Annotated in this window: 45 protein-coding genes, 1 rRNA gene and 4 pseudogenes (1 of these 50 running past the window's edge); 26 read left to right on the top strand and 24 right to left on the bottom strand. The window is 60.8% G+C overall.

Going from position 1 to position 57,671, the window contains the following annotated elements:
• A protein-coding gene (locus AS031_RS12700; protein WP_058268533.1) for an MFS transporter crosses the window boundary here: on the bottom strand, nucleotides 1-1,444 show its 5' portion. It extends 2 nt beyond the left edge of the window; 1,444 of the gene's 1,446 nt are visible here — the first part of the coding sequence; its start codon is at nucleotides 1,442-1,444; its stop codon straddles the left edge of the window (only 1 of its three bases is visible, at nucleotide 1).
• 43 nt (nucleotides 1,445-1,487) lie between these two features.
• On the opposite strand from AS031_RS12700, the pseudogene AS031_RS12695 reads away from it, so the two are divergent.
• A pseudogene (locus AS031_RS12695) lies at nucleotides 1,488-2,355 on the top strand (ribokinase).
• A pseudogene (locus AS031_RS12690) lies at nucleotides 2,352-2,865 on the top strand (GNAT family N-acetyltransferase). The pseudogenes AS031_RS12695 and AS031_RS12690 overlap by 4 nt, the downstream one beginning before the upstream one ends.
• A 522-nt stretch (nucleotides 2,866-3,387) precedes the next feature.
• Here the strand turns inward: AS031_RS12690 and AS031_RS19535 are convergent.
• Complete coding sequence (locus tag AS031_RS19535) at nucleotides 3,388-4,617, bottom strand: restriction endonuclease (protein WP_141688835.1); 1,230 nt, start codon at nucleotides 4,615-4,617, stop codon at nucleotides 3,388-3,390.
• Nucleotides 4,618-5,456: 839 nt separating this feature from the next.
• On the opposite strand from AS031_RS19535, the gene dcm reads away from it, so the two are divergent.
• Both dcm and AS031_RS12680 read left to right on the top strand, forming a co-directional pair.
• Nucleotides 5,457-6,707, top strand: a complete 1,251-nt coding sequence (gene dcm / locus AS031_RS12685) for a DNA (cytosine-5-)-methyltransferase (RefSeq protein WP_218918360.1) — start codon at nucleotides 5,457-5,459, stop codon at nucleotides 6,705-6,707.
• 95 nt (nucleotides 6,708-6,802) lie between these two features.
• The gene (locus AS031_RS12680; RefSeq protein WP_074446978.1) at nucleotides 6,803-8,053 is read left to right on the top strand and encodes a type II restriction endonuclease; all 1,251 of its coding nucleotides are present in this window, start codon (nucleotides 6,803-6,805) and stop codon (nucleotides 8,051-8,053) included.
• A 376-nt stretch (nucleotides 8,054-8,429) separates the two neighbouring features.
• Here the strand turns inward: AS031_RS12680 and AS031_RS12675 are convergent, their stop codons facing one another.
• Nucleotides 8,430-9,389: a hypothetical protein gene (locus tag AS031_RS12675; RefSeq protein ID WP_058268532.1), complete on the bottom strand. Its 960-nt coding sequence runs from the start codon at nucleotides 9,387-9,389 to the stop codon at nucleotides 8,430-8,432.
• A gap of 77 nt (nucleotides 9,390-9,466) precedes the next feature.
• Between AS031_RS12675 and AS031_RS20325 the strand changes: the two genes are divergently transcribed.
• Nucleotides 9,467-9,832: a type II restriction endonuclease gene (locus AS031_RS20325; RefSeq protein WP_058268531.1), complete on the top strand. Its 366-nt coding sequence runs from the start codon at nucleotides 9,467-9,469 to the stop codon at nucleotides 9,830-9,832.
• Between the two features lie 830 nt (nucleotides 9,833-10,662).
• Here AS031_RS20325 and AS031_RS12665 read toward each other — a convergent pair.
• The 3 genes from AS031_RS12665 to AS031_RS12655 are packed head-to-tail and all read right to left on the bottom strand — an operon-like array spanning nucleotide 10,663 to nucleotide 14,181.
• Nucleotides 10,663-11,421: a DUF6339 family protein gene (locus AS031_RS12665; RefSeq protein WP_141688834.1), complete on the bottom strand. Its 759-nt coding sequence runs from the start codon at nucleotides 11,419-11,421 to the stop codon at nucleotides 10,663-10,665.
• Complete coding sequence (locus AS031_RS12660) at nucleotides 11,414-12,301, bottom strand: hypothetical protein (protein ID WP_141688833.1); 888 nt, start codon at nucleotides 12,299-12,301, stop codon at nucleotides 11,414-11,416. The genes AS031_RS12665 and AS031_RS12660 overlap by 8 nt, the downstream gene beginning before the upstream one ends.
• Entirely contained in the window at nucleotides 12,298-14,181 is a 1,884-nt protein-coding gene (locus AS031_RS12655) for a hypothetical protein (protein WP_058268528.1), read from the bottom strand. Before AS031_RS12655 ends, AS031_RS12660 begins: the two co-directional genes overlap by 4 nt.
• A gap of 988 nt (nucleotides 14,182-15,169) precedes the next feature.
• On the opposite strand from AS031_RS12655, the gene AS031_RS19525 reads away from it, so the two are divergent.
• Nucleotides 15,170-16,060: an MvaI/BcnI family restriction endonuclease gene (locus AS031_RS19525; protein WP_158505831.1), complete on the top strand. Its 891-nt coding sequence runs from the start codon at nucleotides 15,170-15,172 to the stop codon at nucleotides 16,058-16,060.
• A 1,370-nt stretch (nucleotides 16,061-17,430) separates the two neighbouring features.
• Here the strand turns inward: AS031_RS19525 and AS031_RS19830 are convergent.
• The 4 genes from AS031_RS19830 to AS031_RS12635 all read right to left on the bottom strand — a co-directional run bounded on the left by AS031_RS19830 (nucleotide 17,431) and on the right by AS031_RS12635 (nucleotide 20,212).
• Nucleotides 17,431-18,546, bottom strand: coding sequence for a hypothetical protein (locus tag AS031_RS19830; RefSeq protein WP_141688832.1), 1,116 nt, complete (start codon nucleotides 18,544-18,546; stop codon nucleotides 17,431-17,433).
• Between the two features lie 97 nt (nucleotides 18,547-18,643).
• Nucleotides 18,644-18,781, bottom strand: a complete 138-nt coding sequence (locus tag AS031_RS19515; RefSeq protein WP_141688840.1) for a DUF4913 domain-containing protein — start codon at nucleotides 18,779-18,781, stop codon at nucleotides 18,644-18,646.
• A 262-nt stretch (nucleotides 18,782-19,043) separates the two neighbouring features.
• Nucleotides 19,044-19,616 carry a hypothetical protein gene (locus AS031_RS12640; RefSeq protein WP_058268525.1) on the bottom strand — a complete coding sequence of 191 codons (573 nt, stop codon included), beginning with the start codon at nucleotides 19,614-19,616 and terminating at the stop codon, nucleotides 19,044-19,046.
• An 11-nt stretch (nucleotides 19,617-19,627) separates the two neighbouring features.
• Nucleotides 19,628-20,212: a PIN domain-containing protein gene (locus AS031_RS12635; protein WP_058268524.1), complete on the bottom strand. Its 585-nt coding sequence runs from the start codon at nucleotides 20,210-20,212 to the stop codon at nucleotides 19,628-19,630.
• Between the two features lie 132 nt (nucleotides 20,213-20,344).
• Between AS031_RS12635 and AS031_RS12630 the strand changes: the two are divergent.
• The 3 genes and pseudogenes from AS031_RS12630 to AS031_RS19510 form a co-directional block, all read left to right on the top strand.
• Nucleotides 20,345-20,704 (top strand): annotated as a pseudogene (locus AS031_RS12630) (thiamine pyrophosphate-dependent enzyme); the annotation flags it as partial.
• A gap of 264 nt (nucleotides 20,705-20,968) precedes the next feature.
• Nucleotides 20,969-21,595: an SLATT domain-containing protein gene (locus AS031_RS19825; RefSeq protein ID WP_141688831.1), complete on the top strand. Its 627-nt coding sequence runs from the start codon at nucleotides 20,969-20,971 to the stop codon at nucleotides 21,593-21,595.
• Nucleotides 21,596-21,777: 182 nt separating this feature from the next.
• On the top strand, nucleotides 21,778-23,295 hold the full coding sequence (locus tag AS031_RS19510; protein WP_082642007.1) for a reverse transcriptase domain-containing protein: 1,518 nt from the start codon (nucleotides 21,778-21,780) through the stop codon (nucleotides 23,293-23,295).
• A 772-nt stretch (nucleotides 23,296-24,067) separates the two neighbouring features.
• On the opposite strand, the gene AS031_RS12625 is transcribed toward AS031_RS19510, so the two are convergent.
• From AS031_RS12625 to AS031_RS12615, 3 genes and pseudogenes are all read right to left on the bottom strand, one after another.
• Entirely contained in the window at nucleotides 24,068-24,745 is a 678-nt protein-coding gene (locus AS031_RS12625) for a RusA family crossover junction endodeoxyribonuclease (protein WP_058268522.1), read from the bottom strand.
• A 104-nt stretch (nucleotides 24,746-24,849) separates the two neighbouring features.
• Nucleotides 24,850-25,629 (bottom strand): nitrilase-related carbon-nitrogen hydrolase, encoded by a 780-nt coding sequence (locus tag AS031_RS12620; RefSeq protein WP_058268521.1) that lies wholly within the window; start codon nucleotides 25,627-25,629, stop codon nucleotides 24,850-24,852.
• A 45-nt stretch (nucleotides 25,630-25,674) separates the two neighbouring features.
• Nucleotides 25,675-26,772: pseudogene (locus AS031_RS12615) on the bottom strand (APC family permease); the annotation flags it as partial.
• Nucleotides 26,773-27,384: 612 nt separating this feature from the next.
• On the opposite strand from AS031_RS12615, the gene AS031_RS12610 reads away from it, so the two are divergent.
• Complete coding sequence (locus tag AS031_RS12610) at nucleotides 27,385-28,074, top strand: hypothetical protein (protein WP_141688829.1); 690 nt, start codon at nucleotides 27,385-27,387, stop codon at nucleotides 28,072-28,074.
• A gap of 84 nt (nucleotides 28,075-28,158) precedes the next feature.
• Here AS031_RS12610 and AS031_RS19505 read toward each other — a convergent pair whose 3' ends face one another.
• The gene (locus AS031_RS19505; RefSeq protein WP_074446971.1) at nucleotides 28,159-30,462 is read right to left on the bottom strand and encodes an nSTAND3 domain-containing NTPase; all 2,304 of its coding nucleotides are present in this window, start codon (nucleotides 30,460-30,462) and stop codon (nucleotides 28,159-28,161) included.
• 324 nt (nucleotides 30,463-30,786) lie between these two features.
• Between AS031_RS19505 and AS031_RS12600 the strand changes: the two genes are divergently transcribed.
• Both AS031_RS12600 and AS031_RS19955 read left to right on the top strand, forming a co-directional pair.
• Nucleotides 30,787-33,513 carry an NACHT domain-containing protein gene (locus AS031_RS12600; RefSeq protein WP_141688828.1) on the top strand — a complete coding sequence of 909 codons (2,727 nt, stop codon included), beginning with the start codon at nucleotides 30,787-30,789 and terminating at the stop codon, nucleotides 33,511-33,513.
• Nucleotides 33,514-33,800: 287 nt separating this feature from the next.
• Entirely contained in the window at nucleotides 33,801-33,959 is a 159-nt protein-coding gene (locus tag AS031_RS19955; protein ID WP_158505830.1) for a hypothetical protein, read from the top strand.
• A 341-nt stretch (nucleotides 33,960-34,300) separates the two neighbouring features.
• On the opposite strand, the gene AS031_RS12590 is transcribed toward AS031_RS19955, so the two are convergent.
• From AS031_RS12590 to hisC, 3 genes are all read right to left on the bottom strand, one after another.
• Complete coding sequence (locus tag AS031_RS12590; protein ID WP_141688827.1) at nucleotides 34,301-34,537, bottom strand: hypothetical protein; 237 nt, start codon at nucleotides 34,535-34,537, stop codon at nucleotides 34,301-34,303.
• 278 nt (nucleotides 34,538-34,815) lie between these two features.
• A complete protein-coding gene (locus tag AS031_RS12585; protein ID WP_058268515.1) occupies nucleotides 34,816-36,228 on the bottom strand; it encodes an amino acid permease in 1,413 nt (470 codons plus the stop codon).
• 52 nt (nucleotides 36,229-36,280) lie between these two features.
• Nucleotides 36,281-37,381, bottom strand: a complete 1,101-nt coding sequence (gene hisC / locus AS031_RS12580; protein ID WP_058268514.1) for a histidinol-phosphate transaminase — start codon at nucleotides 37,379-37,381, stop codon at nucleotides 36,281-36,283.
• A 93-nt stretch (nucleotides 37,382-37,474) separates the two neighbouring features.
• On the opposite strand from hisC, the gene AS031_RS12575 reads away from it, so the two are divergent.
• Nucleotides 37,475-37,972: an Lrp/AsnC family transcriptional regulator gene (locus tag AS031_RS12575; RefSeq protein WP_058268513.1), complete on the top strand. Its 498-nt coding sequence runs from the start codon at nucleotides 37,475-37,477 to the stop codon at nucleotides 37,970-37,972.
• A 239-nt stretch (nucleotides 37,973-38,211) separates the two neighbouring features.
• On the opposite strand, the gene AS031_RS12570 is transcribed toward AS031_RS12575, so the two are convergent.
• A complete protein-coding gene (locus AS031_RS12570) occupies nucleotides 38,212-39,273 on the bottom strand; it encodes a hypothetical protein (protein ID WP_141688826.1) in 1,062 nt (353 codons plus the stop codon).
• A gap of 274 nt (nucleotides 39,274-39,547) precedes the next feature.
• Between AS031_RS12570 and AS031_RS12565 the strand changes: the two genes are divergently transcribed.
• Nucleotides 39,548-41,206 (top strand): thiamine pyrophosphate-binding protein, encoded by a 1,659-nt coding sequence (locus tag AS031_RS12565; RefSeq protein ID WP_058268511.1) that lies wholly within the window; start codon nucleotides 39,548-39,550, stop codon nucleotides 41,204-41,206.
• A gap of 91 nt (nucleotides 41,207-41,297) precedes the next feature.
• Here the strand turns inward: AS031_RS12565 and AS031_RS12560 are convergent, their stop codons facing one another.
• A complete protein-coding gene (locus AS031_RS12560; protein WP_228379629.1) occupies nucleotides 41,298-42,554 on the bottom strand; it encodes a hypothetical protein in 1,257 nt (418 codons plus the stop codon).
• Between the two features lie 296 nt (nucleotides 42,555-42,850).
• On the opposite strand from AS031_RS12560, the gene AS031_RS19810 reads away from it, so the two are divergent.
• The 6 genes from AS031_RS19810 (at nucleotide 42,851) to AS031_RS12540 (ending at nucleotide 48,509) form a co-directional block, all read left to right on the top strand.
• Nucleotides 42,851-43,078 carry a hypothetical protein gene (locus AS031_RS19810; RefSeq protein ID WP_141688825.1) on the top strand — a complete coding sequence of 76 codons (228 nt, stop codon included), beginning with the start codon at nucleotides 42,851-42,853 and terminating at the stop codon, nucleotides 43,076-43,078.
• Between the two features lie 107 nt (nucleotides 43,079-43,185).
• Nucleotides 43,186-44,262 carry an endonuclease NucS domain-containing protein gene (locus AS031_RS12555; protein WP_228379628.1) on the top strand — a complete coding sequence of 359 codons (1,077 nt, stop codon included), beginning with the start codon at nucleotides 43,186-43,188 and terminating at the stop codon, nucleotides 44,260-44,262.
• Nucleotides 44,263-44,298: 36 nt separating this feature from the next.
• Nucleotides 44,299-44,757, top strand: coding sequence for a GIY-YIG nuclease family protein (locus tag AS031_RS20320; RefSeq protein WP_371325988.1), 459 nt, complete (start codon nucleotides 44,299-44,301; stop codon nucleotides 44,755-44,757).
• A 208-nt stretch (nucleotides 44,758-44,965) separates the two neighbouring features.
• Nucleotides 44,966-45,784 carry an alpha/beta fold hydrolase gene (locus AS031_RS12550; RefSeq protein WP_058268508.1) on the top strand — a complete coding sequence of 273 codons (819 nt, stop codon included), beginning with the start codon at nucleotides 44,966-44,968 and terminating at the stop codon, nucleotides 45,782-45,784.
• 104 nt (nucleotides 45,785-45,888) lie between these two features.
• Nucleotides 45,889-47,499 (top strand): hypothetical protein, encoded by a 1,611-nt coding sequence (locus AS031_RS12545; protein WP_058268507.1) that lies wholly within the window; start codon nucleotides 45,889-45,891, stop codon nucleotides 47,497-47,499.
• An 80-nt stretch (nucleotides 47,500-47,579) separates the two neighbouring features.
• Nucleotides 47,580-48,509, top strand: coding sequence for an NADP-dependent oxidoreductase (locus AS031_RS12540; protein ID WP_058268506.1), 930 nt, complete (start codon nucleotides 47,580-47,582; stop codon nucleotides 48,507-48,509).
• 132 nt (nucleotides 48,510-48,641) lie between these two features.
• On the opposite strand, the gene AS031_RS12535 is transcribed toward AS031_RS12540, so the two are convergent.
• A complete protein-coding gene (locus AS031_RS12535; protein WP_058268752.1) occupies nucleotides 48,642-50,144 on the bottom strand; it encodes an MFS transporter in 1,503 nt (500 codons plus the stop codon).
• A 241-nt stretch (nucleotides 50,145-50,385) separates the two neighbouring features.
• Between AS031_RS12535 and AS031_RS12530 the strand changes: the two genes are divergently transcribed.
• From AS031_RS12530 to AS031_RS12520, 3 genes are all read left to right on the top strand, one after another.
• Entirely contained in the window at nucleotides 50,386-51,075 is a 690-nt protein-coding gene (locus AS031_RS12530; RefSeq protein ID WP_058268505.1) for a hypothetical protein, read from the top strand.
• Between the two features lie 270 nt (nucleotides 51,076-51,345).
• Nucleotides 51,346-52,245, top strand: a complete 900-nt coding sequence (locus AS031_RS12525; RefSeq protein ID WP_228379627.1) for a DUF4352 domain-containing protein — start codon at nucleotides 51,346-51,348, stop codon at nucleotides 52,243-52,245.
• A gap of 560 nt (nucleotides 52,246-52,805) precedes the next feature.
• Nucleotides 52,806-53,501: a DUF2306 domain-containing protein gene (locus AS031_RS12520; protein WP_058268504.1), complete on the top strand. Its 696-nt coding sequence runs from the start codon at nucleotides 52,806-52,808 to the stop codon at nucleotides 53,499-53,501.
• Here AS031_RS12520 and AS031_RS12515 read toward each other — a convergent pair.
• Both AS031_RS12515 and AS031_RS12510 read right to left on the bottom strand, forming a co-directional pair.
• The gene (locus AS031_RS12515; protein ID WP_141688823.1) at nucleotides 53,485-54,330 is read right to left on the bottom strand and encodes a hypothetical protein; all 846 of its coding nucleotides are present in this window, start codon (nucleotides 54,328-54,330) and stop codon (nucleotides 53,485-53,487) included. The two genes, AS031_RS12520 and AS031_RS12515, sit on opposite strands and share 17 nt — an antisense overlap.
• Before the next feature lie 105 nt (nucleotides 54,331-54,435).
• Complete coding sequence (locus tag AS031_RS12510) at nucleotides 54,436-54,756, bottom strand: GYD domain-containing protein (protein WP_058268502.1); 321 nt, start codon at nucleotides 54,754-54,756, stop codon at nucleotides 54,436-54,438.
• Nucleotides 54,757-54,970: 214 nt separating this feature from the next.
• Here AS031_RS12510 and AS031_RS12505 point away from each other — a divergent pair, with 214 nt between their 5' ends.
• Nucleotides 54,971-56,200 (top strand): amidohydrolase family protein, encoded by a 1,230-nt coding sequence (locus AS031_RS12505; RefSeq protein ID WP_058268501.1) that lies wholly within the window; start codon nucleotides 54,971-54,973, stop codon nucleotides 56,198-56,200.
• 136 nt (nucleotides 56,201-56,336) lie between these two features.
• A complete protein-coding gene (locus AS031_RS12500; protein WP_058268500.1) occupies nucleotides 56,337-56,648 on the top strand; it encodes a hypothetical protein in 312 nt (103 codons plus the stop codon).
• 143 nt (nucleotides 56,649-56,791) lie between these two features.
• Here AS031_RS12500 and AS031_RS12495 read toward each other — a convergent pair whose 3' ends face one another.
• Nucleotides 56,792-57,073, bottom strand: coding sequence for a hypothetical protein (locus AS031_RS12495; protein WP_058268499.1), 282 nt, complete (start codon nucleotides 57,071-57,073; stop codon nucleotides 56,792-56,794).
• Between the two features lie 69 nt (nucleotides 57,074-57,142).
• Here AS031_RS12495 and AS031_RS12490 point away from each other — a divergent pair, with 69 nt between their 5' ends.
• Complete coding sequence (locus AS031_RS12490; RefSeq protein WP_058268498.1) at nucleotides 57,143-57,364, top strand: helix-hairpin-helix domain-containing protein; 222 nt, start codon at nucleotides 57,143-57,145, stop codon at nucleotides 57,362-57,364.
• Nucleotides 57,365-57,587: 223 nt separating this feature from the next.
• Here the strand turns inward: AS031_RS12490 and rrf are convergent.
• A 5S ribosomal RNA gene (rrf, locus tag AS031_RS12485) occupies nucleotides 57,588-57,671 on the bottom strand; the annotation flags it as partial.

Here is a 57,671-nt window from a genome sequence, read left to right as displayed (position 1 = left end):
AGACGGTCTCGCCCTTGGGGGCGGCGACGAAGAGGCTGACAAGGAACGCGGCGGCGGTGATGCCCACCGAGAACCAGAGGGCGGTCGCGTAGCCTGCAGAGGTACCCAAAGCGGCGAACGGCGCCACGAGCACGACGCCGAGGCTCGCCCCGATCCCGAACGAGGCACCGTTGATGCCGGGCAGCGCCGCAGGGGCCTCCTTCGGCGACAAAAGGACCGAGAGTCCGTTGATGGCGGTCAGGAAGAAGCCGTTGTAGAAAATGCCCAGGCAGGCAACGGCAATGAACACCGCAACAGGCGAAGTGGAAAACGCAGCGGCCACCACGGCACACGCCAGGCTCAGCGACGTCCCCAGCCGCAACGTACGCACCCACCCGCGACGGTCCGCCAGCCACCCCGCCAACGGTGCGGCGAAGACGCCAATCAGCGCGGCGGGGGTGAGGAACAGCAACGCCGAGATGGAGGCGGAAAGCCCGAAGCCGCCGTCGGAATCCTGGCTCAGCAGCACCACGGTGAAGTTGATGACCGCGAAGATGCCGGCCAGGGTGAGGACGGTGGTGGCGATGACCGGCCACACCTGGCGGGAGCGCAGGTGGTGCACGGCGATGAGCGGGTGGCTGCGGCGCTTCTCGATCATCCAGAAGGCGGCGAAGGACAACACGGTGCCGGCCAGCAGGGCCAGGGCGGTGGGCGACGTCCAGCCGGCGGCCGAACCGTCGGACACGAAGTACGTCAGGAACACCAGGAACAGCGAGAGGGAGCCGGCGCCCCACCAGTCCATGGCGCCGCGCACCCCAACAGGCCGGCCGGCGGGCACCAGGCGGAAAATGCAGAGAGCGGCGATGGCAGTAAGGACGAGGACGACGACGAAGATGGACCGGAAGCCGAGGGTCTCGGCCATGAGCCCGCCCACGTAGCCGTCCACACCGCCGATTCCGCCGTTGATGGCGGCGATGATGCCCACGGAGGTGCCGAAGACCTTGGCCTGCAGGTTCTCGCTGAGCACGATGTAGGCGAGCGCGAACACGGCGCTGGAGACGCCCTGCAGGAACCGGCCGGTGACTAGCAACGGCAGGGTGGGCGCGGCGATGCAGAGGATGGTGCCGGCGCCCATGATGCCCAGGACCAGCAGCAGGGCGGCGCGGCGGCCGATGAAGTCGCTCCACCGGCCGATCACGGGCCCGGCGATGGCGCCGGCCAGGAAGAACATGGACTGGACGGGGGCGGCGCTGTCCGCGCTTTCGCCGAAGCTCGCGGCGATCTGCGGCAGCGCGGGGGTGACCATGCTGGCGTTCAGCTGGAAGGACAGCACGCCCAGCAGCAGGGTGGAGATCAGCAGGGCGGCGCGGCGGCCGGAGAGCCTGGCCGCATCGCCGTCGGACAGTACGACGGCGACGCCTCCTTCCGCGGGAGGCGCGGCTGCGGCGGGGGTGGGGGTGTTCACGTCAAACTCCTTTGTTCGAGCAGAAGGATCGTCTTTGGCTCCCATGAACACAACACGTCCTGCCGTCACCGTGGTCGGCAGCATCAACCTCGACCTGATCGCCACCGCCGACCGGCTGCCGACGGCGGGCGAAACGATCGGCGGCGCCGTGCTGTCCGAGCAGCCCGGCGGCAAGGGCGCCAACCAAGCCGCGGCTGCGGCACGGCTCGGCCGCAGCGCCCGGATGGTCGGCGCCGTCGGCAAGGACGCGTCCGGGCAGCGGATGCTCGATGCCCTGGCCGCCGCCGGCGTTGAGACCTCCGACGTGGCGCTTCTCCCCCAGCCCACCGGGACCGCGCTGAACGTGGTGGACCGCGACGGCGAAAACCAGATCGTGGTGTGCCCGGGCGCCAACATGCACCTGTCGCTGGACGGGGTGGAGTTCAGCCCGGAGGAGACGGTGCTGTGCCAGCTGGAGGTGGGCCTGCCTGTTGTGCTCGAGGCCGCCCGAAAGACCTCAGGGTTCTTCGTGCTGAACGCGGCGCCGGCCATGGACCTGCCAGCTGAGCTGCTGGAACGGTGCGACCTGGTGATCGTCAACGAGCGAGTATGCCCTGATCCGCGCCCTTGCCGAGGCGAAGCTGGTGGCGGTGACGTACGGCAAGGACGGTGCGGCGATGTTCGAGCACGGTAGGAAGGTGGCCGAGGCTCCGTCTATTGCGGTGACGGTGGCGAACACTGTGGGTGCGGGCGACGCGTTCTGCGCCGCCTTGGTCCTGGCGCTGCGGAGCGGGCTGGACTAAAAACGGGCTCTGGCCGTTGCAAATGCCGTGGGCGCGGATGCCGTAGGTGATCCGTCGTCACAGCCGGATTTGGCACGGTTGGGCCACTACGTGGAGCGGGCCGCCGTGGCTTCGGGTGCTTCCTCGTGAGTGTCACTCAGCCGTTGACTGTCACCTTCCGGCGGGCACTGCCGGCTGACTTCCCCGAGGTCCGACGCATTACCCGCGACGCCTACCTCAAGGCCGGGCACTTCGCGGCCGACCACCCGTACATGGGTGTGCTGGAGGACGTGGAGCACCGGGCTGAACATGCGCAGGTGTGGGTGGCGGAAGCCGCCGGGAAGGTTGTGGCGGCGGTGACGCTGACGTTCGCCGGCGAGCCGTACAGCGAATTCGCGCAGGACGGGGAGCTGGAGTTCCGGATGCTGGCGGTGGACCCGGCGCACCAGGGCGGCGGCGTGGGCCGGGCGGTGGTGCGCGAGATCGTGGAGCATGCACGGGGTCTGCCCGGCATCGAGGCGATCAGCATCACCAGCGCCACGTTCATGGAGCGAGCCCACGCGGCTTTATGAGTCACTCGGCTTCCGGCGCGCTCCGGAGCGTGACTGGTACGTCCCTGGCGTGGACGTGCTGCTGTGGGTGTTTCGGCTGGAGCTGTAAGGCAAGGAATAGGGCGGCTGAGGCACGGATGGGGCCCCTAAAGTCGCGATAGGTTTCATGACTCCGCTAGTGCTTTCGCGGCGCGGTTCCTCTTACAGCGGGACCGCCAACCACGGCGAAATGCAAGATCCCCGAGTCTTTTATGTTTGACCTACCACGGCTGGTCGCAGGCACGTTCGCACCCAAAAAATGCGACCGCGAAGTAAGAAGTCCGTGGTCTGGTTCTAACCACTTGACAATTGACCCTCCACTTCGGATATAGCCATCATGACCGCTGTACTGCAGATGCCGTGGCGGCGCGCCCCCGGTGGCTCGCTGACCGCGGCAACCAATGCTTCCATAAGTGACCAGCTTGTGCGAACAGCGACGAACTCAAAACCACCACCTCTTGTTTCGTCACACAGCTCTTGGAATGCGGTTTGAAGGTAGGTTAAGCCCTTCAGCTCGCCCGTTTCCGGCATATCATCTAGCGACGGTTGGCCCTAGGGTCTGCGCATCTTTTCATCAGATGCCCGGCCTGGTCTAGTAGAAGTCGTCCAACGATTTGGCTTTCTTACCCAAAACGCGTTGACCCGGATATTCATAGCCAAGTTCACGACAATACACAGCCGCGAGAAGCTCGACGTGGCGAAAGTAGTTGACAATTGACTGCAGAGGCATATCACCGACTTCAGGAGAAGCCCTCAATTTATCCTGCGCAGTCCACAAGTAGCCGAGCGCTCGGAGGACCTTCTGGGCGTCATCCGCAACCTCAATTGCGTACTTTGCCGATGCCTTTGTTCCATAGTTGGCAAGGGCTCGAAGTACTCGTTCCTTGACATCATCCGAGTATTCTGCGACGGCAGCCTCCGGACCGAACTGCCTATCCCCGGACTCATGTATAAGTCCTCTCGCCAAGCTTCCCTTTGGCGAAACCCTGCCGACGGCATCGATGACAAATAATGCAACACCAGAATCCGCGGCCTCCGCTTCCGCGGCGGCCGTGTAGCCGGAAGTCGAATAAAATAAGTGGTTGTGGGTAGTAGGTCGGGCGCCCCTAAGTTGCTGGACTTGTGGAGCGCTTACTGGAACGCCCTGCATCTTGACCTGGGCCACGGCTTCCGGGTGGGTTACGTCAACCCCCTTATCCCTGCCGCGAACTGTAAGTCTTGCCCCGGTAAACCCCAGCCCTATTACGTGAACTAGGGCGACTCGTTCGGCAGCTGACCAGTCTGTGACCAGAAGTGGGTCGCCCTCCGGCGAATCTGCCGCTCGGACAGATGGCGATTGAGAAAGTACAGTTGGGGCTTCTGGCGTGTCTCCCCAATTCGGAAGCCGAAGGATGTCGAAGCCAGCACCATTGCGAATACGTTGAACTATGGATGAGTCGTCAACAAAGACGTTGACATACCCTTTGTCAAGCCCCGTATACCAGCTGACTTCTTCGCGGGAAATCGGCTTCTCCCTGTAAATGGTGCCCTCCGCCGGACCGTCCAGCACCTTGGCAGCTTTTTCACCCTCTGTGACAACAATCCAGCGGCGAAGGGTGCGAGCAGTCAGCCGACCAGACCGCCTCTTCATGCTGGTAGCCTGCTTGTCTTGGTTCCGAGGGAAAATGGCCCCTTCTGCGAATACTTCGACATGGTCGCCATGTGGTATAGCGGCGAGAAGTTGCTTCGCTTCTTTTTCACTCACCTTCAGCGGTCTTTTCGTTTCTAGATACTCGCTCCAAGCCCACGCCGTGCGGGGGTCGTTGGCCAATAAATCGCTCACAGAGAGAGAGTAACTGATTGACTAAGGGCTTTAGGCAACCCAGCATAGTAGCGCTTTCATGCGTACTGCGAAAGCCCCCGGCTTGGCCACCAGAGCAGCCGTTGCCGCGTAGGTTGGCGTGGGAGATATTCGCATGCAAACTTTGGACCGAGCATTGCTAAACCCCCCGCTCCTCACAGCTCCGAGAATGGGCTTCGCCTATGGCCTGTCTGCGACCAACAAATCCCCCGCGCTAAAATCCTGCCCGGCGCGAAGGTCCTACTTGCATCGCGCTGCCTGCCGGCCTGCGCCCGCCTTAGCAGCCCCCAGCTGGCCCGCTCAACGGGTCATGACCGAACCGCCTGCTTCCCCGTACATCTAATGGCACCTCTGGGCCGGCGCCAACGTATCTCGATTAACCCTCTCCTCCGCCTCCGTTCACGGATCCTACAAGTTCAATGACCCTAGGCGGGCGAAGTCGGAGAATGCGTACGGCAAAGCCTTTCCCTAGGAGTTGAGAGACCTCCTCCGGCATCAACTACCGCCACTCCGAGCGGTACTTCATTGGCGCGGGCCCCTCTAAGTGCCGCCTGGTCTCTAACTCCGGACGTACCCGGGATACATCGTCTTGGTGCGACGCAGACCTCCCTCTAGAAGTGGAAATGTCTGGGCTGCGTGGCACAGTATGGGGACCCGGAGCTGTAGCCGGATTTTTCGATTTACCCGATCTCGTGGGTCCTTTCGCCGCGACGCAAGACTGCCGACCTGATTGATTGTGAAGTTCGCCTCCAACGCGGCGCGCCTCCCAACCTCTGGGTCAGACATACGACAGAATGTCGGGTGAGTAACCCAGATAGGACATGATGGACAACGCAAACACGCTCCTCGCCCAAGCCCGTGCACGATATACCCAACGACAGCTCGCGGAGCAGCTCAATGTCTCCGATAGGACCGTGGCACGCTGGGAAAGCGGTGAAACGGCCTGCCCTACCATGTTGGCGCCTGCGCTGAAGGAATTGTTGGGCCTTCGCACGAGCGCGGGCGCGGGCGATTTCAAGTTCATTGATCTCTTTGCAGGCATCGGCGGCATCCGCAAGGGCTTCGAAACTCACGGAGGTCGCTGCGTCTTCACCAGTGAGTGGAACAAGTACGCCGAAAAGACGTACCTGACCAACTTCCCCGACGACCAGGAAGACTCCCACACGTTCGTCGGTGACATCCAGCCCTTCCCAGCCGAAGAAGTCCCGGACCACGACATTCTGCTGGGCGGTTTCCCATGCCAGCCGTTTTCCATCGCCGGGGTGAGCAAAAAGAACTCCCTCGGCCGCCTGCACGGATTCGAGGACGCCACCCAAGGCACCCTGTTCTTTGACGTAGCCCGCATCATCAACGAAAAGCGCCCGGCGGCGTTCATGCTCGAAAACGTCAAGAATCTCCGCTCCCATGACAAGGGACGGACTTTTGCCGTGATCATGGAAACCCTTCAGGAGGAACTCGGGTACGAAGTCCACACCAAGGTCATCGACGCGATCAACTTCACCCCGCAGCATCGGGAGCGCATCATCATCGTCGGCTTCCGCGAACCCACCGACTTCAGCTGGGACGATCTTGAAATCCCGCCGGCGGGCCCAAAGCTCCACACGATCCTGCATAAGACCGACGGCACGGAACCATTCCTCGAATGGGACGGTGACCGGTTCTTTGACCACGAGAACGACGAGGTGCAGCCCAAGTTCACCCTGACACCCAAGCTGTGGGCCTACCTGCAGGCGTACGCCGCCAAGCACAAGGCAGCCGGCAATGGCTTTGGCTTCGGGCTGGTCCACCCAATGGGAACCTCCCGCACCCTCTCGGCACGGTACTACAAGGACGGCTCGGAGATTCTCGTGGCCCAGGACGGTCTGAGGCCGCGCCGGCTGACTCCGCGGGAGTGCGCACGATTGATGGGATACGACGACACGTTCAGGATCCCCGTCAGTGACACCCAGGCGTACAAGCAGTTCGGCAATAGTGTGGTCACCCCGGTCATGAGCGAGATTGCGCGGATCATGACCCCGCACGTACTCAAAATCATGAACCAGCCAGCCGCCGTAGAGCCCCTTTCCGCCTGACTTCCTCTACCGTGTCGTGGTGACCGTCTGAGACGGCACCACGATACGGTCAGTTCCGGGCACGCATGCCCGGTCTTTTAGCGTGGGAGAAGTATATGGATTTCGGTGACTTGGCCGATCATTTCGACGGCGTAGCTGCCAAAATCCTCAGTACCGTGGAAACGGTCGGGAGGAGTTCAAACCAGCACGAACTCGACGGCGTTAAAGCCCTCCAAGGCCTATTCGGCCGCCCGGCGGAAAGGCTCAAAATCCCGACCCGCTTCCTGCTGGTATCCGATGACTCTGATGAGCCGGTGGCCGAAGACGGAACCCTGACTTTCTACGATGCCCGCATCAACATCCCAAAGCGCTCCGAATACCGCCTGTACTACCCGGCATCGGTAGAAGCGATGAAAAGGGCAAAGCCCGGGGACGTGGTCTTCATCGCCAAGCAACGGAACGGGGATGCCCTGTTCATCGTGGCCCCGTCCGAATCCAGCATTGCCGCGCAGCTGGACTGGCTGTTCGGCACCGACGTCCTGCAGCACCGCGGCTTCTCCGTCCGCTCCGGGCTGGAAGCCGGACACGACAGTCTCGGCCTCACCGCCATGTACCTCCTTGACATGCTCGGCATTGCCATCGAACCCGCGAATAACGACTGGCTACCTCGGATCTTGGACAAGTTCGGGCCGCGGTTTCCCACTTCGGCGGAATTTGGCGCCTTTGCCCGCTCCACTCTCCCAGACCTCCACCCGGCGGACGATCCTGACAAGGTCCTGATGGCATGGATGGAGCAGGAGGAAATACTCTTCAGGACTTTGGAACGTCACCTCGCCACCGACACACTGGATGCCCTCTACAGTGACGGGCACGTGGACGTAGACAGGTTCATCGAAGTTTCTCTCTCCTTGCATAATCGGCGCAAAAGCCGTGCAGGGAAGGGTCTGGAAAACCAACTCATCGCACTCTTCGACGCTCTGGATGTCCGCCACACGTTCAACCCGGTCACTGAGAACAGAGCACGCCCAGACTTTATCTTCCCCGGCATTGATGAATACCGGGACCCGGGCTTTCCGGCCCTCGATCTGACCATGCTCGGAGTCAAAACGACATGCAAAGACCGATGGCGCCAAGTCCTCAGCGAGGCAAAACGCATCGAGTACAAGCATCTCCTCACCTTGGAGAGCCCCATCAGCCCAGCCCAGACCGAAGAGATGCAAGTTCACAGAGTCCAACTTGTCATCCCTCGGTCTCTGCATGAGCCGTACAAGCCGGGTCAGCGAGAGTGGCTGATGAGCGTAGATGAGTTCGTTGCCATGGCCAAGGAACGCGACCGAGGGGGTCGGTTACAGGGATCCCTCATCTGATATTCCGCCGATCCATCGATATTGCCGTCTGCTTGCTAATCGGGCACGTCGTTAAGTATTGGGGCAGACAGCAAGTCTCCAACGAAGACCTCAAGGTGCGCCGCGACAAGATTTATTTCGGTCAGCTCCACCCCGCCCGAATCACCATGTACGAGCTGGCTCCTCAAGTTGTAGCACTTGGATTCAAGCGGCCGATTTACCCAGCACGGATGACGGCGACGACATCTGAAGGTCTTAGCAGAGCCACCGCAACTTGTTTGCCGATGGCCGCGACCCTCCCCAGCGCCCGCGTGACCTCCGCCTGGCGGGTGCTCTCCAGCCCGGAATGCCTCGACCGCGACTTCGACCTCAACAACTGATCACGACGCCCCGGTTGTTACTCGACTTCGAGGGCGGCATTGAAGAAGTCTGGGATCACCGCTTCGATCTTGCTCTCAAGAGTCCTCAGTGCCGTCTCTGGCCAACCGTAGTAAGCGGTCACGTAGGTCATAGCGTTGTAGAAGGCCGCTAGCGCTGTACGAACGTCCTTCTCAACCGACTCGATAGTGACGCGAACGTTCGCGACGTCGTCGCCTGTCTTTTCGTCCTTAGTCCAGACGCGCATATCTCTCACCGTGTAGAGAGTCGGGTGGGTGAGGTTCGACAGCAGCCCATATAGGCCCGAGGCCATAGTCGCATCGATAGTGCCACCGAAGCGGGCGGTGAGGTCGTACATCCACTGGACGGAATCTTCAAGGCTTGGCAGCTTTTGACCGTGAAGCCTCCAGTTGCCCAGCTCCTCGGGAGTCGAGTCAGGGAAGCGGGCGGCAATCTCCGCCTTGACCTTTTTGTAGGCGTTCGCGGTGCGCGTGTAAGTGGGGCCGCTCTTGCCACGAAGACGGCCTGCGTTCATCTTGGCTTGCTCGGCGCTCTTCAACTCCTCGAGGTAGGCACGAGCAAGACGGTCTTCCGGAGCCTCCGTGTCGTCGTCGCCCGTAACCCACACGGCGTGTGCGCAATTCTCGATTACTGCGCGCAGAAGCAATGGCGGAGTCGCAACCACCTCGGCAGCCCTCAGAAGAGCAGCCCAACTACCCAAATGCGCCGCGCTGTTGAAGAAAAAAATCTGGATAGCCTCTGTGATGAGGCAGTGGCCAGTTTCGCCAGCCGGCTTGTCGATTGCCGGATCAGGCGATGAGAGGGACGTCGCCGCTTGAGCAGCCCCCGATCCTGCTGCCGGTTCCCACCTAAACTCGTTGGCCGTCTCGTGGAAGGCATCGCGGCACGCCGATAGCGTCTGGGCCAACTCCTCAAGGCGGTCGCTGTACGTGGACGGAGTGGTCTTCCAGTCAGTCATCGTTAAGCCTTTCGGGCGAATCGGCGGAGGTTCAAAGATAGCGGCCTCGTTCGTGCCGCGCTGTCAATCATGACGCGGTGGTTGTTCGGTGCTGCGATGCTAAACCCGTTTTCCCAGGCATCAACGAATACCAAGACCCCAGTTTCCCGCCGCTAGACCTCCTGACCATGCTTGGAGTCAAGACGACATGTAAGGACCGGTGGCGGCAAGTACTCAGCGAAGCAAAACGCATCGAGGAGAAGCATCTGCTAACGCTGGAGAGCCCTATCAGTCCCGCCCAGACCGATGAGATGAAGGACCACAAGATTCAGCTCGTAATTCCGCGATCCCTGCACGCCCCTTGCAAACCCGAGCAACAGGGGTGGCTGATGCGTGTTGACGAGCTTGTTGCCATTGCTAAAGAACGTGACGGGCAGGGGACTTGGCAGTCGGCTCTACTCTAGGGACCGACCGGCCAGCGTTCGGTTCGAAGGTTCAGTCGCATCCGCTGATGCCCGGGCAAACCCCTCGATTCCGCCCCGTTACAGAGTGGCCTAGGCAGTTAGCGACTGCGAACTCAATGAGTAATTGATGTATTACTCATTGAGTTCGCAGTCGTCGCCTTCCCACTCGTGGAGATGTTTCACCATCTGGTCCGTGATTTCTAGGCCGCTGCCCACATCTGCCGCAAACAAGGGGAGCCGGCCCAACGGGGTAGCTTCACTCTGACTAAGCTGACTGGCAAATCCTCATCCGCCATTCCAATCGCACCTTGGCTGGTGTTTGCATTTCGTTCCACGTCTTTGATTGGCCATGGGGAGCATGTCGAACGTAACGTCGAACAGCTCTAACAATCGCTCCTCAACGCATTCAGGATTGAGCCCTGGTGTCTTGGACCATCCGACTAGGAGCTGATTAGCAGCGTCTTCGATTTGCCAAATTGCCCGCCCTCCGCGGTGAGTGGTGTTCTCGCCTGCTCCGTAGCGACGATACAAATCCAACCTCTCCCAAAGGGTCGTTCCTCCGTTGATGGCGCCAGCCTTACCGATGTAGAGCATAGGAGTTGGCAGCTCCCACTTATGTCTGAGCTTGGTAAGCGGATAGGCAGGGTTCTTCCCTCGATACCAGAAGCCGGTACTGCTGTCTCTGAGTACGAGCGCGGAAGGCTCAGGACGGATCACAACGTAAACGCCCGGCGACGACAACTCTGACCTATGTCGCTCTAGAGCCGAGAACGGGACGAAGCCCCTGAAGCCGGCGGCGCGCAACTCTGCCAGTGTGAATTCCATCCGAATTATGCGGGAACGCTGAGTGGTACGGCCTGCGTGACGAGTTCCTGAAATTCCTCAGCAGCAAGTGCGCTAAGGTCCCTGTATCCATACACCAGCCTTGCCTCCATCATGATTGCCCCAAGGTACTTGTCCTTGCTGTAGGCGTCTCCCTGCGCCGCGTGCTCGAGTACGGCCCGAACCAGACCCGGGATCGTCCCAGCTTCCCTGTCGAATAGGGCATTCAGGCGGTCCTCGTTGCGGAAGACCTCTTTCGTATAGGCGAAAGGGTCGCCTGATGTCTTCGAGAGGCTGTATTCGCACTGAGGATCGTAGGTCAGCGAACTTACCCACCACAGCCGGGCTATCCCGTGACGGATGAGTGTCCCTCGGCTGACGTTGAGTAGCAGCCAGCGGTCCCGAACTCGTCCCTTCCAGTTTTTGGCCTCTGCAAGAGGCCACCTCTTCTCCATGTAATCCCGGTAGGTCACGAAGGCAAGATAGGTCCATAGCCTGCGGTCAGACGCGTTGGATCGGTCAAGGGAACCCAAGAACTCGTACACCAGGGGCGCATTGCCACTGTCGCGGCTCATCTGACGCTTGGCGCCGGGGGCGAGCGTCTCGGGTTCGCCTGTTTCGAAAGGCAGAGGCAAGATGTTTTCAGTCTGCCCGGTGATGTTGTCCGCTGCGGCTAGAAAATCCGCCGGGGAGTTTGCAGTTTCAAGGGCACGTGTGAGTGATACCAGTGCTTCAAATGTCAGTGCATTCGCCGTATTACTAGGCATCGAAGTCCTCCGCTTCTGTTTCGGTCAGGTTGGTCGTTAGCGCCAGATCCAGTGGCTGGCCAAGGATTTTCTGCGCTGATTCAAAGGCGGACGCGTCAAACGACGACGTTTCCTCCACGAGTCGGGTAATTGCGTCGTACCACTGCTTGCCGGACAACTCTTCGTTCTGCCCTGTCGGGTCAGCTTCCCTATTCCTCTTGATGAAGCTGATGGTCTCCATGAGAGCGGGCAGGACCACCAATCCGATCTGCAGTTCGGGGCGTTCCTTCAGCAAGCCGAATGCTGCAAGCACACGTTCAGGAAAGATCACGAGCACCTGGTCGTCATAGTCGAATCGAAGTTGCAGGCCCTTCTTCATCGTGTTGTCTGAGATGAATCTGAAGCAGGATCCGACAGGAGGTCGAAGGGGGTCGTAAAGCTTGCCGGGCTCAATCTCAAAGTCACCTCCGTCGGCGAGGAGATCCCCGGGAAGGAGATTGAAACTGGAACCACCGTAATCCGGGTGTTGCCGCTCCAGACGGTAACCATTGATGGCTCGGGCGGCGACGATTTTCACCTCGATCTTCACCTTGTTGCGTATATCAAGTTGGTCGATCCACCCGACGTACCCGGTGCTGTCGGCGTAGATTCCTGCAACTTGTGGGTCGAGATCTCCGCTTGCGATGGTGGCGCTGCAGCTCCATTTGACGCTGTATCGGGCGCTGCCTTCCTCCAGCAGTTGCAGTATCTGGGGGTCGGTCATCCTCACCTGAAATCGGATCTCAACGTCATCCACGGTGGAACTGTAGGTTGGATGCAAGATTTCGATCGTCGATGCCACATCGTCCGATGAATCCAGAACGGGATGCGGGTAGGAACCCCGGATAGTTGCGTTGCTCATTTGATCCCCAGTCGGTAGCGGTGGCCTGATGTGAGAGTGATGCGCACCTGTGATGTCACATTTGCGGTGAGATTTAGACCGGAAAGAACGTTGCCTTCATGAGTAAGAGGCGTTGTCTCTCCGTTCGTCGTGATCGCACTTTCTGCGATAGGCAATTTGTAGTCGTCCTCGGCCCGGCCCCCGGCACCGAGGGCAACTAGTTGAAGATCGCCAGTGATGTCTTCTGACGCGGTTAGCGCTAGGTAGAGATCCCCCGCGGAGGCATCTGACCAGCTACGGAAGCGGACATCTCCTGAACTGATACGGCTGGTTCCTTCACCCGGCTGACCTTCTCCGGCCATGTTTCCGCCCTTGCCCTTCCTACTTCCCGGCCCGCCGCTGTCCTTGCCCTTGTCTGTGGACTGTTCCCCGGTGTTCGTTGCGGGCGTCCTGACGGATACCCGCACGGTCTTTCGGGTAGCAGGAGGTGCTGGTACTGGTGCTTCTTCAGCGCCTTGGACTGTAGAGGCTTCTGTTGATGTTCCTGGTCCTGCAAATGGCTTCCCTGCGCCCGTCTGGCCAGCCGGACTATCTGGGAGTTCGACGGGAAGGTACTTCGCCAAGCCCTTGATCTCGACCTGATCACCGATCTGTTGTTTCACGCGGCTCTTGAGCCCTTCCAGAACAAATCTCTTCAGTTCAGCTACGACGGCCTTGCCGTTATCCGCCCTGCCGGAATCCCAGGTATTGTGCTGCGGCGGTTCGAGCGCCCGCAGCACCTGATTGCCCATTTCGTCGGAACACTCGAGCACAGCCGCATACTTCATCGGAATAGATGTATGCCGGAAGGTGTCGATCTTCATCAAGGGAGCGCGCATTGTGATCGTGTGAAGCGTCTTTTGGAGACTGTCATCGACGTCGATGTAAAGGCTGAGCTTCCCGAGTCTCGCGCTGGTCTTGGTGATCGGATTCGGGTCATTGATTGCCCGGTAGAACGCTGTGGCCTCGGCGTCTTCCTTCACATGGTCGGCGAGAGTTGCCGAGTCCAGTCGCCACGAACTGCTATTCGTGACGCCTTCGACGACCAGAGTGCCGCGGTGTATTGCGAGCAGGAAGTTCCTGAGGAAGGCAGTCTTGATGTGTCCCAGGCTGGGGTCCAACGTCGCCTTCCTGTAACCGAGGATGTAGGTGTCAGTACCGGGTTCAGTGCGCTGGGCGAAGGGACCGAGAGGTGCAGGGTCACGGGGATAACGGAAGTCGTCCGTGAGGTCAAGGTCTGTAAGAAATCCATCACCGACCCGCCAGGTGCCATTGGAGTCGCGATGTGTAGCGAGAGAGCTATACCCAGCAAGGACAACCTCCGAACGGGTCAAGGGCATCGAGGTGTAGAGCACCGTACTCATGTCAGAGGCCATAGGACCTACTGCTGATCCGATACCGAAAGAACCGCCACGAGTTCCATCGTCGGCAGAGATACCGGCCCCTCGGGTCAACGCGCTGAGGGGTGAGTTCAGTTCGTTCCTCGATTCAGAGCCCGTCAACCCCTTCGTGCCATAGTCGCTTATGCGCAGTACGGGAATCGAGTCCATGCCAGCCGTTGCGCGTGCCTTCGACATTGCTGCATGGCCCTGTGATCCCCTTGTCTGAAGCTCGACCTGATCAATGTGGGCGCGGAGGCCCGCCATGCCTGGGACGTCAGCGGTGGCCATCTCGGCCAGCTCGAAAACCATAGTCACCGGTGCCTCACCGGCGCGGGCGTCGATAGAGTTCTGAGCTGTTTCCCGCACCAGAGAGACCTCCGCAAGGGAACCCTCAAAGAATTGTTCTGCTGGTGATATGGCGCCTTGAGCGGCACCAAGACCAGCGCTTTCAAAGTAGAACCCAAAGTTCGATGTCGTCATTCGAATGTTACCTTTCGTGTGGAGGGGGCCGCGGGATCGAAAAGTGCACGCACTTCCCTCAGCTCCGCTTCGATCGGCCGAAAAAGCGCATCCACTTCTTCGGGTGTGTAGTCGTAGTTCTTCCGGTTGGCCAAGTTCCCGAGAAGGCTTATCTCACGAATCAGGCGCCCACCCCGCGTTTCCGCGAGGCGTCGAAACCGCTCATTCCTAGACTCAATGGGCATCATATTCCCTCTTTATGCCGGACATACAGTAACTATATATCTGAAATATAGGGAGGTCAAGCGATCTGGACAACCATCCCAACCCGCCAGAACCGCATCATGAGTGCGACAGTCTGGATGCAAGCGGGCGCCCCGCGGCGGCCGGCACAATGGGTCATCGGAGCTGGGCTGACAGTCCACGGTGCATGACGAAGGGTCCCAAGAGGGGCTATCAAAAAGCGGCGAAAGAGATAGGCGAGATGCCCGGGCCTGCGCGGGCCCTTCAACTCACAACTTCACAGTCGATTGAAGGTTTAATGAGTGGATGGTGAATCTTTGGAACGACCGGGTTACTTGGGAAGGTCTCGAACAAAGATTTCGGAATCAAGGAGTCAACCTGATCCAGGTGAAGTTTCTGACTCCTAATCACAACAGCAAGAACCAGATTGCGGGTCTGGGAAGCGACATGACCACGCTGAGTCATCTTTTCCCCGGCCCGGTTTCCAGCCATAGGCCCTCTTCCGGGAAGCCGAAGGCGGGAGCGCCTATCTGACGGTCCTCGCTACCTTGGGTCTGCTAACGGAGGATGGCCTTTCGCCGGCGCCTGAAACGAAGCTGATCTACTATCGCAGTACCCCGAGATCCGATTGTCGGGGTTTTTGGACAGCTCCCCCGGCGGTCCATCCGAGTTGCTCGCTTACAGTGAGGCACCAGAGTCGAGGGGACAAGAAAAGGGTCGCTGTCTGGTTTTAGGGCCGGGGCGGGACCGGCGAGTTCTCGCGGCGGTGGTTTCCCGGCACGCTCCAGCCGCTTCATATCTCCAGCAGTTCAATCAACGTCGAGGGAAACTGGCGGAGATTAGCCTGCGTGCTGATGATGCAACTTCCAGGGACGTCCTCTTTGATCAGTTGCGACTGATTCATGCCAAGAACTGGATCGAGTCGTACCGGTTGAGACCAGATGGATCCCGGGATGTGTGCAAGGGCCCCAATTGTCACGGCGTGACTCTGGAGAGCGAACTTGGTATCACCGCTAATGGTCGAGCTGCACCTGATTATCTTGACTGGGAGGTCAAAGCACATCGGGTGAACCACCTCAACGCTCATTTCAGTTCCCGGATCACTCTTCTGACACCGAATCCCGATAGCGGCGAGGCAAGGACCGCCGACACAACCTGGCTCGCCCAGACATACGGAAAGCTCAGTCCGTCCGGGAGCCGATATGACCTCTCGGGTATCCATAGGGCCGGAGTTCTCCATGAAGGAACAGGCTTGGAATTCGGGCTCTTCGGCTTTGATCCGGTCCAGCAGAAAATCATTGACGACGGATATCTCTACCTTCGCGATCCCGGAAGAGAGAATAATCTGGGGCGCTGGTCATTCTCCAAGCTGCTGACCCACTGGCAGACAAAACATGCCAAGGCTGTGTTCGTACCTTGTGTCGCCCAAGGAACCGATCCGGATCAATTCGCATTCGGAACCAGGATCTACGTGGGTGAGGGAACTTCGTTCCTGCGTTTCCTGGCAGGTGTCTCAAGCGGTGCGGTTGTCCTCGACCCGGGTCTGAATACCAAGCTGGCGAACAACGTCTGGAAGGCTCACACCCGGTATCAGTTCCGGTCTTCCCTGACGAACGCTCCGAGTCTGTACCGGTCCTTCGAAAAGATTATTCTATAGAAACGGCAGGCGCCCTCTCGATCTGATCCAAGGCGCGCACTCAAGCGACAATTTCGACTGTCGCAGCCCTTGAGGTGTCTTGGCCACTCAAGGTCAAGACACCCGAAGGGTTGCTGGCTGCTCCAGGCGGCGTGCGGTTTATGATCCTGTTCCGGCACCAGAAGTGAAACCAGCGGATGCCTAACGGCCGACGTGCCCGAAGCAACCGCACTTCGTGACATTAGATTCTATAAGCGCACGTCTCAGACCCGTATGCCTAATTATCGTATTGTGGCGCTTGGGGCCAGTTATTGAGCTGGACCAGAAAGATCGACCTGTGGCAAACACGAGTTCATCTGATCCCCTCACGGACGCTGCACGAAGTGCAAGAATAACTGCGATGGCAGCCATAGCAGTGGCTGTATTCTCTTTGATTGGTGTCGTGGCTGCGGTTTGGATCGGAATTTCCGCAACCAGACTGGCAGAGATGACGAGATACGCGATACGCGCATGGCGGCGTACAGCGAGTTTGTGGAAAGCCTCACAGAGTTTCATGAGTTCGTCTGTGACAATCTTCGCTGGGTCGGAACAGATGATGACAGACAGCCTCCGCCTTCAGACGAAGCCGCGTTTTTCAACAGGCAAGGGAGCTGCAAGCCAAGATCGAGTCCGCATACTGGATGGCAAAGGTTGTGGCCGAGGAAGATCAGGTCAAGGGCGCTCTGAACTTCGCAGCTCCCAGGACGATGTGCTCCTACAGTTCAAGTGCATGGGTAACATTCAAAATCGAATTGCCTGGACATCAAACCAGCATCCCAAGACGAAATAGCGGCAATGCTGGAGAGCACAAGGGAATCGACGAAAACGGCTAGAGAAGTTCTGGCGACCGAGGCCGAAACCCAGCTTCTGCGGTGAACTGACGCCCTGTGATCTTTACCCAAGTTTCAACGCGGGATTGTCCGCCGTGGACACGGCTATCCCGGCAGCGGCGCCCGGCCAAGCCATGGCGTGGCGTGTAACAGGGAATACCTGGATGCCGGCCGTTTTTGCCGGCATCCCGGCATTCGCATGGTTGCTCACTGCGCTTCTGTTGGCCGGGGTCACCGGACTGCTGCGCAAAGACTAGAACCTCGAGTTCCTAGGCCTGCGCGTCGCGGAACCAGCCGTCAGGTGGTTTCTTGGTTCGGACATACGTGGGCAGCAACTGCTCATGCAGGAATTCCTCGGGCGAACCGTAGACAGGCTCGGGCTTCTTCGCGGTCCTCTCGTCTTCACTTCCGTTGGCATTGTCGGGCGGTCCAAATGGGTAAAGGCGCTGCAAAAGCAGAAAGACCCGATGAGGAGCAGCCGTGGGCGCTGAACAAGCCAAGGCGGGCCCAGCCAGGTAGCGTCTACTTTGCGTCGCTTTCTGCGCGTCCATCGTCCTTGAGCCGCCCAATTAACTCTGCGAGCCCGTCCTCGAGTAGCTGATTTCTCTGCTCCATAAACCCTGGCCAGCCGCCATTAGCTTGTTGTTCGCGCTCTCGCGCCATCCTCGCATGGTTTTCCTCGGCGTTGGTTTCGGGAGGTTCTGGGAAGTAGATATACGGCGCATCTACTCCCGTTTTGTCGAGCCACGGCCAGTGCCTTTGAACGTTTGTAACTACGGCAAAGGCGTCTAGTTTCCGTCCTGGAACCTCCTGCACACCGCCTGACCGTTCAGTCTTGACAGTGAACTCTCTACTCATCGCTTGGCTGCACATCTCTTTTACGATAAGTCTCGGGTTGTTCTCTTGGACTTCATCGTTGGTCATGAATAGAGGCTGCAGACCAATGAGTTTTCCGGCGGCCGTCTCAAACAAAAGTGGGGCGCCCTGCCGGTGAGCGAATACTTGGGTGAGGCCCAGCCGCCGGCTCACGATCCCAGCTGATCGCATCACGTGCCTGCGGTACGTAGAACCTGTTTGTGTCAGTCGTGGCCCTATCGGTGATGTGCCGGATTTGCTCGCATCAATGGCGCGTTCTAGGTTCTCGACGCTAGCTTCGGTAGATGGATCGGCTCTCTCTTTGAACACACTCTTGATGTTTTCGAGCGCTGCCACTTGTTCGTTAGAGATGCCAGGGGTAGCAAGAGATTCAAAGATTCCAAGGACAGCCCTCTCCTTGAAGACGTCCGAAGTTTTATTGGAATCTGAGCTGGCCTGCTCATAGGCCCACTTGAGAGTCGACCACCACTGGTCTTCCTTGTTTTTGCGTGCCGTTTCTGTATTTCCGTCGTGGAGCTTTTCAACTTGTTTGCTTGTCCCCCGGAATACCAACCAAGCCGCGCCGATGGCGCCACACGCGGCAAGTAGAGGTGAGGCGAGTATTGGTTCAATCCACGATTTTTCGCCTGTTTTTATCTCTACCAAAACACTCGTGGGGGACGGAGCTGGACTTACCGCCGGATCGGGCGGCGGTACGGTGTTAGCGAGCGTATCAACGAGGGGCTGCAACGCTGAGAGTACGTCGACGGCTAGTAAATTCACATGTGCAACCTTATTAGAGTCATATCCGCGGATGTTAGCCAGCTGTTTTGAACAGACTTCCCGCTAATGCTGGCCCTTACCGCCGCGGGGCTTGAAATCAGCCGGCGGGAGCCATCCTTCGTTCCAGATGGTCCGGGTCGCGGTGTTCTTTCCTATCGCAGGTGTAGAACGGCCCCTTGCGGGTCGAGAAGGACGCGCATGTGGTGGTCCGATAATCCCTCCACCAGGCGCTCATCCCCAGTAGCCGTGCGAGGTGGGTTTCGCCCAAGTCTCTGAGTTCAGAGTTCAAAGGTCAGGAAGCAGCCCCACCGGCACCTTCGTCGGATTCTTCAGAATTATCCGACACGGCACTATCCGTCGATGCACCCGCACCCTCTGCTTGTTCCCCATTCTGCTTGGCACCTGGCTTGTGTCCTGGGCGGCTTTGGCGGCTTGGGCTAGGGTCGTGAAGGCTTCTGGTGGAACGGGGAAGTCCTTGGCGGCTTTGGCGGCTTGGGCTAGGGTCGTGAAGGCTTCCGGGGAACGGTGAAGCTGAATCCGGAAGTTGCGCTTCCCACCAGGTCGAGCTGCCCGAAACCGGTTGCGCTGAGCACCGCGCACAGTCCGCGGTTTGGATCATCGGGCAGGGCTTCAGTTCTGGAGATCTGGACTTCCTCGGGCTGCCCTTGCTTATTGAAAGCCGCTGTGCCCGAAACACGGAGGTTTCGTCTCCACAGATGACGCGGCTGGGGATAATGGGCTTCTGGGAAGGTGAATATCTCTGCTTCCGCATCCACGACATAGTTGGCTGTCCAGCGGTCTTCGCCCCGGCCAGCGGCATCTGAAAACGTCCACTTGCTACCACTAGTGATGAAGTTGTTGATGACGGCCCTTGCCGTCCCCGGAGCCAGAGCGGCGTCCTTCGGAGCGACTACGATACTTGTCTGATCGTTCAGCAGTTCTTGCAGGGCATCGAAGTCCAGCAGGAAAGTCAGCTCCGTAAGGTAATCGGGAGCAATGGGGCCGGGCAATGCAGCGATGTGTTGTTCCAGGGACCGCAGGCTTGTTGCGTACTTGACCCTGCCCTGCAAGCCTAGACTTTCTAGATCCTCCTCAGGTCCGGGTGTAAAGGCCTTGGAAGCTGGAGTGGAGCGTCGTTGTCGTCCCCCTTCTTCTTGACGGAGGGGTTACCAAAATCATTTGTGTTGCTGCTGACAAACCAGACCTCATCGTCAGAATTTTTCGTCGCTACGTCGAGTACCGTGAACCAAATCAGAGTGTCCCTGTATCCGTCTTTGACCCCTGCATGGTACGGAGCTCGTCCTCTGGAAGCCCGAAACGCGATGTTCGAATGGGGCACATTGGGGGTTGGCACGACCCGGGCGCCGAGCTCGGACAGCCGGGAGTTCAACTGAGCTTCGTACCCGTCGATGTGGTTCTGGATTCCCTGCACAATAGCGTCTAGCTGTTCTTGCAATCCAAAGGTTCCGACCTTGGCTTTGCTGAGGTCGTCCCGTTGTTTACCCCATTCTCTGGGAACAACTTTGGTCGTTTCCATCACCACAATTTCCGGAACCAGCAGGGTGACTCCCCAATCAGCTCTGTGTTCTGAAAGAGAAATCCACTCAGGACGGGCCAACTTGGGAGACTGGCTAATAATGTTCGTGTCCACGACAACGGCAATCATTTGTCAAGTATCCGTGAAAAAGAGGGGACGACGGGTGTCGGTCTCCCCTGCGCGTTCTCTAGGCAATTGTGCGCGTGCGTCACGGAACCAGCCGAGGTGGGCGCGGACTGTCCCTTCGAACTGCTTCTGACCGGTTTCCTGATGGGCCTGTCCGACCTCGAATCACTCATTGCCGCTGCCCCAAGCGCGATCGTGGTGATCTACAACGACGCCGCCTACGGAGCCGAGATCCACCAGTACGGCTCCCAAGGCCTGACCGAGAAGCCGATGCTGATCCCCGAAGTGGACTTCAGCAGCGTCGCCCGTGCCCTTGGCGCCGAATCTGCTGTCATCCGCTCATTGGCGGACTTGGTCGCGCTGCAGGACTGGATCGACGCCGGCGCCAAGGGCACCTTCGTGGCCGACTGCCGTATCACCTCCTCCGTCCGCGCGCCATGGCTGAGCGAGTGGATGAACGCAACGCGAGCGGCGAAGGCAGCCGTGTCTAACTAGTTCCCGCAAAAGGCTCTCGTATGCCTCGTACGACACTGAAGGAACGAATCCGACGGTTACAACCGCTTAAGCGACATCGAGGACTCTTTACGCGTACTTCAGGCGACCACGTGTCCAAATAGCCAACACGGGGATTTGTAGCGACCACCGAGGTCACGCAACTTGAAAATGGCATCTCCCAATCGAAATGCGCGATGAATGATTATCACAAGGGCGAACAAGGTGATGTAATCATGTGCAAGCTGATACTAAAGGAGCATCTTGATGACCGAGACCTCAAGGCACGCACCGTCGCCGCCATCAGATGGGTGCGAAGAGTGCGGGAAGGAAGTCGATACGCTAGAAAAGCGAACTTTTAAGACGTACGAAGCACGACTACGCGCATGCGAGAGGCTCAGTAGGCGTGCAAGGGCATGGAATGCGCTGATGATCTCAGCATCACTCGCCAGCCTGATTGCCTCGGCTGCAATGCTCAGAAACCCTAAAGTTTACGGCCCCAACGGGGACCTTCTTTGGCTGTTTGTAGCGATCATAACTCTTGCAGCTTCGCTCATAATTTCCTCAATAAATTACTCAGGCCGAAGTCGCGATATGTTTTTGAACTATCGCAAAATCCAGTCCCTGTCTTCGGAACTTGAATTCATTCGTGTACACGGAGCAGTCAATCACGACCACGTCGTGGCACTCAAGAGCTCATATAATGCACTGCTTGATGAGTCAGAAAATCACACAACTGCTGATTTCCTGTCTACAAAGACAAGTCCCCAAAGGACGACGCGCGAGAAGCTAACGGTCGCAGCCTCATGGGCTCTCGACTACGCTCCTTGGATAGCCGTGATACTCCCGACGCTATTGCTTATTCCTCCCCTAAAGATCGTTTTACACGGATAGATGCTACGGTAGATCCATCGCGCAAGAGCGCGTAGGCTTTGGCCCCGATTTAGGGTCGCGCTGACCCATGGGAATCGAACGAACACCGTTCGGTTTCTGCATGTGAATGCATCTCTTTCAGGGTCCGACGGCCGGACTGAGGGCTGGCCTCGTGCTGGCCCTCAGTCTTTAAGGGAGATTTGATGAACGAGCTTGAGCGAGCAATGAAGAGCCTCTCCGACGCGAGGATTCGCAAGTATGAGCGAGCACTCAAGCTACATTCTGACGAGCAGAAGCGGCACAACAAGCGCTCCAAAATGACAACAGGTCGAGAACAGTACCCTCGCCCGAGTTCGTGGGCGGTAAGAGCAGACTTCGACCCATTCCACGTCCGGTCGAGGGCCCATGTTTATTCTCATGCTATTCAGAAGGCAATCGCATCGGGCTCATACGTGGTGCGTGGACCCGTAAACTTCGAAGTCGAAAAGCCTGGCGGCGGCACGCGGCAGATAACTAGCTTCGGAATTCCTGACGAGGCCGTATCTCGCAACACCTATGCGAGTTTGATGAATAAAAACCGGGCTCTCCTCAGTAGTAGATCGTATGCTTATCGAAACGACTTAAACGTTTTCGATGCAATTGACTATGTTTCACGAGAATGGCGCGTGAACTCACGATTATACTTGGCTGAGTTCGACTTGAATGACTACTTCGGTTCAATTCGTCATGAGTATATAATGAAGTCCATCAAGGACCTCAGACTCTATATGACAGTTCGCGAGAAGCAGTTATGCGAGAGGTTCATGCGTGCTCCGCGAATAGAATCTCCTGATGTATCACTTCGATCAACGGCAGTAGGAGTGCCCCAGGGGACATCCTTGAGTTTACTGCTTGCGAATGTTGCGCTAACTCCCTTGGATCGCCAACTCGAGCGCCTTCAGATCGGATTCGCCCGATTCTCGGATGACTTGCTTATGTGGGGGACGAACTATGACGCTATTAGCCGAGCGGTCGACCACGTCCATGCTTGGTCGGAAGCTTCAGGTGTACAACTAAGAATCGACAAAAGTCCGGGTATAAGGATTATGACCCGCTCACCTTTGCCGTCAGCAGAAATGCGGGTGGTCGAATCGACTCAATTTCTTAGCCACACTGTCACGATGCGCTCTGTTGATGTTGGACCGAAACCCCTTGCGGATCTCAAGTCGCGCGTGAGAGTCCTCATTTATGCAAATCTGTTACGGGAAGTTGTGCATTCGAGTCAAGATCTGAGCAGACTAAAAGACGGTACTGATCGTGACTATGTAACTCTGGTTTCTCAACTTCGACGACTTCTCTATGGGGCATTGAGTGAGAACCAGGTGCGAAGGCTTTCTCGAACGCCATACATACCGAGAATTTATTATTCCGGCAAAGTGGCAAACCATCCAATCCTGTCAGGTTCACAAGCATGGCAAGAATTTGATCAATGGTTGGCTCAAGAAGTATGGCTCGCCCTGCGAAAACGAAAGCTCTTGCTTCAGCGCCAAGGATTCAATGAACCCTGCGTACCTTGGGACTGCCGTCCACAGGATTTATATGAAGTCCGGTTATTTTCTAGTGTCGACAAATCACCCGTCGACGCTCAGCTTCCCTCGGCCGCTCGAATGTCGAAAGTTATTAGGCGATCGACCGCGCTCCACGGAACCAAGATTGCGGAAAAGCCCGCCGAAGCTTATTAGCAATTAGGTGTTGAGACGGGCTTACGACATCACCCGGTACTGGTAGCGATACGCCTTCCCGAGTCATTGCGTCGGCTGAACCGAGTGATGCACTCCTTCCCGGCGGATCCGAGACGTGCACTTTGAAGTGTCTGCTTCCACAGTTCAGCCCTCAGGCGGGAACCGGCTGGTGGACCGACGGCTGCCGTTCGAATGTGTGGTGACGCTCTGGTCGGCTGCCAAGGCCGCGTGCGCCCGGCTGGACGGGCTGGAATGGTTGACCGAGATGGCGGGTGCGGTGAGAGTTTCTACTACCACCCGCGGTCGTGCACTCTGCGCTAGCAAGGGGGGCGGCATGCTGGCGGACACCACCGCCACTGCAACCGGCGACACGGCCAGCGCCATCACGTGGAAGGCTCATGGAGTGCGCACTTACCCGGCGCACGACGAAAACATGATGTGATGATTCGAGGCGTTTTTCTATTCAGCTACCGCATTGACGCCCATGTCGCCCCTCAAACTATGGAAAAGAATCGGCCGTCTGACCTTTGTCAGGAACCGAGATCGTCATCAGTGTCGTCTTTAACCCCTTCCTCTGGCGTACTAACGGTAGGACGGAGCACCACGTCTGCCTCAGGCTTTTGTCGCTGAGTGCCAGGTGGGGTTCCTTTGGGGCGTTAGGGCATGGCTACCTTTCGTGGTTGTTACGAGACTCCATAGGTTGACTTCAACGTTGAGTAGTTTAAGACTGGTTTCCTGGAACCTGATCAGCTTTTGAGGGTTAGGAATCCGTCTACTGCCGTACTTGTGAAGAAGCGTAAGTCTCCACTTCGAAGCCCTTTAAACGCGCCAGCGGATAGGATCGCTGAATAGGCATAACCCTTTTCGCTACCGCAGGTTCTACCCTGTTAGCTATCTGCTCCTGATAATGATGAATTGCCCGTGCGAAGTTGCCGACCAAGATGGGCTTTAGAAGATCCGGCCCGCTGGGGAGGAGCATGCATCCATAGGGCCGTCCAAAGTCAACAAATCTGAGGCTCTTCCTCTTAATGAATTCATCGGAGTCGAGGGCAGTAACTCTCATCCAGAACTTATGCTCGTCGGGTTGCACATCCAGCCATGATGCAGTCACCTGCTGAACTTGGTTGTCGTCAATCATGATTCCGTTCGGGCCGGTTACGGCGTCGAAGAGTGGCTTAATGATGTTGTCGATGTCTGCGACAAGATGTGTGTTGTAACGGCGTTCTTCCGGGACGAACCAAGTTATTTCCGCCTTTACATCACCAGTAAAGATGCGATCCGTGTTGACCTTTACAGCCTCAGCTAGGGCGGACTGGAAGGTTTTCTTCCGCTCCGGATCCGTCTGGAGTGAAATGGGATCAATGGATGCCTCGACCTTGACGGCTGAGTCGTAGCCAAAGATCTGGGTGACTGTAAAGTGGCTGGCCTCTGCTGAAGTAGTTCGTCTCATTCGTCCTCGAGGTGGCTTGCTTGCTCTGCTGCTGCTCCATGGTAAAACGTGGCGCACATGTCAGCTGTTGGTCCTCCCCGTCCTTTGGCGCCGGCGCTCCAGCCCTACAACCGCCGCTGCCGGAACATCGGGAACGATTCCCGCACCCGGTCCACCGTCTCCAGCGAAACCTCCACCGGCCGCACACCGGCGGACAACCCGAGGTCCGCCTCAACGACGCCCATGGGATTCACCAGCACACTCCGCCCCACCGAGACCGGGGGCGCCTGGCACACCCCCGCCACGTACACGCTGTTCTCGATCGCCCGGGCCGCGTTCAGCGCCAGCCACTGCTCCGTCTTGTGCTCGCCCGGCACCCAGGACGAGCAGACCAGCAGGACCTGCGCGCCGGCGTCGGCCAGTGACCTGGCCAGCTCCGGGAAGCGCAGGTCGTAACAGGTCATCAACCCGAACCGCACTCCCCCGTGCTCGAACACCACCGGCTCAAGGGACCCGCCCGGCTTGATGAACTCGGACTCCCCCAACCCCTGCGCGTCGAAAAGGTGGATCTTCCGGTAGGAAGCCAGCCGGCCGCCGTCGGGCCCGAAAGCCACCAGCGTGTTGTACGCCCGGCCCGGCTCCTCCGAGGTCTCCACCACGCCCGCCACCAGCGCGATGCGGCGGCGGCGGGCAATGGCGGCGAGTTCCCGGCAGACGGGCCCGCCCAGCGGCTCCGCCACCGCCGGGAACGTGGCGTCCACCTTCTTCTTCTCGTAGGTGGCGTACTCCGGGAAGGCGACCAGCGCGGCGCCGTCGCCCGCTGCCTCGGCGGCGAACCGATCGATCGCGGCCAGGTTGGCCTGGATGCCCGCACCCGACTCCAGCTGACCCAGCGCTATCTTCACGAGTATTCCTTCCCTTGGCCCAACCGGAACCGAACTAACCAAGACTTAGGCGGCCGCCTCGACCGTCGCCTTCTCCGTCGCGGTCATCTCCGGCGGGGACGCCTTGAAGCCACGGGTAATCAGGGCCAGGACCACGATGCCCAGCACGAGCCAGGACACCCCCAGCGTAATAGCGTTGCTGTCCAGTTGGGACAGCAGGTAGGCGCAGATGACGGCGCCGATCGCCGGGACCACCACGTAGGACACCGGGTTCAGCTGCTGCCCGGCCCGGCGCTGGCGCACGTATTGGAACACCACCGAGACGTTCACCAGCGTGAAGGCGGTGAAGGCACCGAAGTTGATGAACGACGTCGACGTGGCCACGTCCAGGAACAGCGCGATCAGGCCCACGGCGCCGGTGACCACCAGGTTCGCCACCGGGGTGTGGTGCTTCTCGTTCAGCCTGCCGAAGACCGCCTTGGGCAGGACCGAGTCGCGGCCCATCGCATACATCAGTCGGGAGGCGCTGGCCTGCGCGGCCAGGCCGGAGGCGAACTGCGCCACCACCAGGCCTGCCAGGAACACGGCGCCGAACAGCTGCCCGCCGATCTGCAGGGCGATGGAGCTGGCCGCGGAGGCCGAGTCCTCGAACACGCCGCCGGGGTGCACCAGCTGGGTCACGTAGGAGACGGCCACGAAGATGCCGCCGCCGATCAGGGCCACGAGCATAATGGCGCGCGGCACGGTGCGGCGCGGATTGATGGTTTCCTCGGTGAGGGTAGTGACGGCGTCGAAGCCCAGGAACGAGTACGCGGCGATGGCCGCGCCGGCGGAGACGGTGGCGAAGCTGGCGGTGTCATTGGAGAATGGCTGCCCGCTGGCGAGTCCCCCGGCGCCGTTGCTGGAGACCATGTTGCCGATGGCCAGGGCCACGAAGAACACGAGGACCAGCAGCTGGAACGCCATCAGCACGTAGTTGGCCTTGTCCGCCACCTTGATGCCCAAGATGTTCAGCAGCGTGGTGACCACTATGAAGCCCACAATCCACACACCGATGGGGATGCCCGGGAACTGGGCCGTCAGGTAGGAGCCGCCGATGAGCCAGATGACCATGGGCAGGAAGAGGTAGTCCAGCAGCACGGCCCAGCCCACCGGGAACCCGACACGGGGATAAGTCGCGGCATCGAAAAGGAGGGAGGAACACTAACACTTCGCGATGATCACGATCTGACTCTCGCCCTTGTTCATTCAGCACTATGAGAAATTCGGCCCCAGAGTGCGAACAGTCGTTCTGTCACACGTACTCCAACATTGGCGTGAGATCTTCTGATTAGCCTTGTGGGTGATGAGGCGCAGTTGATTGAGCGAGCCAGGGCGGCGCCGGATAGAGCTGAGGATGCAGAGCTCTTGGCATTGGTAAACAAGTATGCGATAGGTTGGCGTCCGGAGTCGGGCGTTATCTAGCCCTATCAGCTTTTCGCCAACCTAGAACTCGGCCACTCCACTGTCAGGGACTGTCAGGCAAAAGCCGCAGGACTCGTAAGGCCGTACCGGCCCGTTTTGGTCTGGTCCCGGCGGGGTCAGGGCTATGTTTGATCTCCGGCAGCACGTTTTGTGGTAACAATCGTTCTGGTGCGAGTCTCTGTTTCCTTTAGAGTCGAGGGGGGTCCGACGGACCGGCGAGGACTCTGATACAACGAAGGCTTTCCACGCCGCTCCATGCTTCCGCGATACCTAGGGACGCCGCTATCCGCTGAATGGCCCCAAAAGCTGCGCATGAATCGGGCACTGAATAGTAGCAGTAATACAAATTATCTGGAAGGTCTGATGGAAACACTAAAAAGCCTAAGTGAACCGGCGAAACTGGCTTTTGCGAATAGCGTTCTAGCTGAAGTAAGCAGAGCGCCATTGGGCGGCATCGGGAAAAGTGAGCTCGATTACATTATCTTTGTGGGACTTTTACGTGCTGGTTACATCAGCATCGACTCGCCCGTCTTTGAGACCGCACAACTGTTGCAAGTAACACCCGCAAAAGTAAATGCCCTAATGTATTCCTACCGCATGCGTACCCAGAAGGACCTGGGGGTTCTTGCAGAGCTTGCCGCTGCAATCGATGTGGTTGCCATCCATCTGGACGGCAACGTCATCCTAAATGTTGAGGACCGATACTGGCGCGACACACTTATCGCCCGCTTGAAACGCGCAGGTGTCTATACGGACACGTCTTTCAACCGGGAAAGGGTAAGCGTGGGTAGTGACAGGTTTGTTGAGGTTCTCGAACTGGTTTTCGCTGAGAACGCCCAAGGCCTACGGGAGGCAGTGGAGGCGGAGCGAAAGCGCAACGCGAAGTCGAATCTGGTTTCTATCATCAGAACACTTCCGGGCAAGGCCGCGGGATCCGCAGCCGCGAAGGCAGGATCCCTTACCCTGTCAGCTCTTTTCACATGGGCACAAGGTGTCTCCTAGATGCTTTCGACTCTCGCCAATATTTACACCTTTCCAGACCCTGAGTCCGTGAAGCCTGCCGGCGTCGAATATGGGTCGGGGATCTCAGGTCAGGTGCTTGAACAATTCGCGAATTTGGTGATCTTCGCGGCTCTTCCTGTCTTTCGGCAGCCCGGAGGAGGTTTGACCGTTCGAGTTCGCAAAAACTTGTGTTGCTACGGTCGGTGACATATCTTCCTCGGGCGCGGCCTCTTTGGTTTCTTCGATACTCTGAGCAGCGGTAGCGAAGTCTGATTCCAGCCAAGAGTAGGGACTGTATTCATTCACGACGTCACGGAGCTCGGAAAGCCGGTTGCGCATGTCGTCTGGGTCTTCGTAGTCAGATTTGAGGTCACCAAGAGCGTTACGAACATAGTCCTCCACGTTGTTTACAAAGCTTTCGTTCGAATCCTCACTTACTGGCACATGAGCATTTTCTGTCACTGCGCGGTACGTTCGAAATTCCTCTTCGCTCTGCGCTTCTTCCGCCAAAAACCCTATTAAGCGTCCTATTGTTTCCTCCAGTCGTTCGCGCCTTTGGATTTGAGTCCGCGGGCAGGCCGCATGTCGCCGCAAAGACTGAACCGCAAGCTCGGCGAGCACTGCATGATCATGCCAAGACGACAAGTTCATCTCGCTGAATTCGTGAGTTCGAGACTCCAGCCATGTTTGGCCCGCCGCACCCAGCAACTTGCCAGCTGACGAAACGGCACCCAGTACGAGCTCCAAGGGGCGATAGCTTTCGCCAGCCTGAGCTGCTTCAGAGTAAAGCCTGTCAAGGTGGGCTACGACAGCGGCGGCAGATTCGATGACAGCCGCTTTGATTCCAGGATGGACCGGCACAACACGGCGACCCTTAGAAGTAGTAGAAAGTGCGTAGCGGAGTACCAGCACAGCTTGCTGGCATGTCTGGGTCCCCAGTAGCAATCGCTGGGCCTCCCCCGGGTCCCGGTCAAGATAGGCAAGAACATAGTCTCGACAGCTAGGGTCTGCGAAAGCGACGGTTAGTTTCGCTCCGGTTCCGGACAAAACAAGCCAAGTTCCTTCTAGCGCCCGAAAGGCTTGATTTGCTGGGAGAGACTGGACCTTGAGCGCACAGGCAGCCAGCAGGTCTGTCCTGGAAACGCCGTCAGGTGGGAATGTGACCAACGTCAGGAGTACTTCCCGGGCGAAGTCGGAAAGACCATGCTCGAAGCTGGGGCCCCAGAGCTCCACCGGACGATCGAGTGCTTGGCCAAGTTCGCTGCTGAGTCCAGTGGCGCTTGTATGTGGACGGCGCAGGACCTGTTCGACGATACGGGGTCGAAAATTTGGATGGTCTAGGGCCTCCCAAAACGCATCTCCGGAGGCATAATCGCGAATAACTCCCCGAGGTAGGTTACTGAAGTACAAGTGGTTGTAAACAATGCGAGCCCGATCCAGCCGGTGATAATCAGTGAGTTTGACAACGCAAGTCTTCAAATCCAATTCGGCACGTCGTATTGGTTCACGCGATTCTTGGGCCTGCCGGAGCACCTGCGTCCTCGTTGTTAGTACAAAGCGCTTGTCAGCCCTGGTGGAAACAAGATGCGCGAACTTTGCGATACTGGCGTCCTCGTTTTTAGACAGGCGCTCTCCTGCATTTGTCTGGCCCAAAAAATCGTCGTACAGGAAAATTTGCCGACCCTTAGGCTTCCACGCGCTCCAAGCTTCCTCGATGTCAGCCCCCACCTGAACCACCTGCCAGTTGTCTTTCCAATGAGTCAGGAGGAGCATCTCCGCTAGCATCGACTTGCCGACGCCTGGCGATCCAGCAATCACAACGACACGTTGCGTATCCAAAATATCTCGCGCTCGTTTGTAGCCCTCATGGGGGACGTACAGTTGAACTCGACTCTGAATGTCCTCCAGCAGCGCTTCCGTCCTCGACCAGATGCCACTGTTTACGATGGAAGAAAGAACGTCTGTCGAAGCGAGCCAGAGCTTGAAGTGTTTCCGTTCAACCTCCGGGTGCTGACCGAGTAAAGCGTTCAGGTCATGTTGATGCAACAAGTCGTCAGGGGAACTCAAAAGTGGTGCGATTGCAGCAGCAATGGCGTCGTGTTGAGGCTTGCTAAGGTCCCGACTAGTCGCCACCAGATAACGGCCGGGTTTCTCCTTAGTCATTTTTGGCTTTTCCCCAACAAGGCTTTTCTTCAACTGCGAGGGGGTCGACCCGGCATAGTGCTTGCACTGGACAACGATTTTGCTTTTGCCGGTTCCTACTTTCAGATCTACGCCACCATCGGGTCCAGCAGCAAAGGCCTTCAACCGCCAACCATAGGCAGCCTCGAGTAGGTCTCGGACGAAGATCTCAAAGTCATGTGGGGACAAGGGCTTGAAGTCGTACATGCGAGTTCCTCAGATCGTCGCCTACATGGGGTGATGAAGCTACTTCACCACGAGTCGAAGCTATATGCCTGCAACCTTCCAAGCGCTGAGAACGCGTTTCTTTTTTCTCCCCATGACAGTCGGCCTAAGTGACGCGCTCTAAGCCTGTTTGGCCCCCGTCGGCGATAACCTAGAGCGGTGGAATACGACTTAGTGAGAATGGGCAGTTCTGAGTTCGAAGACATGGCAGTTGCCTTATGTAGTGCTCAATTTGGAGCCGGAGGCCAAACTTTCGGCACTGGGCGCGACGGGGGCCGCGAGTGGACATATCTTGGAAGTCTTCCGATGCCACAGCTCGCCATCGAAGCAGCAGACTCGAACATCAAGAGCGGGGATAGCTGGAGCGGTTACACGGTAGTCCAGGCCAAGCACAAGGAGCGGCTTAGGGGCGGTACTGAAGACCGAGACTGGTTACTAAATGAGCTCCGGAAAGAAGTCAACGCTTGGCTTCGTGAGGACAGGCCGCGCCACCCCAAGCCAGAGAACTTCCTTCTGATCACGAACGTAAGACTTTCAGCCGTGCAAGAAGTAGGCGGGATTGACATTGTTGAAGCCGCGATGGCGGAGCATGCGAAATCACTGGGCTTGCGCGGCTGGGCAGTTTGGCATTCCTCACACGTAAGTCGACTACTCGACCAACACCCAGGCGTCCGGCAAACCTACCTTGGATTGGTGGTCACCGGTGATGTGCTGACAGCCTTGTTAGAGGGCTTAAGCACAAGCAACCCAGACGCAGCGCGTGCGCTAACTGGATTTGTCGCGAAAGAATTGGTGGCCAACAGCAATATCCGGCTAACGAGAGCAGGAAACGGACCTGATCAGGAACGTCTTTCCGACATCGGCATCGACCTGCCCGCCCAAGACCGCTTATCACCAGTGGACCCGGACGGAAAACCGATTAATCACTTCGTTGCAAGAACAATCATCAGCCAGGGAGACCACCCCAGAAAGGTCCAAGACGGAAACTTCTGCACCCTCTTGATCGGTGGGCCCGGCCAAGGGAAATCAACGATTGGCCAGCTAATTTGCCAATCCTATAGGGCTGCAATATTGGAGGCCCGCACCGGCGAGCTGGCTCTTGATCAGCAACGCATCATGCATGACACCCTTACACACCTGAGGGAGATACGCGTGCCATTGCCGCGGATGCACCGGTGGCCAATTTACGTCCGTCTCACGGAGTACAGCGAAAGGATTTTGGGCGCGGAGGACTACTCCCTACTCAAGTTCATAGCTGAACAGATTAACAACAGGGGCGGAGCGTACTCGTTGACGCAGGGTCACCTGTACAACTGGCTCCGTCAATGGCCCTGGATGATCGTCCTTGATGGTTTGGACGAGGTTCCCGACACTCATACTCGTAGAACACTGCTACAGAAAGTCAGTGAGTTCCTGTCTGACGCGGCGATGCAGCGGGCGGATATATCAGTACTAGTGACGACGCGCCGCCAAGGGTACAACGATGACATGCGGACGTGGGAGCCACGGGAATTCGAACTGGTGGAGTTGAGCAATCAACAGGCACTTCACTACGGTCGCCAGTTAGTGACTTCACGTCACCCTGCGGATTCCGCCTTCGCTGACTTAGTTCACGACAGACTTATCGAAGCAGCGAAGGAGAAGATGACGGCTAAACTGATGGGCTCCCCTTTGCAAGTCAGCATCATGGCATCTCTTCTAGAGGATCGAGTACGGTTGCCAACCACCCGGCACGCCCTTTTCGCCGATTTCTATGAAACAGTCTTCAAACGAGAGGCGAATAAGATCGGTTCAATCGGTGAACGAGTGGAGCAGCACAAAGCTAATATCGATGCCCTCCATAACGCCGCTGGTATGCTACTACATTTTGATGGTGAGAAGTCCGGCCAAGCAGATGTACATCTTACTCGCGCGGACCTGCAGAGCATCGCAACCGACCAATTGGTTGCGCAGACGTATGAGAATAGCGCTGCACGGAAAGCTGCCGAGCATCTCATAGGACTTGCGACAGACAGATTCATTTTGCTCGTTGAGAAGTCAACGGATAATTGGGGTTTCGAGGTGCGGAGCTTTCAGGAGTTCATGGCCTCTAGATACATTGTTAGCGGCCCTGAGGACCAAATTATGGACCGTTTGAGAATTCTGGCCCGAAGCAGCCACTGGAGAAACACATGGCTGTTTGCCGCGGCCCAAGTATTCGAAATGCGACCCCATTTACGGGAAACACTGCTTGCGATAGTGGCCGAAGCAGATTCGCAATCTATGTCTGACTATTTGGCCAGGCCGGGCGCGATATTGGCGGTCGACATGCTTCTTGACAACTTCGCGGCCACCACTCCCGGCCTGCAGCAGCGACTCGTGAAGCAGACAATCGAAATTTTGGATGCACCTCTGCTTCCTGTGGAGATTCTCCCCATTATTCAGGAGGCTTCTGAAAGAGACCCCGTCGTTCGTCGATTGGTTCAAGAACGCTTCCAAGCGGCCATGCGTGCCGGGGGACCTAGAAGGGCGAGTATGCTCGTCCTAATGAGGTTATGGACCCGCCGGTATAAGGGTGCCATATCCACGTACGTGCGGCCGAGATTGCCCGGCACTGCCAGTTCCGCAAAGCCGGACGGCGGCGGCGAATCGTTCGAATCGATTTGGGGCAGTGCAGGACAAGCGGCGCGGCGGCAGTCGGACTTCAACGTCGGGGAGATGCTTGCCGACAAGATCAACTGGGACTCCTTGAGTGAAGACGAGACCGCTACACTAAGCGACTTCCTAAAGGAGGCGCAACGCCTCCGTGTGCTGCCGCAGTCGGGGGGAATAAAGGGCTACAGCGTACGCAAGGTAGGGGCCCTGACGACCGCCAAGGTCGCTAAGTCTAATGGGATCTGCGCGGTACTCGCCGATGCCTGCGAAAGCCTCTCCGAAGAAGAGACCGCAGTGGCAGAGTGGCTGATACGCCAAATCGCGCAAAGCGTGAGGCAAGACTTTGTGGGTGACAAACTCAGTTCAGCCGGACCCCTACCTCAACGTGCGTCTGCTTAGGCCTAAGCTGAATGCTACGCAACCGTCTGGCGGGTAAGAACGGCGGGCACCGTACCCATAAGACTCTCACCGAGCGGCTGGAACGGGCGCGGGAACGACAATTGGAAAAGCCGCACGACTCGGTCGACTTTCTTCGTGACCTGCTCGACTTGGCTCGCGACCTGGCAGCAGCTGAAAAAGTGGAGGACGAATCCGGGGCAGGAAGGGCGCGATCTGCTTCCAGACCCGAACGTTGGTAGATTGACTCAGATTTTCGAGAGTACAGGCCGGAAGGTGTTCCGGTCATCGTGGGCAAAGTGTTCACAGACATCGATGCCTGTGAAAGAAGTGCGCTGGGATGGCTGGAAAAAACCAAGCAAGGCGATAAGGCGGTCCGCATCGCCATCCGTAAGGTGCTGGTCCGTTATGGGTTGCCTGCTTCTGGGAAGCTTTTCACCGTGCTTTAGCCTGCGTGTCGGGAATCTACTGAGGCGAACCATCGCTAACGGCGAGGACCTCTCGCCGGAGTGGCGTACATTGCCTCTGCGCAGAAGCTGAAGGACCGCCTACGAGAGGTTCCTGTAAAGATGCCGTCAGCCAAGCAGGCGCTTTAGCTGAGCTCCGCGCTCGGCCGTGACCCAGAAGAACAATTCGTTAGCACGCGGCGGTGTGAACCTTGGCCCGGACTGCGCACGCCACGGCTTGGTTAACTCTGGGAAGTGCTTGCCCAGCGTGCGCGCGGCCTGAGTCGGGATGATCTTCATGACGGAGTAGTCCACGTCGAGCGCATTCGCCAACTCGCGTGTGCTCAGAGCGCCGTACGGGGTGATCGGAGAGGTAGTGGAGCAATCGTCCGACCTACGATGCTGCCCTTGGTTCTCATCTCGAAAAAATTGATCAGGTTCTCTTCGGTCCAGCCGTCGATCGCTTCCTGATCGGTGACCAGCGCATCCTCATCAATTGGCTTGAAAGGGGTGGCGACGGCTGTAGTCGAAGGCCGTTCTCCTAGGAAGGCAAGCACGGCAGGGCCGTGCTCGTTGGGCACTGGCACATACTGAAATGCGGCGGCTGAGTCCCTGGGTGGGGCGATGATCATGGCGCTCTCGCGGTCGAGTCTCCTTCCGCATCTCCGCCAGCATGGGCCAACGAACAGCCGCAATGGCACTAGCTCGAGTCGCCCTCTCTGCCGCCTCGGTCAAAAAACCGTACATTTTCCAGCGCGCGGACCCCGAGCACGGCCTAACCCGCACAGGGCGCGCCCGGCCGGACCGGACGCGCCCTTCGTTTGCCCTGAACCCGTGGAGACGGGTTCAGGCGGGTAATTTAATCGATGAGCACCGGCTTCTTGTCACCGGCTGATGCTTCAGCCGGGCCCGCGACCCTCCCCGAACGGTGATTCAGCCAGTTCGCCACCGCCAAAAGCGCCACGAGTCCGAAAGTGCTCAGCAGCTGCGGACGTGAATCCTCGCCGATGAACCCCACCGTGAAAATCGCCGCGAGGATCAGCAGCCCCAGGGATGTGAGCCACGGGAAGCCGGGCATCCGCAGGGGAAGCTCCGTCCCCTCGAGGTCGGCACGGAGGCGCAGCGCCAGCTGGGCCAAGAGCGCGGACGTCCACACCAGCAGGCACGTAGAGCCCACGATGTTGAGCAGGACGCCAAGGACCATCTCGGGGAACATCAGCTCCAGCACGACCGTGACGACGCCGAAGGCGACGCTGGCCAGGACTGCAACCACGGGCACCCGGGCCTTCGACACGGAAGCAAGCACTCGCGGCGCCTCGCCCCGCTCAGCCAGCGAGAACGCCATCCGTGAGGCGCCGTAGAGGTTGGCGTTGAGCGCTGAGAGCAGTGCCGCAACGGCCACCAGGGTGATGGCGGTGGCAGCGCCCGGCATGCCCGCGGCATCCAGAACCGCGGCGAACGGGCTCTTCAGCCCGGCCGACCCCACCGGAACCACGGCCGCGATCACGAAGATGGCGCCGATGTAGAACACCAGGATGCGCCACAGCACCGTCCGGACTGCCTTCTTCACGCTGCGGGCCGGCTCCGCGGTCTCGGCTGCCGCCACAGATACGATCTCCGTGCCGCCGAACGCGAACGCCACCACGAACAACGCCGTCGCAATCCCGCCGAAGCCGTTGACCGCGAAGCCCTCCCCCATGAAGTTGGACAGGCCCGGCGACTGCACGCCCGGAATCAAACCGAACAGCAGCGCAAAGCCCACCAGCAGGAACCCGACGATCGCCGCCACCTTGAGCAGGGCGAACCAAAACTCGAACTCGCCGAAGTTCTTCACGCTTGTCAGGTTCACGGCGGTCAGCACCACGATGAACACCAAGGCCATCAGCCACACCGGCAGGGCCGGGAAGATGGTGGCCAGCAGGCCTGCCGCACCGAGGGCCTCGGCCGCGATGACCACCACCAGTTGGATCCACCAAAGCCAGCCCACCGTGGCACCGGCCACCGGCCCGTAGGCCTTGGCGGTGTAAACGGAGAAGGCCCCACTGTCCGGATTGGCGGCAGCCATCTCGCCGAGCGCCCACATCACCAGGATGATCAGGGTGCCGGCCACGAGGTAGGAGATCAGCACGGCCGGGCCGGCGGCCTGGATGCCCGCGCCCGAACCGATGAACAGACCCGCGCCGATGGCGCTGCCCAGCCCCATCATGGTGAGCTGCCGTGGTTTGAGGGCCGCGCCGAGGGGGCGGGCAGACGTCTTTGTCCGTTGTTCCATGGGGATTCCTCTGGTTGTAGGTGGAACGGGTTGGGGAAAAGTCAGAAAGGTGTCAGGCCGCGTGGGCGGCGAGAAGCCGGAGCACGCGGTTGTTGGAGTCGGAGTCGGCAACGGTGATCCGCACGCCGTCGCCCTGGTATGCGCGGACCATGATGCCCGCGCCGTCGAACGCGTCCACCAGCCTCGCCAGGAGTGCATCGTCGGCGCGGATCCACAGGAAGTTGCCCTGGCTCGGCTGCAGCGTCCAGCCCTGCGCCTCCAGCTCAGCGGCCATCCGGGCCCGCTCCTGCTTTACCAGGGAAACCCGCGCTGCCATCTCCTCCCCCGCGTCCAGCGACGCGATGGCCGCCTTCTGCGCCAGCGCGCTCACGGCGAACGGCAGGGCGGTGCGCCGCAAACCTTCGGCGATTGCCGCCGTCGTAATGGCATACCCGACGCGCAGGCCGGCGAGCCCGTAGGCCTTGGAGAAGGTGCGCAGGATGCAGACGTTCGGGTACCGGCGGTAGAGCGCCAGGGAATCGGGGCCGCTGTCGGCGTCGGCATACTCCACGTAAGCCTCGTCGATCACCACCAGGACGTCGGAGCGGACGGACTGCAGGAAGGCCTCGAGGCGCTCGTGGCTGATCGGCACGCCGGTGGGGTTGTTGGGCGTGCAGAGCAGGATCACCTTGGTGCGGTCGGTGACGGCGGCGGCCATCGCGTCCAAGTCGTGGCCCTCGGCGTGGTCCAGCGGGACGCGGACCGGCCGGGCGCCTGCCAGCTCCACCAGGATGGGGTAGGCCTCGAAGGAGCGCCACGCGAAGACCACCTCGTCCCCGGCGTCGCACAGGCCGGTGATGATCTGCTGCAGGACGCCCACGCTGCCGGGACCCACCGCCACCTCCGCGGCGGTGACGCCCAGGTGCCGGGCGATCCGTTCGCGGAGTTCGACGGCGGCCATGTCCGGGTAGCGGTTCATCCTGCCGGCTGCTTCGGCCACCGCGGCGGTGGCGGCGGGCAGCGGGTCGTAGTGGCTTTCGTTGCTGGCGAGGGCAGCGATGTCGGCACCGAGGCTGCGCCGCCCCGGGACGTAGGCGGGAAGTCCGGTGACGGCGCTGCGGAGGGCGGGCAGCGCTGGGGCTTTGGGTTCGGCCAGGAGTTGATCAGGGCTCATGAAGACCGATCATGGAAGTGACCCGGGCCACATTGCAAGGTACGCTCTGGTGCTTGGGACTTCTGCTCAACTTCTAGTACCTCTGGTGAAAATATGACCATCGCGACCTCTCGCACCCTCGATTCGCTCGACGGCAGGATCATTCTTGCCCTGGACAAGGAGCCCGAAGCCAGCGCCCTGGCACTCTCCCGGACGCTCGGCGTCGCGCGCAACACCGTCCACGCCCGGCTGGCGCGGCTGGAGCGCAGCGGCGCGCTCCGCTCCTTCAGCCGCAGGCTGGACCCCGCCGCGCTGGGCTACGAACTGATGGCCTTCCTGTCGCTGTCCATCAGCCAGACGCGGACCGGATCGGTGGAGAACGGGCTAGCCGCGATCCCGGAGGTCATCGAGGTGCACGCCACCACCGGCGACGCGGACCTCATGGCCAAGGTGGTGGCCCGCGGCACCGCCGACCTCTACCGCATCACCAACGAGATCCTGGAGATCGAGGGCATCGAGCGGACCAGCACGGCCATCTCCATCCTGGAACTCATGCCGCCCCGGTACGACGGGCTGATCAGCCGGCTGTCCGAGCAGGAGTCCCGCACCTAAGCGCGGCGGCGTGGAATACCGCTGGGCGCTTCTGACTTCTTGCTGGCGTACCTCCAAGAGGTCACGACCACCGCCAGCGTATGCCGTAGATCCTAGAACGCGCCCTGCTCGGCAGTGCGTGGCAAGGATGGAAGGAACATGCGAGGCGTACGCAGGTCTGTCGCCCATTGAGGTGGACAACAGACCTGCAGAGTCTGAAGCTGGCGCCAATCATCGTCGCTGGCGCCCTGCAACTTGCCCTAAAAGCTCGGTGGGAGAAAAGCGTTCAAACGGCGCGCCCTGCGGGTCGCGTAAGCCACGCCTTCTGGTACCAGATTAGGAACTTCGACAGACACGATGCGATGCCACGCGTCGACATCGTACGCAATGCAGAAATCGTCTTGCGGTTGTATCTGCATCACAGGAACGGTCCACGTATCCAGTGAATCGCGGCTTTTTAATACGGCTCCCTGGGGTTGCGAGAATGTGTGGGTGATATCTTCCAAATTTCCTGCAGGGTTGCCCTGAAGATATTTGAATCCTGAGGCAATGTCGCGCTCAACTTGGTCGAGGGTTTCCACAAATGGTGAAAAACAATGACGTCCGACGAAGGTGCTGCCCACGACGTACTTGACATCACTTACGGTGACTTGGCCAAAAACCACTCTGGCGTCGCCGTTTGGCACACGGTCATTCAACCATTCCTGAGCATCGGCGATGGCCCGGGGCTCCTCCGGATGTAACCGAGGTTCCAGCATGCCCGGCTGGTTAGTAAGTGGAAAGTAAGTCCACTCCCCTTTCTCATCCCTGTGGACTATCTGGGGCGCGACAGCAGCAAAAAAGCGTAAAACCTCCAGCATGGTCTCGGTGACCTCTTTGTCGAACAGCACACTGTCATAATGTGGCTTCAGCAGCTTGGTTCCTTTGTGGAGCTTGTCGTGTGCCTCATGAGGAATTTCGTCCCAAAACGCATACGTCCGCACCCCGTGCAAGCCTCCAACCATGCTCTTCGTTCTAGGGCTCACGATGTGCATCACATGCTGATGGACATTTCGCGCGTATTTGGCTGCCTTGACGAAAGCAGTTCCCGCAAGAGTAGAGGAGTCTAACAACTTAAGGTACGTACTCTTGTCTTTGACGTTCAGGGAGAAATGCTCGTTGAGCGTCTGCGTACTCACCAAGAATGCCCTTACGGCCTGTCCATAATCACCGTCTCGCGCCGTCGCCGCATAATAGGCGGCAACGTTCGCCTGGAGATCCTTCATTGCCTCTTTTAGAACCGGCACTTCATTGTTTGTAACGCCCACTTGGGTTTGCTGCAAAATATAGTCCTTTCAATCGAACTCCCAGGATCATCCTAAGTCGTTTAAATGCGGTTGCGGCCGCTCGCCCCCGGGGATCTCCATCCTCAAAATCATGCCGCCCCGCTACGACGGGCTGATCAGCCGGCTGTCGAAGGAGGAGTCCCGCGACTAGGTGCGGGTGATGCGCGCCACAGCTGCGCTTTTTGTCACTCCTCCTCGCTTCCGCTGCCAATAATCCCAGCCGCAATTCCATGTCTTGCCGTTTCTGAGGTCTGCGCCGCAGGATTCCTGCATGACTTCACTTACCGTCTCCGGCCGCGTGGCAAAGGTTCTCAGCAGCTATGTCAGCGACGTCTTCGGCGTCATGGGCAACGGCAACGTCTACTTCCTGGACGCCGCCGAGAAACAGGGCCTGCGCTTCACGGCCGTCCGGCACGAGGGCGCCGCCATCGCCGCGGCCGACGCCTACTACCGGGCGTCCGGACGGCTCGCCGCGGGCACCACCACCTACGGCCCCGGTTACACCAATGCGCTTACCGCCCTGGCCGAGGCCGTCCAGGCGCAGATCCCCGTCGTGCTGGTCACCGGGGACGCACCGACCAGCGGCGCCCGGCCCTGGGACGTGGACCAGACTGCCATCGCCGCCGGCCTCGGCGCGGCCACCTTCACCGTCACCCGCGACGCCGCGGGCGCCATCACCCGGCAGGCGGTGGAGTACGCACTCACCCGGCGCACCGCCGTCGTGCTTGCCATCCCCTACGACCTTGCCGCGCTCGAGGCCGCGGACGAGGAACTTCCGGAGCCGATGGCCCCCAGGGTGACGGACGACGTCGACGGCGACCTTGGACAGGTCGCCCGCCTGCTCGCTGTGGCAAAGCGGCCGCTGATCCTGGCCGGCCGGGGTGCGCACCTCGCCGGAGCCGGCCCGGAGCTCCGCGAACTCGCCGATCGGCTCGGCGCACTGACCGCCGGAACCGCCCTCGCGCTCAACCTCCTCAATGGCGAGGGGTACCTGGGCGTCGCGGGCGGTTTCGGCACCGACACCGCGGCCGAGCTCATGGGCGAGGCCGACGTGGTCCTGGTGGCCGGGGCGGGCCTGAGCCCGTTCACCATGCGGTTCGGGCACCTGCTGGGGCCGGATGCGACTGTTATTCAGATCGACACCGCGGTGGAGCCGACGAATCCTCGGGTTGATCTTTTTGTTCACGCGGATGCGAAGGCTGCTGCTTCCAGGCTTTTGTCTTTGGTTGATGGCGAGGCTGCTGCTGCGGCGTGGCGCGCTGAGGCCGCCCGGCGCCTGGCTTCCGGGCCGGGCCATGCTGCCGGATCTGTTGAGATGGTGGACGGCCGACTAGACCCACGCGCCCTCGCCGCCGCACTGGACACCGTCCTGCCGGAGCGCCGTACGGTGGTCCAGGACGGCGGGCACTTCATCGGGTGGGCGCCCATGTACTGGAACATCCCGCGGCCGCAGGACCTGATGATGGTGGGGACCGCGTTCCAGTCGATCGGGCTGGGCCTGGCGAGCGCCGTCGGGGCAGCCCGTGCTGTGGAGGACGGCCGCACGCTGGTGCTAGCTTCGGGCGATGGCGGTTTCCTGATGGGCCTGTCGGACCTGGAATCCCTGATCGGTGCCGCCCGAAGCGCGATCGTGGTGATCTACAACGACGCCGCCTACGGAGCCGAAATCCACCAGTACGGCTCGCAGGGCCTGACCGAGAAGCCAATGCTCATTCCGGAGGTGGACTTCAGCGGGGTGGCGCGGGCTTTGGGTGCTGAGTCCGCTGTTGTCCGCTCGCTGGATGACCTGTCAGCGCTGCAAGACTGGATCGACTCCGGGGCGGAGGGGACCTTCGTGGCCGACTGCCGGATCACCTCCACCGTCCGCGCCCCGTGGCTGACCGAGTGGATGAAGGCGTCCCAGGCTGCGAAAGCGACTGCGTCAGGTTAACGGTCAAGGACAATTTGTCGGGGATCACTTGGCTCAATTCAGAACCATACAACTTCAGCCACTGCTATTTCCTCAATCGATGCCAGCAAAACTATGCAGCGACTGCAGGAAATACTACGAGGGATCCATCGCTGCTTCGTTCGATCTCAATTGCAACGTCAGCTTGATTCGCGGTTGCGTTCAGCCCTTCGCCAAGGGCGCGTAGGCGATACACGGCCTTCAGTAGATCATCAACTTCGCCCTGCATAAAGACCGGGCTGCGGAATCCACTTGGGCGCTTCAGCTCCAAAGTCGACAGCAGGTAAAGGACCGCACTGATCCCTGCCTCCAGCTCATCGATGCTTCGTTCATCGTCACGCAAGGTGCCAATGAAGCTCTTGAAAGTGTTGTTCGTGTCCTGCTGCGCGTGGTCCACAGCCTGAAGCACGATCACCCGGCGTTTAAGTGCAATGGCGAGGCGACCGAGTTCCAAGTGGGCACGGAAAGTGCCGCCTTCCTCGTTAATTCCGGGAAAAGCCTTGGTCAATGCCCCAAGTTCAATCGGGCCGTCGGGCAGCGAAGCTAGAGCTTCTTTCCATTTATCGAGCCGACGCTGCGTTCGAGCCATGGCAGTGCTGATCGCGTACGAGGAAGAATCCAAGCCGAGAGAAAGACCGATTCTGCCCTGATCCAAGAGAACCGATGTCGCCTTGTTAATAGCGTCCCGACAACCGTCCAGCTCACTTCGTTCTGCTTCGAGGTTTTCTTCGTGTAGCTGCTCAAGCAGGTCCGTGATCCGTTCGATTGCCTCCTGCCTCTGGTGGTCGGCGTAAGCACTAACACCGACAGCTACGGCCATAAGCACGAGCGGGGCGGCCACTGTCAGTGCTCCAGCCGTCGCGACGGCCACACCTGCGGTGGCCGCTGAGCCGGTTGCGGCGCCTGCCACCGCGGCCTGGCCAGCAACGGGTACGAACGTTGCCTTAGCTACGATGCCTGAGGAGTCACGAAGGGCACTGTAAACCCCGCCTGCTACTGCCTTTGAAGACATGGGCTTTACCAGCCCTTTGCCGACCTCCGCGGCGACCTTGGCCGGCACCACCATTCTGTAGAGAACCTCGCCGGAGGCGGAGACGTTAGCTCCCGAGGACGCTGACTTCGCCGTGTCAGTAACAAGTTGCGACAACTGACGGGCGAGCGGGCTAGCTGCATTGAGCGCAATCCCTCCGTCGCGATCGCTCTTCGAGGACAGCGGATGTGCTTCAAGGGTGGCGATTGGCACATCTGCGAGCGTTGCCAGGACTGTTCGAATTTCTGCGAGCCTTGCGGGCGTCATGCCCTCGGCGTCAACAACGTCGGGCACACTCACGGGCTCTGTAGTGAGTGTCCACACTGGTACGACTGCTTTGTCCTCAGCGGTCACGTTCTGTCCCTCCACCAACTAAAGATCGGATATATGCGCAGTACGGGCCACAACCGCAACTTGCCACGATCCTTTCGGAAATCATCACTACTAGTTGGTTATCGTCCCACAGCGGCCACGGCTTATTCGGGATCGCCACCCACGGGAGTTCACCAGGAGGCCGGGCCTCGGTCCTATACCCCGCAGGGCCTCTTCCGGCAGTGCTAATCTCGCCTGAACAGGTCCGAACGGAGGAGACAGCGATGACAGGTAACGGGGAAAAGGCCTTCAAGCTCCTCAGGGACAGCGGGACGAAAGTTAAGGCCAGCGGGACAAAGCTTTACTCTCTTGCCAAAGACCCGGCCGTCCAAGCAAAAGCGAAGCAATTAGCAGAGGACGGCCAAAAGCTATATCGGCTTGCAACTAGCCCTGAGGCAAAGCGCGCGTACAAGCAAGCAGCCGCCGTCCTCAAAAAGACACGAAGGAAGTAGGCGATTTGTGCCTATCGGCGCTGCTCGCCCGTCGGCACTAGGCTCTGTTAACACTTGTTACTTCCACTTGAAGGACTTCATTGGCTCTAGAAATAGGACTCTGGCGCGTGACCGACAAGGCTGTCGCATTGTCGCCGGCAAAGATGCCCCTGGAATCACGTCTCGAACAACTCATCTTGGATGACCCTGCCATCCTTGAAACCGAGCTTTTAGTTGTGGGCCACCAGGTTCTAACCGCTCACGGGAAGTTCATCGACATCCTAGGAATCGACGTCGACGGCGTCGTTCACATCGTAGAGCTCAAGAGAGACCGAACTCCACGCGACATTGTGGCGCAGGCATTGGACTACGCGTCTTGGGTGCAAACACTTTCCAACGATGATGTGCGGGACATTTTCAGCAAGCACAATCCGGGAACTGATTTTGACATCGCTTTTGCAGAACGATTTGGCGGAACCCCCACCCCAGACGACCTCAATGAGAGTCACTCGATCACAGTTGTCGCAAGTGACCTCGATGACAGCACTGAGCGCATCATTCAATATCTGAGTTCGTCCTATTCCGTTCCCATCAACGTGATGCTTTTCCGCTACTTCTCCGATCAGGGCAACGATTATCTCGCCAGGACGTGGCTAATACCAGCGACCCAACAGACGACGTCGTCATCGGGAGGAGTGCACCAACGGTCAACCAAGGCTGCCTGGAATGGTTCGGACTGGTATGTAGCCTTCGGCATCGAAAACTCAACACGCATCTGGGAGGATGCGCGAAAGTACGGCTTCGTCTCAGCCGGCGGTGGCGAGTGGTACTCGCGATCACTGCGAAAACTCCCTGTAGGGGCACGCATCTTCGTCTATGTCCCAGGCCATGGCTACGTTGGCGTAGGAACAGTGACTGGTACAGCACAGCCAGCTTTTAGGGCTGTACTCACTGAGAACGGCGAAGCGCGTTCATTCAGAGAACTGGACCTAAGCGGTGACTACGGTCTGCATCAGGATACCGTTACCCGGGACGGAGCTGATGTGAATGAGTACATCGTGCCGGTCTCATGGCAGCACACAGTGGACCTTCCGGACGCATTCTGGCTCAAGGGACTTTTCGCTAACCAAAACAGCGCATGCAAGCTCCGGCACGAGTTCACGATCTCCGAAGTTTCAAAAGCCTTCAATTTGACGATGGATTAGTCGCCGGAGGAAAGACCTAGACCGATTCCCCAGGCCATGGCGATCAAAGGATCCAGCATGCCAACCGAGAAGGACCCAGGAAACATCTGGCAAGATTTCTTGCTTCAGATAAATCCACGGAAGTTACCGATCGTACCTCGTGAGGTGCCGGCTGAGCCGGGCGTGTATGTCTGGTTCAGAGAGGCTCAGCCTGTCTATGTGGGCAAAGCGTCCGGAACGAATGGGCTCCGTAGTCGGCTAAGGTCCCATCTCCATGAGGGCACCGACTTTAGCCGCAGCACTTTTAGGGCAAGTGTTGCTGCTGCCCAACTAGGCATCCCCAGGTCTTTCGTGCGGCAGCGTCCTAGCGTGATGACTCTGGAGCAAGCCGCAGTAGCCAACGAGTGGCTAGCAGGATGCGAAGTGGGATGGCTCGTCTGCGCTAGCGCCGAAGAAGCACAGAGGCTGGAGGATGCGCTGCGCAACGAATGGTTGCCACCGCTTAATCTCGTCTGAGGACCTTGTTTGGCTAGAAGGATATCTTCGACCTAGAGCCGCCGCTGCTGGAACCTCGGGAACGGCTCCCGCCCCACTCCACCGTCTTTAGCGAAACCTCCACCACCGGTACGCGAGGCTGCGCGCCGACGTCGGTCCCAAAGAGTTCGGATCACGGCCAGGTCGGACGCCGTGTTGCTCCGTAAGTCCAGCGGCGTAGCCTGAACCCATGGACGCCGACATCCGGCACCTCCGCCTCAGGACCGGCATCACGGTGCCGTACCTCGTCCAAGACAACCGCCAGTACCGCGGCCGGGACGACGACGGCGCCACGCCCGTGCTGCTGCTCCACGCCTGGGGCGAATCCCGGCGGAGCTTCGACCGGCTGATCCCCCACCTGGCCGGCCACCGGATCTACGCCCCGGACCTCCGCGGCCAGGGCGAGGCTGACAAACCCGCGGACGGCTACTCCCTCGCGGAGCAGGCAGAGGACGCCGCCGCGATCCTGGAGGCGCTCGGCCTGCCGCGCGCCGCCGTCGTCGGTTCCTCCAGCGGCGGGTACGTGGCCCAGCAACTTGCCGTCAACCACCCGGAAATGGTGACCGCGCTCGTACTGGTCGGATCCCCTCTGAGCCTGCAGGGACGGCCCGCCTTCGCCGACGAGGTGGACACCCTTTCCGATCCGCTCGATGAGGCGTGGGTGCGGGACTCGCTGCCCTGGTTCCCCTTGGTCCATGACGTCCCGGCCTGGTACATCGAAGACCGCGTCCGCGACGGGCTGCTCATGCCCGCTCACGCCTGGAAAGCCATCCTGAACGGGCTCTGCGACGCCACACCACCCACCGAATCTGGGACCATTCTCGCGCCGACGCTCATCCTCTGGGGCGCACAGGACAACCTGCTGCCGCGCAGCGGCCAGGAAACCCTGGCGGCCCGGATCCCGGGTGCCGCGCTCAAGGTGTACCCCGACGTGGCGCACCTGGTGCTCTGGGAATGTCCGGACCGCGTCAGCGAGGACATCAACGCCTTCCTGCGCGCCCTCGGCTGACCGCGGCACCCACCCAGGTGCCGCCGTCGTACCTCCTTCCTCTCTGGCCCCGCCGCACGCCCGGTGGGATAATTTTGGTCATCCTTCTAGCAGGAGGGGCCATCATGGCCGGCCTTGGTGCTCTTCGACCCGGCCGCCGCTCCCGGGCATCCGCGCCCCGGCTCCTGGCGGTATTGCTGGTGCTCGCGCTCGGGGTGCTGTTCGCCCCGCCCGCCCGGGCCGTCGACTATGGACACGACGTCTCCTGGCCGCAGTGCCCCGGCGGCCTGCCGATGCCGCCGGAAACCACCGAATTCGTGGTGGTGGGCCTCACCCGCGGGCTCGCCTTCACCGAAAACCCCTGCCTGCAGCAGCAGTACCAGTGGGTGCTGGACCGCGGCATCCGCGCCCAGGCCTACGCCATGGCCACCTTCCCCACCGCCGCCCAGTACGACACCTACGGCGGCGCCGGCCCCTACCCCGCCGCCACCCGGCCGGACCGGCTCCGCAACGTCGGGTACGCCGAAGGCCGGGCCGCCCTCGCCTCCCTCACCAGGATCGGCTGGCGGCCGGAGCGGATCTGGGTGGACGTCGAACCCCGCCCGGCGCAGCCCTGGCCCAGCACCACGGCAGCGGAACGGCAGGAGAACCGGTACCTCATCTCCGGGCTCCTGGCCGCCCTGGCCGACGCCGGATTCCCGTCCGGTTTCTACTCCTATGCGAGCGCTTGGGACGCCATCACCGGATCCTGGCAGCTCCCCGGCGTTCCCATCTGGTCACCGGCCGGCCGCCTCGACTTTCCCAGCGAAGCCTCCGACCTCTGCGTGAACCCCAGCTTCTCCGGCGGCACCGTCCACCTCACCCAATGGACCGACGGCACCTACGACTACGACATGACCTGCACCAACGTCTACCAGGCCCACGTCGCCACCCTCGGCTGGCAGCCCAGCGTCGCCGACGGCGCCACCGCCGGCACCACCGGCCGCGCACTGCCGCTCGAATCGCTGCGCCTCGCCGTCGCCGGAGACCGCCTGGCCGGCGACATCCTCTGGCGCGGCCACGTGCAGAACCTCGGCTGGCAGCCATGGACGACGGCGGCATCCGCCATCGGGACCACAGGTCTCGGTTTACGCCTCGAGGCTTTCCAGTTGCGGCTGACCGGCGACCTCGCCGCGCAGTACAGCATCCGATACCGCGCACACGTCCAGAACACCGGCTGGCAGCCCTACTCGGTGGACGGCGCCACGGCCGGCACCGTCGGGCAGGGCCTGCGGCTGGAAGCCGTGACCATCGAGCTGGTGCCCAAGGTCCAACCGGCCTTCACCGCGATGTACACCGCCCACGTCCAGAACCTCGGATGGACCCCGACGGCCGCGGACGGGACCGTCGCCGGAACCACCGGCCAGGCCCTCCGGGTCGAGGCCCTCCGCCTCACTGTCGCCAGCATGGCTTATGCCGGGGACATCCAGTGGCGCGGGCACGTGGAGAATGTCGGCTGGCAGCCGTGGGTTTCTTCGGCCAATCCCATCGGCACCACGGGGCAGGGGCTCCGGTTGGAAGCCTTCGAAGTCAGGCTCACCGGTGAACTGGCGGACCGCTACAGCATCTATTACCGCGCCCACGTTCAGGATGTGGGCTGGCAGGCATTCACGGCCGACGGCGGCACGGCGGGTACCACCGGACAGGGCAAACGGATCGAGGCGGTACAGATCCTCCTGGTCCCCAGAGCGGGCTAGGCGCACCTGAGCCCCGTGCGTTACGCCACTTCCACGGTGCCTCAGGAATACCGGCGCCGGCCCGCGGGGTTGTCGCAGGCATGAAGGCAATCACGTACAGCGAATACGGAAACCCGGACGTCCTCGAATACGGCGAGCAGCCCATGCCGAAAGTCGGGCCCGGCATGGTCCTGGTCAAGGTCAAGGCAGCGGCGGTGAACCCGGTGGACTGGAAGATCATGGCTGGCGGCCTGGACGCCGTCATGGACCTGCAGTTTCCCGCCATCCCCGGCTGGGACGTCGCCGGAGTGGTGGAATCGGTAGGCATCGACTCCCGGCAATTCCAGCCCGGCGACGAGGTGATCGCCTACGGCCGCAAGGACTACGTCCACGGCGGCAGCTTCGCCGAATACATCGCACTGCCGGAGCGCGTGCTCGCCAGGAAGCCCGCCGCGCTTGACTGGAACGAATCGGCCGGATTGCCGCTGGCCGGACTCACCGCCTACCAGGTCCTCCGCCGGCTGGGCCTGAAGTCCGGCGAAACGGTGCTGGTCCACGGCGGTTCCGGCGGCGTCGGCTCGCTGGGCATCCAGATCGCCGTAGCCTTGGGCGCCAACGTCATCGCAACCGCATCGGAAAAGAACCACGAGTTCCTCCGCTCCCTCGGCGCCGAACCGGTGGCCTACGGGGACGGGCTCGCCGACCGCGTCCGCGCACTGCGCCCCGACGGGGTGGACGTCGTGGCCGACTTCGTGGGCGGAAACCTCGAAGCCACCCTGGCTGTGCTAGCCGCTGGCGGCCGGCACGCCTCCATCGCCGACAGCGAGGTGGAAGAGCACGGCGGCCAGTGGATGTGGGTCACCCCAATGGGCTCCGACCTGCAGGAACTGGCTGGCCTGGCGGACAGCGGCAAGCTCCGGGTTGAGGTTGCCGAGGTCTTCCCGCTGGAAAAGGCTGCCGACGCTTTCCGCTCCAACATGGAAGGCCACACCCGCGGCAAGATCGTCGTCGCGGTGAACCAGGACTCCTGACCCCACCGCCTGATCGACCGAAGGCTCCGTTCCCAAAGGGACGGAGCCTTCGTCGTCTGGAAAGTCCGGCCAGCGCACACAGAACGGCAACCGCCGGCATCCAAGCCAGGCGCCGGCGTCGTCCGAACTTCCCTACATGACCGTGGGTTTCCGGTGGTGGGACGCCCGCGCCGCCTCGAAGCTTTCCTCGAACGGCAGCGACTCCAAATCCAGGAGCGGGTTGATGTCCTGCGTCTCCACCAGTTGCCGGGCCTCCTCCTGTGAGTCGACGCTGGGCATGGACCCGGGCAGGTGCCGTCCGGCGGATTCGGGCAGGAAGTAGATGGCGACGGCGGCGACCACGGCCACGCCCATGAGGTAGTAGGCGATGGTCATATCATTGCCGGTCAGTTCGATGAGCGCGGCGATGATGAACGGCGCCGTCCCGCCGAAGATTGCCACGGCGAAGTTGTAGGCGATGCCCATGGCGGAGTAGCGGTGCTCGGTGGGGAACAGCGCCGGCAGCGCCGAGGCCAGGTTCGGCACCGAGAACGCCACCGGGAAGGCGATCAGCGCCAGGCCCAGGAACGTTAAGGGAACGCTGTGGGCGGCGATGGCCAGGAACGCCGGGACCGCGAACACCACCGTGCTCAGCGCCCCGATCCACAGCACCTTGCGGCGGCCGATCCGGTCCGAGAGCCGCCCGGTCAGCGGGATGCACAGCGCCATTGCCACCAGCACCGGGATGGTCAGCAGCGTTCCGTCCACCTCGCTGTATCCCTTGTTGCTGGTCAGGTACGTGGGCATGTAGGAGGTGAGGGCGTAGGCCACGGTGTTGGCGGCCGCCGCGAGGATCATGGCCAGCAGGATGGGCCGCCAGTGCGCCTTCAGGATCCCCAGCGGGCCCACGGGCTTTAGCTCCTCCCCCGTCTCCGGATGCGTGGCCGCCACCGCTTCGGCCTCCATGGTGGCTTTGAACGCCGCCGATTCCTCGATCTTCATCCGAAAGTACACGGCCACGGCGCCTAGCGGCCCGGCCACCAGGAACGGCAGCCGCCAGCCCCACGCCTCCATCTGTTCCTGGCCCAGCACCAGCTGCAGGATGGACACCACCAGCCCGCCGGCCGCGAAGCCCAGGTAGCTGCCCATATCCAGGAAGCTGACGTAGAAGCCGCGGCGCCGGTCCGGGGCGTGCTCGCACACGAACGTGGTGGCACCGGAGTATTCGCCGCCGGTGGAGAAGCCCTGGACCAGTTTGAGGACCACCAGCAGCACCGCAGCCCAGATGCCCAGCACCGAGTAGCCGGGCAGCAGGCCGACGGCAAACGTGGCCGCGGCCATGATCATCAGCGTCATGGCCAGCACCTTCTGCCGGCCGATCCTGTCGCCCAGCCAGCCGAAGAAGACCCCGCCGAGGGGCCGGGCGATGAACGTGGCGGCGAAGGTGCCCAGCAGGAACAGGTTTTGCACGGCCTTGTCCGCCTCGGGCAGGAACACCGGGCCCATGGTGGTGATGAGGTAGCCGAACACGCCGACGTCGTACCACTCCATGGTGTTTCCCACGATGGTGCCGCCGAGCGCCTTCTTCAGTGTGGCGTGGTTGACCACGTTGACGTCCGATACCTTCAGCCGCCGCTGCCTGTTGTGCTCCGTCATCGCCATCGCCCGTCCACCGCCGCATCGCTCGTCAGCTGGGCCCGCGCCGGGCGTTCGTCCGGCCCATCTGTCCCCCGGCAGCCCAACTCCCCCGATCATCCCGCCACTTCCCGGGTGCCGCAATACGCAAAAGCCAGCGGCCGCCGTCGGGATGTACGACGGCGGCCGCTGGCCTCGGGTGCACCCGTAGCGAACGCCTGCTCCGTCTCTGCTGATCAGTCCCGCTTAGTATGTGTTGAACATGATGATTGGGGACGAAGTGGTTAATCAAGACGCCATGGCGGCGGTCGCGAAGGCTGTAAAACAGATACCTCAGAAGAACTTTTCTGTGTGGCCGGGCGGGTGGCCGGACGAAATCGGAACGTCGCTGATAGACGCTGTGTATTCGATCCGATCGGTGTACAAGACACAAGACAGCTCCAAAGGAGTTCTAGGCCGACTCAGAGTGTTCCGCGAGAATCATCCGGAGGCGGTAAACGATCTTCATGCTCTGACTCAGCTGGATGAGAAGAAACTCAGGGACATCATGGGAAATGGGAAAACCGCCGGGCACTACAAAAGCGAGTGCGTACTTACGGCCGCCAACAACTTCCTGAAACTTGACGCCCCTGTCATCGCTGCAGGCCAGTTGGACTCACTCGACCCTCAGCACAAAAGGGCCTACACCACTGTTCGCGGCCTCGGCGGCGTGACCTACGAGTACTTCACGATGCTGCTCGGCAAGCCTGGGATCAAAGCAGACACCATGATCCGTGGGTTTGTTGACGCAGCGTTGGCGCAACAGCGTATGAAACCTGTCAGCGCCCAGGAAGCCCGGGACATCGTTGCTGCAGTGCACGCCTCTGATCCCCTGGGAGTCAAGCTGCACGAATTCGACCATGGCATTTGGCTATACCAACGAGCCATCAATAAGCAGAAGAAAAAGGGATGACGCGCAAGGCTTGAGCCCTTGCGCTGCTCCGTAGATCACGGGAAATGTCTCTACCAGACCGCCGTCATGCGTCCCGGATTATCAAAATTGCATCAAGACTGGCGCAGCATTCCCCCAGTGAATGACAATCTTCATCCCAGTGTCCAGGCAGGGGACACGCTCTTTTCATTGCCAACAGGCGGAATTGCACGAAATTTCTTCTTCCGATGAGGCATTTCCAGCAAAAGAGTCGCAGAAGAAAAAACTCGGATGTTCTGTCATCATTTCTCCATGACTACACCAGAGCTTCCGGGGGCAAGCTCTCAGCAGACTGTGCCCCACCAGCAGCAACAGAATCCACCCATGCCGCCGAGCTATGGGCCACCGTCCACCGCGGGCAGCGGTGGTAACGCGAAGGCAAAGAAACAGCGAAATGTCATCGGCCTGGTGGCCTTGATCACCGCAATTGTCGGCTTCATCTTCGCATGCATTCCCGGCGCGCTGATTATCGGCTGGGTCCTGCTGCCAATCGCATTTATTCTTGCCATTGTCTCCCTCTTCCTGAAAGACAAGTCAAAGGGAATGGGTATCGCAGCCCTGATCCTTTCCATCGTGGGAACCATCGTCGGCTTTGTCGTCTTTTTCTCGGTTGTCACCTCGTCCGTCGACGAGGCTCTTGGCGGCCGCGATACTACGGTCGCGGCACCTGCCGTGGAAGCAGCCGGGAATGCTCCGGCAGGCGAAAAGCCCGCTGCCCAAGCCGGAACACGCGAAAATCCCTCGCCGATTGGCTCAGTCGTGGAATCGAAGGACTGGCGGGTGGTTGTCAACTCGGTCACGTTTGCTGCTTCGGACGCAGTTGCGGCGGCGAACCAGTTCAATGATGCTCCGGATGCCGGATCGGAGTACATCCTGGTTAACTACTCAGCAACGTATTTGGGCGACGACGCCAACGGACAGACGCCCGCGTTTGTCTCCGTCGATTACGTCACCTCAGACGGGAAGACCGTCGATCGCTTTGACCACAGTGTGGTTGCGCCTGACGCCATCGACAGCATGAATACCCTGTACAAGGGCGGCTCTGTCTCGGGAAACATCGCCATCCATGTACCCTCCGCTTCGGCCGACCAGGGCGTTCTCGCCGTCAGGCCCGGCATGATCGCCGATAAGGTGTTCGTGGCCGTCAAGTAGGCCTAGCCCGAATAAAGCAACGCCTCCGGTGCCCGCCTGAGGCGTTGCTTTTTTGGTGGGCGGATTCCTCGCCTCGTCGGGGTGCTAGGGCGGCACCCAACCAAGTACCGCCGTCGTAAATTACCTCCCGCGCCGGGTGAACGTCCCCCGCCCGGTTCGGTTATGAAAGTCCAGGACCACCTGCGGCGACGAGCCGCGGCACGGCTCCGAAAGAGGGCGCCCGGCCAGCCCGTTGCCGTTCTCGGCGATGCTCTTGAATCTGAAGTTGTGAGACGGGCCCGGGCCGCGGGTGCCGATGCCAGTCCGGAGACGGAGTGCGGCCAGTGTTGGTCTGCAGGGCTGCGGCATCGAAGACAGGAGTGTCACAGTACGTGCCGCCGCCCGCCTGCAGCCGGAGCCAAAGGCCCCAGCCGTCCCGCGCCCTAATACTGGACCCGGAGCAGGGGTGGAGCATTGGGCAGGGGGCAGCTTTAGGGCGTCCGACCTATCGCTGTTCCGGCGCCGGTGCAGTATGTTGGGCCCACGCCGCGCCATTCTGCCCCAGCGAAGAGACGACTCCCATGACCACTGCATCTGTTCCGCGCACCCGCCCGCAGCCGAAGACCCGCTGGCTGGTCCCAGCGGGCCTCATCCTGCTCAGCCTGTTTCCCCTCATCGCCGGCACGGTCCGCCTCACCGACCTGGCCGGAGGTGAGGTGCGGCCGGATAACGCCCGGTTCTTCGACTCACCCGTCCCGGTGCTGATCCACGTCCCCACGGTCACGGTGTACCTGCTGCTGGGCGCGTTCCAGTTCGTTCCCTCGCTGCGTCGGGGCAAGCGCGGGAAGCGCAGCTGGCACAAACTGGCCGGGCGCATCCTGGTCCCAGCCGGCCTGTTGGCCGCCCTGTCCGGGCTGTGGATGGCGGTGTTCTACGACCTCCCGCCGCTGGACGGGCCGCTGCTGCTGACCCTGCGGCTGGTGTTCGGCTCCGCGATGGTGGCGTTCCTGGTCCTGGGCTTCGTTGCTGTGCGCCGCCACAACTATGTTCGGCACAGCGAGTGGATGTCCCGCGCGTACGCCATCGGCATCGCCCAGGGCACCATCGTGGTGGTCACCATGCCATGGACTGTCCTGGTGGGCCCGGTGACCGAGCTGAGCCGCGGGCTCCTGATCGGGGCGTCGTGGGTGCTCAGCCTGGCGGTGGCCGAGTACTTCATTTACCGGCGGGCGGATAAGGCTGGCCGCCAGCCCCGCACGTCTATCCAGCCGGTGTAGCGGCGCCTTCCGGGACCAGCCGATAGGCGAAGCGGGCTGACGGGCTCCCGACAGGGTCGATGGTGATGTCCAGTCCCTCGGTGGGCAGCACCACGGGAGTCTTCAGCACCGTCCCCTCACAAATGATGTTTACCGGCGCCTGGATCTCAGCACCCGCGGCGGTGGCCAGCGCCAACCGGGCGTACGGGGTCCCGTCGCAGACAATGTGGAGCTCGTAGGTGCCGGGTTCCGCCATCAGGGTTGACCTGAAAACGGTGTTGCCGCGGTGGGTCCCCCTCAGTTCTCCGGGCAGGCGGGGTTGCAACTGCTGCGCAGACCAGTCCGAAAGGTCTTCAAGCTCCGATGCCCGCGGGTCCGGGTTTGCCTGGATCTTCACGCCGGTGGCTGAGGGCTTCCCCGTGGGCGGGACCGCGCTGATGGTGACGGGTCCGCCGTCGTGCCTCATGAAGCGGTCCAGGGTGTCAGTGCATTCGAAGTACGAGAGCTCCGGCACGCCGTCCTCACCGGTGATGGTGAGCTTGGCTCCGTAGGTTCCCGCGCAGGCGCCCGTGACCAGGTAATCCCCCGGCGCCAGCACCAGGGACAGCTTGCCTGCCGGTTCCGCGTCCGACGGCATGCCCGGTTCCGTCGGCGACGCCCCGAGCAGGGCCGCCACCTCATCCACGTTCTCTTCGAAGGAGCGCAGCTCCGGTGTTGCGGCGGCAGCCGGCGATGCCGGCTGCTGTTCGTCCGGGCCACTGTACTCGCACGCTGCAAGGAGCATGCCCGCAACCACCCAGGCCCCGATGGCACCCCGGCGCAGAGCCGGCTTTCCCCCATAAGCTGACATGAGTTCGAGTCTAAGCCCGGCCGGCACTGGAGGCCGCGCAGGCGAGGCGGCAGGCCGCCGTCGTACGCGCACGACGGCGGCCCGCGGCCGGGGTGCGCAACGCGCCTACTGCCCGGGTGCCCGGTAGGACGGGGTCTTCTTGGCAGCCTCGTCGATGTCCTCCACGGTGAGCAGCGGCTTGAGGCGGACGTTGACGTTGCCCGACGAATTGATCAGCAGCGACAGTGCAGCGGCGCTGGCGTCATCGGGGACCTCGAACACGCCCAGGACGTCGTAGTAACCAAACGCGTAGTAGAAGCTTTCCAGTGTGCCGCCCACGGATTTCAGGGCCTCCGTCAGCGCATCGCGCCGCGCGGTCCCGCCTTCCTGCATGAGCCCCTTGATGCCCTGGCCCACATAGGTCGCTTCGAACAGATACTTCGGCATGGTCTTTTCCTTCCTGCATTCTCGTTCCAGGGGCGTCATCGCGCGGAGGCAATGAGCGTCGTCAACAGCGCGGCAGAAACAGGGCATCCGGCCCCGATACCGCAGAAACTATTCCTCCCGCGGCAGGCAGTCAATATGCCGGCGATGTCCAGGATTCCCGCTCCGCCCCTAGACTGAAATCCGCCCTTGCACCTCCTTCCGACAGGACCTCCCCATGCCCCTTGTTCTCCGCAACGTCCGCCCCTGGGGCGGGGACCCCGCCGACGTGACGCTCGACGGCGGGGCGATCACCGCCGTCGTGCCCGCCGCCCAGGCGTGGACTGCTGCGCCGGACGCGGGCACGGAGCCGGGCGCCGGCGTCGTGGACGGACGTGGCCGGATCCTGCTGCCGTCCTTTTCCGACGTGCACGTCCACCTCGACTCAACCCGGCTGGGCCTGCCGTTCCGCCCGCATACGGGGTCGCCCGGCGTCTGGAACATGATGCTCAACGACCGCACCAACTGGCGCGATGCCGAAGCCTCCATCACCGAACGGGCCACACACACGCTGGGGCTGATGATCACCCGCGGCACCACACGGGTTCGCAGCTACGCGCAGGTGGATACGGACGCCGGGCTGGAGCGCTTCGAAGCGGTCCTCGCCGCCCGCGAGACGCACCGGGAGCGCGCGGACGTCGCCGTGATCGCGTTCCCTCAGGCGGGGCTGCGGCGGGAGGCGGGCAGCGCCGACGTGCTGGAGGAAGCGCTGAGGCTCGGCGCGGACGTGGTGGGCGGGATCGACCCGTGCGCCCTGGACCGGGACCCGGTGAAGCACCTGGACACCGTGTTCGGCCTCGCGGAAAAGTACCGCAGGCCGGTGGACATCCACCTGCACGAGCCCGGGCAGCTGGGCCTGTTCAGCATGGAACTGATCCTGGAGCGCAGCCGGGCGCTGGGCATGCAGGGGCAGGTGACCATCTCGCACGCGTTCGCCCTCGCGGACCTGCCCGACGCGCAGCTTGGCCCCTTGCTGGCCGACATGGCGGAGCTCGACGTGTCCGTGGCTACCGTGGCGCCGGCCACGGCACTGCCGCTGGAACGGCTGACCACCGCCGGCATCCGGGTGGGCCTGGGCGAGGACGGCCAGCGCGATTACTGGTCCCCCTACGGCAACGCAGACATGCTGGACCGTACCTGGCAGCTGGCGTTCACCAACAGGTTTCGGGCGGACGAGCTGATCGAGCACTGCGTGGCCGTGGCTACCGTGGGCGGCGCCAGCGTCATTGACCCCCTGGCGCAGCGGCTGACGTCGGTGGCGGACCGGCCGGGGCTCTCAGTGGGTGACCCCGCCGAACTGGTGCTGGTGGAGGGTGACTCCGTAGCGGCGGCCGTGATGGACAAGCTACCCGGCCGCACTGTCATCCACAGCGGCCGGGTGGTGGCTGACGGGCTGCAGCTGGCCTGAGCCCAGCCGGGGCTGCGGCGTGCCCGTGCCAGGATGACCCGTTATCACTGCCAGACGGCAGCGCAGTCCCTTCCCGGTAACCTTCCGCGGGTCTATCCTGAGGCGCACCAGCGTCCAACGCCATCGAGGAGCCGTCATGTCCGGGTTTGTGCAGATCATTGAATTCAGGTCCTCCCGCATCGAGGAGATCCAGGAGCTGGGGCGCCCCCAACGGGCGGAGGGAGACGCGCTGCCCACGTTCCGCCGGATCATGGCGACCGCCGACCGGGACGATCCCGGGCACTACTTCACCATCGTGGAGTTCGGCTCCTATGACACCGCGATGGACAACTCGAACCGACCCGAGACCTCCGAGTTTGCGGCCAGGATGGCGGAACTGTGCGACGGGCCCGTAACATTCCACAACCTCGACGTGCTGTGGGAGGAGACCGGCAGCGGCACCGCCTGAAGGCAGTAAGCGGCCCGCAACATTCCTCTGGTGATTTTGACCCAACACGAACGGCGGCACCCAGGCCGGGTGCCGCCGTCGTCCGCGTTGGTTGAGGGGGTGGCGTTGTTCCGGAACAGGAAGTCCCGCCCGCCACGTCGGAGTTACCGTTGAGGTTGCTGGTTGCCCATGCCGGGATGAACGCGGACAAAGTCGACCGTGTTTCCCGAGTTCTTCCGCCCTGCCGGATTCCGGTCATAGCCGCGCGCGTCCAGCCCGTTCTTGGCGCGAAACTCGGCAACGGCGGCATCGTACGCTTCGTTGAGCACCTTACCGGAGAATTCGCCGCTGGTGCCGTCATTGAAGGCGATGGCAATCCGGATACTGGCCGGGTAGCGGCGGTTCATCCGGACATAGCCGTCCGCGTCCTGCTGGAGAGTAATCAAGGCAACCCCATTCGTTGTGCATCGTTAGCTTCCAGTCTGACCCAAGAGGCAGGAGGTAGCCTGTTCCGCATGAACACCCGAGACACCCCGGCCCGGATTGGCGGCCTTCCACCGCTGGGCCAGCCGGCCAACCGCGCCCTGCTGAACGCAGGCATCACGACCCTCACCCAGGCTGCTGCCCACTCGCCCCAGGAACTGCTGGCACTGCACGGCGTAGGGCCCAAGGCGATCCGCCTGCTCGATGCCGCACTCGCCGAGCATGGCTTCACATTCCGCCAGACGACCCCCTAAGCAGGGCAGGTCGTATAGCTCCACCGGCCGTTGAGAGCAGGGGGAAGCAAACGCGCCTGGCAGAATTCTGGATTCCGCAGCGTGGCATCTTTGTCATCGGTGCGTCAGTTTTTGACGCGTTCGACGCCGACAGGCACCTTCGAGCCTCGGCCCGCCGTAGGTGGGAGAGGGTTTAAGTGCGGGAGGCCCCAACCACTGGTTGGGGCCTCGACCGTGATGTTATGTCCGGCGGTGTCCTACTCTCCCACACCCTCCCGGGTGCAGTACCATCGGCGCTGTGGGTCTTAGCTTCCGGGTTCGGAATGGG

Source organism: Pseudarthrobacter enclensis, assembly GCF_001457025.1.
Lineage (GTDB): Bacteria > Actinomycetota > Actinomycetes > Actinomycetales > Micrococcaceae > Arthrobacter > Arthrobacter enclensis.
This window is presented reverse-complemented; position numbering and strand designations above follow the sequence as displayed.

Excerpts from the sequence above, each read along its gene's own strand:
- dcm (WP_218918360.1), top strand. The coding sequence starts at position 5,457 with ATGATGGACAACGCAAACACGCTCCTCGCCCAAGCCCGTGCACGATAT.
- AS031_RS12680 (WP_074446978.1), top strand. The coding sequence starts at position 6,803 with ATGGATTTCGGTGACTTGGCCGATCATTTCGACGGCGTAGCTGCCAAA.
- AS031_RS12675 (WP_058268532.1), bottom strand. The coding sequence starts at position 9,389 with ATGACTGACTGGAAGACCACTCCGTCCACGTACAGCGACCGCCTTGAG.
- AS031_RS12665 (WP_141688834.1), bottom strand. The coding sequence starts at position 11,421 with ATGCCTAGTAATACGGCGAATGCACTGACATTTGAAGCACTGGTATCA.
- AS031_RS12660 (WP_141688833.1), bottom strand. The coding sequence starts at position 12,301 with ATGAGCAACGCAACTATCCGGGGTTCCTACCCGCATCCCGTTCTGGAT.
- AS031_RS12655 (WP_058268528.1), bottom strand. The coding sequence starts at position 14,181 with ATGACGACATCGAACTTTGGGTTCTACTTTGAAAGCGCTGGTCTTGGT.
- AS031_RS19515 (WP_141688840.1), bottom strand. The coding sequence starts at position 18,781 with ATGAGCGCCTGGTGGAGGGATTATCGGACCACCACATGCGCGTCCTTC.
- AS031_RS12635 (WP_058268524.1), bottom strand. The coding sequence starts at position 20,212 with ATGATTGCCGTTGTCGTGGACACGAACATTATTAGCCAGTCTCCCAAG.
- AS031_RS19825 (WP_141688831.1), top strand. The coding sequence starts at position 20,969 with ATGACCGAGACCTCAAGGCACGCACCGTCGCCGCCATCAGATGGGTGC.
- AS031_RS19510 (WP_082642007.1), top strand. The coding sequence starts at position 21,778 with ATGAACGAGCTTGAGCGAGCAATGAAGAGCCTCTCCGACGCGAGGATT.
- AS031_RS12625 (WP_058268522.1), bottom strand. The coding sequence starts at position 24,745 with ATGAGACGAACTACTTCAGCAGAGGCCAGCCACTTTACAGTCACCCAG.
- AS031_RS12610 (WP_141688829.1), top strand. The coding sequence starts at position 27,385 with ATGAATCGGGCACTGAATAGTAGCAGTAATACAAATTATCTGGAAGGT.
- AS031_RS19505 (WP_074446971.1), bottom strand. The coding sequence starts at position 30,462 with ATGTACGACTTCAAGCCCTTGTCCCCACATGACTTTGAGATCTTCGTC.
- AS031_RS12600 (WP_141688828.1), top strand. The coding sequence starts at position 30,787 with ATGCCACAGCTCGCCATCGAAGCAGCAGACTCGAACATCAAGAGCGGG.
- AS031_RS12585 (WP_058268515.1), bottom strand. The coding sequence starts at position 36,228 with ATGGAACAACGGACAAAGACGTCTGCCCGCCCCCTCGGCGCGGCCCTC.
- hisC (WP_058268514.1), bottom strand. The coding sequence starts at position 37,381 with ATGAGCCCTGATCAACTCCTGGCCGAACCCAAAGCCCCAGCGCTGCCC.
- AS031_RS12575 (WP_058268513.1), top strand. The coding sequence starts at position 37,475 with ATGACCATCGCGACCTCTCGCACCCTCGATTCGCTCGACGGCAGGATC.
- AS031_RS12565 (WP_058268511.1), top strand. The coding sequence starts at position 39,548 with ATGACTTCACTTACCGTCTCCGGCCGCGTGGCAAAGGTTCTCAGCAGC.
- AS031_RS19810 (WP_141688825.1), top strand. The coding sequence starts at position 42,851 with ATGACAGGTAACGGGGAAAAGGCCTTCAAGCTCCTCAGGGACAGCGGG.
- AS031_RS20320 (WP_371325988.1), top strand. The coding sequence starts at position 44,299 with ATGGCGATCAAAGGATCCAGCATGCCAACCGAGAAGGACCCAGGAAAC.
- AS031_RS12550 (WP_058268508.1), top strand. The coding sequence starts at position 44,966 with ATGGACGCCGACATCCGGCACCTCCGCCTCAGGACCGGCATCACGGTG.
- AS031_RS12545 (WP_058268507.1), top strand. The coding sequence starts at position 45,889 with ATGGCCGGCCTTGGTGCTCTTCGACCCGGCCGCCGCTCCCGGGCATCC.
- AS031_RS12540 (WP_058268506.1), top strand. The coding sequence starts at position 47,580 with ATGAAGGCAATCACGTACAGCGAATACGGAAACCCGGACGTCCTCGAA.
- AS031_RS12535 (WP_058268752.1), bottom strand. The coding sequence starts at position 50,144 with ATGACGGAGCACAACAGGCAGCGGCGGCTGAAGGTATCGGACGTCAAC.
- AS031_RS12530 (WP_058268505.1), top strand. The coding sequence starts at position 50,386 with ATGATGATTGGGGACGAAGTGGTTAATCAAGACGCCATGGCGGCGGTC.
- AS031_RS12525 (WP_228379627.1), top strand. The coding sequence starts at position 51,346 with ATGACTACACCAGAGCTTCCGGGGGCAAGCTCTCAGCAGACTGTGCCC.
- AS031_RS12520 (WP_058268504.1), top strand. The coding sequence starts at position 52,806 with ATGACCACTGCATCTGTTCCGCGCACCCGCCCGCAGCCGAAGACCCGC.
- AS031_RS12515 (WP_141688823.1), bottom strand. The coding sequence starts at position 54,330 with ATGTCAGCTTATGGGGGAAAGCCGGCTCTGCGCCGGGGTGCCATCGGG.
- AS031_RS12510 (WP_058268502.1), bottom strand. The coding sequence starts at position 54,756 with ATGCCGAAGTATCTGTTCGAAGCGACCTATGTGGGCCAGGGCATCAAG.
- AS031_RS12505 (WP_058268501.1), top strand. The coding sequence starts at position 54,971 with ATGCCCCTTGTTCTCCGCAACGTCCGCCCCTGGGGCGGGGACCCCGCC.
- AS031_RS12500 (WP_058268500.1), top strand. The coding sequence starts at position 56,337 with ATGTCCGGGTTTGTGCAGATCATTGAATTCAGGTCCTCCCGCATCGAG.
- AS031_RS12490 (WP_058268498.1), top strand. The coding sequence starts at position 57,143 with ATGAACACCCGAGACACCCCGGCCCGGATTGGCGGCCTTCCACCGCTG.